The sequence below is a fragment of the Campylobacter sp. LH-2024 genome, assembly GCF_048270605.1.
Taxonomy (GTDB): Bacteria; Campylobacterota; Campylobacteria; order Campylobacterales; family Campylobacteraceae; genus Campylobacter_D; species Campylobacter_D molothri.
Map to the genome: position 1 here is coordinate 1,440,299 of NZ_CP168139.1, position 52,965 is coordinate 1,493,263.

General features: G+C 28.0%; 51 protein-coding genes and 7 pseudogenes (1 of these 58 running past the window's edge). 28 read left to right on the forward strand and 30 right to left on the reverse strand.

Going from position 1 to position 52,965, the window contains the following annotated elements; all coding sequences use genetic code 11:
* The 4 genes from ACD570_RS07385 to ACD570_RS07400 form a co-directional block, all read left to right on the forward strand.
* Positions 1 to 43, forward strand: partial view of a TetR/AcrR family transcriptional regulator gene (locus ACD570_RS07385; protein ID WP_417904278.1) — the 3' portion only. It extends 605 nt beyond the left edge of the window; 43 of the gene's 648 nt are visible here — the last part of the coding sequence; its start codon lies off the left edge, out of view; the stop codon is at positions 41 to 43.
* A gap of 68 nt (positions 44 to 111) precedes the next feature.
* The gene (locus ACD570_RS07390; RefSeq protein WP_417904279.1) at positions 112 to 1,212 is read left to right on the forward strand and encodes an efflux RND transporter periplasmic adaptor subunit; all 1,101 of its coding nucleotides are present in this window, start codon (positions 112 to 114) and stop codon (positions 1,210 to 1,212) included.
* Positions 1,212 to 4,331, forward strand: a complete 3,120-nt coding sequence (locus ACD570_RS07395) for a multidrug efflux RND transporter permease subunit (protein ID WP_337209491.1) — start codon at positions 1,212 to 1,214, stop codon at positions 4,329 to 4,331. Before ACD570_RS07390 ends, ACD570_RS07395 begins: the two co-directional genes overlap by 1 nt.
* Entirely contained in the window at positions 4,324 to 5,784 is a 1,461-nt protein-coding gene (locus tag ACD570_RS07400) for a TolC family protein (RefSeq protein ID WP_417904280.1), read from the forward strand. The genes ACD570_RS07395 and ACD570_RS07400 overlap by 8 nt, the downstream gene beginning before the upstream one ends.
* A gap of 9 nt (positions 5,785 to 5,793) precedes the next feature.
* Here ACD570_RS07400 and cmeU read toward each other — a convergent pair whose 3' ends face one another.
* Positions 5,794 to 6,045: a CmeU family protein gene (cmeU, locus tag ACD570_RS07405; RefSeq protein ID WP_200282022.1), complete on the reverse strand. Its 252-nt coding sequence runs from the start codon at positions 6,043 to 6,045 to the stop codon at positions 5,794 to 5,796.
* 162 nt (positions 6,046 to 6,207) lie between these two features.
* Here cmeU and ACD570_RS07410 point away from each other — a divergent pair, with 162 nt between their 5' ends.
* Entirely contained in the window at positions 6,208 to 7,548 is a 1,341-nt protein-coding gene (locus ACD570_RS07410) for a coproporphyrinogen III oxidase family protein (protein WP_337209489.1), read from the forward strand.
* Positions 7,549 to 7,550: 2 nt separating this feature from the next.
* Here the strand turns inward: ACD570_RS07410 and hemJ are convergent, their stop codons facing one another.
* The 4 genes from hemJ to ACD570_RS07430 all read right to left on the reverse strand — a co-directional run bounded on the left by hemJ (position 7,551) and on the right by ACD570_RS07430 (position 10,888).
* A complete protein-coding gene (hemJ, locus tag ACD570_RS07415; protein ID WP_200282028.1) occupies positions 7,551 to 8,003 on the reverse strand; it encodes a protoporphyrinogen oxidase HemJ in 453 nt (150 codons plus the stop codon).
* Complete coding sequence (gene lspA / locus ACD570_RS07420) at positions 7,987 to 8,448, reverse strand: signal peptidase II (protein ID WP_200282031.1); 462 nt, start codon at positions 8,446 to 8,448, stop codon at positions 7,987 to 7,989. Before lspA ends, hemJ begins: the two co-directional genes overlap by 17 nt.
* Positions 8,441 to 9,778, reverse strand: a complete 1,338-nt coding sequence (glmM, locus tag ACD570_RS07425) for a phosphoglucosamine mutase (protein WP_337202709.1) — start codon at positions 9,776 to 9,778, stop codon at positions 8,441 to 8,443. Before glmM ends, lspA begins: the two co-directional genes overlap by 8 nt.
* Before the next feature lie 90 nt (positions 9,779 to 9,868).
* Positions 9,869 to 10,888 (reverse strand): cytochrome-c peroxidase, encoded by a 1,020-nt coding sequence (locus tag ACD570_RS07430; RefSeq protein ID WP_239820368.1) that lies wholly within the window; start codon positions 10,886 to 10,888, stop codon positions 9,869 to 9,871.
* A 202-nt stretch (positions 10,889 to 11,090) separates the two neighbouring features.
* Here ACD570_RS07430 and plsY point away from each other — a divergent pair, with 202 nt between their 5' ends.
* From plsY to ACD570_RS07455, 5 genes and pseudogenes are all read left to right on the forward strand, one after another.
* Positions 11,091 to 11,702, forward strand: a complete 612-nt coding sequence (gene plsY, locus ACD570_RS07435; protein WP_337206918.1) for a glycerol-3-phosphate 1-O-acyltransferase PlsY — start codon at positions 11,091 to 11,093, stop codon at positions 11,700 to 11,702.
* Positions 11,687 to 12,005 (forward strand): annotated as a pseudogene (locus ACD570_RS07440) (dihydroneopterin aldolase). The gene plsY and the pseudogene ACD570_RS07440 overlap by 16 nt, the downstream one beginning before the upstream one ends.
* 80 nt (positions 12,006 to 12,085) lie before the next feature.
* Positions 12,086 to 12,757, forward strand: coding sequence for a homeostatic response regulator transcription factor HsrA (gene hsrA / locus ACD570_RS07445; RefSeq protein WP_200282058.1), 672 nt, complete (start codon positions 12,086 to 12,088; stop codon positions 12,755 to 12,757).
* Between the two features lie 121 nt (positions 12,758 to 12,878).
* On the forward strand, positions 12,879 to 13,124 hold the full coding sequence (locus ACD570_RS07450) for a YfhL family 4Fe-4S dicluster ferredoxin (protein ID WP_137623267.1): 246 nt from the start codon (positions 12,879 to 12,881) through the stop codon (positions 13,122 to 13,124).
* Entirely contained in the window at positions 13,124 to 14,590 is a 1,467-nt protein-coding gene (locus tag ACD570_RS07455; protein ID WP_337206921.1) for a Ppx/GppA phosphatase family protein, read from the forward strand. The genes ACD570_RS07450 and ACD570_RS07455 overlap by 1 nt, the downstream gene beginning before the upstream one ends.
* Before the next feature lie 2 nt (positions 14,591 to 14,592).
* On the opposite strand, the gene ACD570_RS07460 is transcribed toward ACD570_RS07455, so the two are convergent.
* From ACD570_RS07460 to ACD570_RS07470, 3 genes are read right to left on the reverse strand one after another with little or no spacing between them, the layout of a single operon-like run.
* Positions 14,593 to 15,378, reverse strand: coding sequence for a hypothetical protein (locus ACD570_RS07460; protein ID WP_239820365.1), 786 nt, complete (start codon positions 15,376 to 15,378; stop codon positions 14,593 to 14,595).
* 1 nt (position 15,379) lies between these two features.
* Positions 15,380 to 15,685: a flagellar motor switch protein FliN gene (gene fliN, locus ACD570_RS07465; RefSeq protein WP_200282067.1), complete on the reverse strand. Its 306-nt coding sequence runs from the start codon at positions 15,683 to 15,685 to the stop codon at positions 15,380 to 15,382.
* A complete protein-coding gene (locus tag ACD570_RS07470; RefSeq protein WP_200282070.1) occupies positions 15,685 to 16,110 on the reverse strand; it encodes a hypothetical protein in 426 nt (141 codons plus the stop codon). The genes fliN and ACD570_RS07470 overlap by 1 nt, the downstream gene beginning before the upstream one ends.
* 209 nt (positions 16,111 to 16,319) lie before the next feature.
* On the opposite strand from ACD570_RS07470, the gene ACD570_RS07475 reads away from it, so the two are divergent.
* From ACD570_RS07475 to ACD570_RS07485, 3 genes and pseudogenes are all read left to right on the forward strand, one after another.
* The gene (locus ACD570_RS07475; RefSeq protein ID WP_200282074.1) at positions 16,320 to 17,105 is read left to right on the forward strand and encodes a sulfite exporter TauE/SafE family protein; all 786 of its coding nucleotides are present in this window, start codon (positions 16,320 to 16,322) and stop codon (positions 17,103 to 17,105) included.
* 51 nt (positions 17,106 to 17,156) lie between these two features.
* Positions 17,157 to 19,980, forward strand: a pseudogene (uvrA, locus tag ACD570_RS07480) (excinuclease ABC subunit UvrA).
* A 736-nt stretch (positions 19,981 to 20,716) separates the two neighbouring features.
* Positions 20,717 to 21,097 (forward strand): annotated as a pseudogene (locus tag ACD570_RS07485) (MerR family transcriptional regulator).
* Between the two features lie 7 nt (positions 21,098 to 21,104).
* Here ACD570_RS07485 and ACD570_RS07490 read toward each other — a convergent pair.
* From ACD570_RS07490 to rrpB, 3 genes and pseudogenes are all read right to left on the reverse strand, one after another.
* Positions 21,105 to 21,425: an ArsR/SmtB family transcription factor gene (locus ACD570_RS07490; RefSeq protein WP_374259959.1), complete on the reverse strand. Its 321-nt coding sequence runs from the start codon at positions 21,423 to 21,425 to the stop codon at positions 21,105 to 21,107.
* 1 nt (position 21,426) lies between these two features.
* Positions 21,427 to 22,350: pseudogene (locus tag ACD570_RS07495) on the reverse strand (permease).
* Positions 22,351 to 22,432: 82 nt separating this feature from the next.
* A complete protein-coding gene (rrpB, locus tag ACD570_RS07500) occupies positions 22,433 to 22,765 on the reverse strand; it encodes a MarR family transcription factor RrpB (protein WP_337206924.1) in 333 nt (110 codons plus the stop codon).
* A gap of 189 nt (positions 22,766 to 22,954) precedes the next feature.
* Here rrpB and ACD570_RS07505 point away from each other — a divergent pair, with 189 nt between their 5' ends.
* The 5 genes from ACD570_RS07505 to motB all read left to right on the forward strand — a co-directional run bounded on the left by ACD570_RS07505 (position 22,955) and on the right by motB (position 29,716).
* On the forward strand, positions 22,955 to 23,590 hold the full coding sequence (locus tag ACD570_RS07505) for an NAD(P)-dependent oxidoreductase (RefSeq protein WP_239820363.1): 636 nt from the start codon (positions 22,955 to 22,957) through the stop codon (positions 23,588 to 23,590).
* A 1,446-nt stretch (positions 23,591 to 25,036) separates the two neighbouring features.
* A complete protein-coding gene (locus ACD570_RS07510; protein ID WP_239820362.1) occupies positions 25,037 to 25,480 on the forward strand; it encodes a YqaA family protein in 444 nt (147 codons plus the stop codon).
* A 72-nt stretch (positions 25,481 to 25,552) separates the two neighbouring features.
* A complete protein-coding gene (gene polA / locus ACD570_RS07515) occupies positions 25,553 to 28,195 on the forward strand; it encodes a DNA polymerase I (protein ID WP_417904281.1) in 2,643 nt (880 codons plus the stop codon).
* Positions 28,196 to 28,205: 10 nt separating this feature from the next.
* Entirely contained in the window at positions 28,206 to 28,982 is a 777-nt protein-coding gene (motA, locus tag ACD570_RS07520; RefSeq protein WP_200282094.1) for a flagellar motor stator protein MotA, read from the forward strand.
* A gap of 2 nt (positions 28,983 to 28,984) precedes the next feature.
* Entirely contained in the window at positions 28,985 to 29,716 is a 732-nt protein-coding gene (gene motB / locus ACD570_RS07525) for a flagellar motor protein MotB (RefSeq protein WP_200282096.1), read from the forward strand.
* 10 nt (positions 29,717 to 29,726) lie between these two features.
* On the opposite strand, the gene flhB is transcribed toward motB, so the two are convergent.
* Positions 29,727 to 30,818, reverse strand: a complete 1,092-nt coding sequence (gene flhB / locus ACD570_RS07530; protein ID WP_337209479.1) for a flagellar biosynthesis protein FlhB — start codon at positions 30,816 to 30,818, stop codon at positions 29,727 to 29,729.
* A 112-nt stretch (positions 30,819 to 30,930) separates the two neighbouring features.
* Positions 30,931 to 31,527, reverse strand: coding sequence for a peroxiredoxin (locus tag ACD570_RS07535; protein ID WP_200282100.1), 597 nt, complete (start codon positions 31,525 to 31,527; stop codon positions 30,931 to 30,933).
* A 260-nt stretch (positions 31,528 to 31,787) separates the two neighbouring features.
* Here ACD570_RS07535 and ACD570_RS07540 point away from each other — a divergent pair, with 260 nt between their 5' ends.
* The 6 genes and pseudogenes from ACD570_RS07540 to ACD570_RS07565 all read left to right on the forward strand — a co-directional run bounded on the left by ACD570_RS07540 (position 31,788) and on the right by ACD570_RS07565 (position 35,114).
* A complete protein-coding gene (locus ACD570_RS07540; RefSeq protein ID WP_137623281.1) occupies positions 31,788 to 32,072 on the forward strand; it encodes a DUF362 domain-containing protein in 285 nt (94 codons plus the stop codon).
* 134 nt (positions 32,073 to 32,206) lie between these two features.
* A complete protein-coding gene (gene ndk, locus ACD570_RS07545) occupies positions 32,207 to 32,620 on the forward strand; it encodes a nucleoside-diphosphate kinase (RefSeq protein WP_200282102.1) in 414 nt (137 codons plus the stop codon).
* Positions 32,621 to 32,981 (forward strand): annotated as a pseudogene (locus ACD570_RS07550) (hypothetical protein).
* Between the two features lie 21 nt (positions 32,982 to 33,002).
* Positions 33,003 to 33,149, forward strand: a complete 147-nt coding sequence (rpmF, locus tag ACD570_RS07555; RefSeq protein WP_200282106.1) for a 50S ribosomal protein L32 — start codon at positions 33,003 to 33,005, stop codon at positions 33,147 to 33,149.
* Between the two features lie 5 nt (positions 33,150 to 33,154).
* Entirely contained in the window at positions 33,155 to 34,141 is a 987-nt protein-coding gene (gene plsX, locus ACD570_RS07560) for a phosphate acyltransferase PlsX (protein WP_239820356.1), read from the forward strand.
* A complete protein-coding gene (locus ACD570_RS07565) occupies positions 34,134 to 35,114 on the forward strand; it encodes a beta-ketoacyl-ACP synthase III (RefSeq protein WP_337198478.1) in 981 nt (326 codons plus the stop codon). The genes plsX and ACD570_RS07565 overlap by 8 nt, the downstream gene beginning before the upstream one ends.
* Before the next feature lie 8 nt (positions 35,115 to 35,122).
* On the opposite strand, the gene ACD570_RS07570 is transcribed toward ACD570_RS07565, so the two are convergent.
* From ACD570_RS07570 to ACD570_RS07645, 16 genes and pseudogenes are all read right to left on the reverse strand, one after another.
* The gene (locus ACD570_RS07570) at positions 35,123 to 35,473 is read right to left on the reverse strand and encodes a RidA family protein (RefSeq protein WP_337204368.1); all 351 of its coding nucleotides are present in this window, start codon (positions 35,471 to 35,473) and stop codon (positions 35,123 to 35,125) included.
* Positions 35,470 to 36,540 (reverse strand): phosphoserine transaminase, encoded by a 1,071-nt coding sequence (gene serC, locus ACD570_RS07575; RefSeq protein WP_417904282.1) that lies wholly within the window; start codon positions 36,538 to 36,540, stop codon positions 35,470 to 35,472. The genes ACD570_RS07570 and serC overlap by 4 nt, the downstream gene beginning before the upstream one ends.
* Before the next feature lie 2 nt (positions 36,541 to 36,542).
* On the reverse strand, positions 36,543 to 37,712 hold the full coding sequence (xseA, locus tag ACD570_RS07580; RefSeq protein WP_337208153.1) for an exodeoxyribonuclease VII large subunit: 1,170 nt from the start codon (positions 37,710 to 37,712) through the stop codon (positions 36,543 to 36,545).
* Positions 37,709 to 38,416, reverse strand: coding sequence for a bifunctional demethylmenaquinone methyltransferase/2-methoxy-6-polyprenyl-1,4-benzoquinol methylase UbiE (gene ubiE / locus ACD570_RS07585; protein ID WP_337196467.1), 708 nt, complete (start codon positions 38,414 to 38,416; stop codon positions 37,709 to 37,711). Before ubiE ends, xseA begins: the two co-directional genes overlap by 4 nt.
* A complete protein-coding gene (locus ACD570_RS07590; RefSeq protein ID WP_337196466.1) occupies positions 38,416 to 39,618 on the reverse strand; it encodes a hypothetical protein in 1,203 nt (400 codons plus the stop codon). The genes ubiE and ACD570_RS07590 overlap by 1 nt, the downstream gene beginning before the upstream one ends.
* 44 nt (positions 39,619 to 39,662) lie before the next feature.
* Entirely contained in the window at positions 39,663 to 40,073 is a 411-nt protein-coding gene (perR, locus tag ACD570_RS07595) for a peroxide-responsive transcriptional repressor PerR (RefSeq protein WP_337196465.1), read from the reverse strand.
* Between the two features lie 107 nt (positions 40,074 to 40,180).
* Positions 40,181 to 42,019 (reverse strand): 1-deoxy-D-xylulose-5-phosphate synthase, encoded by a 1,839-nt coding sequence (gene dxs, locus ACD570_RS07600; protein WP_417904283.1) that lies wholly within the window; start codon positions 42,017 to 42,019, stop codon positions 40,181 to 40,183.
* Entirely contained in the window at positions 42,012 to 42,830 is an 819-nt protein-coding gene (gene fliH, locus ACD570_RS07605; protein ID WP_337205055.1) for a flagellar assembly protein FliH, read from the reverse strand. The genes dxs and fliH overlap by 8 nt, the downstream gene beginning before the upstream one ends.
* A 6-nt stretch (positions 42,831 to 42,836) precedes the next feature.
* A complete protein-coding gene (gene fliG, locus ACD570_RS07610; protein ID WP_200281438.1) occupies positions 42,837 to 43,865 on the reverse strand; it encodes a flagellar motor switch protein FliG in 1,029 nt (342 codons plus the stop codon).
* On the reverse strand, positions 43,866 to 45,548 hold the full coding sequence (gene fliF / locus ACD570_RS07615; RefSeq protein WP_200281435.1) for a flagellar basal-body MS-ring/collar protein FliF: 1,683 nt from the start codon (positions 45,546 to 45,548) through the stop codon (positions 43,866 to 43,868).
* A gap of 230 nt (positions 45,549 to 45,778) precedes the next feature.
* A pseudogene (gene pheA / locus ACD570_RS07620) lies at positions 45,779 to 46,030 on the reverse strand (chorismate mutase); the annotation flags it as partial.
* The gene (locus tag ACD570_RS07625; protein WP_337202698.1) at positions 46,018 to 46,785 is read right to left on the reverse strand and encodes an HAD-IIA family hydrolase; all 768 of its coding nucleotides are present in this window, start codon (positions 46,783 to 46,785) and stop codon (positions 46,018 to 46,020) included. The gene ACD570_RS07625 and the pseudogene pheA, both read right to left, overlap by 13 nt.
* 1 nt (position 46,786) lies before the next feature.
* The gene (gene lysA / locus ACD570_RS07630; protein ID WP_337204372.1) at positions 46,787 to 47,995 is read right to left on the reverse strand and encodes a diaminopimelate decarboxylase; all 1,209 of its coding nucleotides are present in this window, start codon (positions 47,993 to 47,995) and stop codon (positions 46,787 to 46,789) included.
* A 29-nt stretch (positions 47,996 to 48,024) separates the two neighbouring features.
* Positions 48,025 to 49,083 (reverse strand): LptF/LptG family permease, encoded by a 1,059-nt coding sequence (locus tag ACD570_RS07635; protein WP_337205054.1) that lies wholly within the window; start codon positions 49,081 to 49,083, stop codon positions 48,025 to 48,027.
* 1 nt (position 49,084) lies between these two features.
* Positions 49,085 to 49,627, reverse strand: coding sequence for an aminoacyl-tRNA hydrolase (pth, locus tag ACD570_RS07640; RefSeq protein ID WP_337205053.1), 543 nt, complete (start codon positions 49,625 to 49,627; stop codon positions 49,085 to 49,087).
* Complete coding sequence (locus ACD570_RS07645) at positions 49,624 to 50,160, reverse strand: 50S ribosomal protein L25/general stress protein Ctc (protein WP_137620380.1); 537 nt, start codon at positions 50,158 to 50,160, stop codon at positions 49,624 to 49,626. Before ACD570_RS07645 ends, pth begins: the two co-directional genes overlap by 4 nt.
* A gap of 106 nt (positions 50,161 to 50,266) precedes the next feature.
* Here ACD570_RS07645 and ACD570_RS07650 point away from each other — a divergent pair, with 106 nt between their 5' ends.
* Genes ACD570_RS07650 through bioD form a run of 3 tightly spaced genes read left to right on the forward strand, consistent with a single transcriptional unit; the run spans position 50,267 to position 51,495 of the window.
* Complete coding sequence (locus tag ACD570_RS07650; protein WP_234284793.1) at positions 50,267 to 50,599, forward strand: DMT family transporter; 333 nt, start codon at positions 50,267 to 50,269, stop codon at positions 50,597 to 50,599.
* Positions 50,599 to 50,913 (forward strand): DMT family transporter, encoded by a 315-nt coding sequence (locus ACD570_RS07655; RefSeq protein ID WP_200281407.1) that lies wholly within the window; start codon positions 50,599 to 50,601, stop codon positions 50,911 to 50,913. Before ACD570_RS07650 ends, ACD570_RS07655 begins: the two co-directional genes overlap by 1 nt.
* Before the next feature lie 9 nt (positions 50,914 to 50,922).
* Positions 50,923 to 51,495: a dethiobiotin synthase gene (gene bioD, locus ACD570_RS07660; RefSeq protein WP_337205052.1), complete on the forward strand. Its 573-nt coding sequence runs from the start codon at positions 50,923 to 50,925 to the stop codon at positions 51,493 to 51,495.
* On the opposite strand, the gene ACD570_RS07665 is transcribed toward bioD, so the two are convergent.
* Entirely contained in the window at positions 51,469 to 52,752 is a 1,284-nt protein-coding gene (locus ACD570_RS07665) for an adenosylmethionine--8-amino-7-oxononanoate transaminase (protein ID WP_417904284.1), read from the reverse strand. The two genes, bioD and ACD570_RS07665, sit on opposite strands and share 27 nt — an antisense overlap.
* Before the next feature lie 69 nt (positions 52,753 to 52,821).
* Here ACD570_RS07665 and ACD570_RS07670 point away from each other — a divergent pair.
* A pseudogene (locus ACD570_RS07670) lies at positions 52,822 to 52,965 on the forward strand (pyridoxal phosphate-dependent aminotransferase family protein); the annotation flags it as partial.

The following is a 52,965-nucleotide window of genomic DNA, read 5'->3' on the forward strand; positions in this document are numbered from 1 at the left end:
TGGCATTTCAAATAAAGCCTGTGAAATACCAAATCAAGTTTAATTAATAAAATTTAAGCTAAAATATGAAAATATTTTCATAATAAAAAAACGAAAATTAAGGTAAAAGTGATGAGATTAATTATAAAAAATATTCTTTTAGTAAGTATTGTATTTTTAATTTGTGGCTGCGAAAAAAAAGAAACTCCTAAAATGCAACAAAATCCAATACCAGTAAGCTTTATGGAAGCAAAATCTGAAAATTTGCCCCTTAGTTTTACTTATCCAGCAAAACTTGTGAGTGATTATGATGTGATATTAAAACCTCAAGTAAGCGGAGTGATATTAAAAAAATATTTTAAAGCAGGTGATATGGTTAAAGAGGGTCAAAAATTATTTCTCATTGAACCCGATAAATTTGAAGCAAACGTTAATTCTGCACAAGGGAAATTCTTGATGGCAAAAGCTAATTTTGATAATGCCTCAAAAGATTATGAAAGAAATAAAATTTTATTTTCAAAAAAAGCTATTTCAAAAAAAGAATATGATGCTTCTTTGGCAACTTTTGATAGCGCAAAAGCAGAACTTGCAAGTTCAAAAGCTGATTTACAAAATGCTAAAATCGATCTTAATCATACTGAAATTCTTGCACCATTTGATGGAGTTGTTGGAGATGCTTTAGTTAATATAGGAGATTATGTTAATTCTGCAAATACAGAGTTAGTTCGTGTTACAAACCTTAATCCAATTTATGCAGAATTTTATATTTCTGATACAGATAAACTTAATATTATGCGAAACACCCAAAGTGGGGAATGGGATCTTAAAAATATCCAAGCTACATTAAATTTAAATGGGGAACAGGTTAAAGGAAAACTTTATTTTATTGATTCTGTAATAAATGCAGATAGTGGAACTGTTAAAGCTAAAGCTATTTTTGATAATAATAACTCTAGTCTTTTACCAGGGGCATTTGCCACAATTACTTCAGAAGGATTCATTCAAAAAAATGGCTTTAAAATACCACAAAGTGCCATCAAACAAGATCAAAATGAGGTATATGTTTACACCATAGTCAATAACAAAGTTGCAAAAAGTCCAATTCATATTAGCTACCAAAATAATGAATATGCTATTATCGATTCTGGGCTTAAAAATGGCGATAAAATTATTTTAGATAATTTCAAAAAAATTCACATTGGATCTGAAGTTCAAGAAATTGGGAGTAAATAATGTTTTCTAAATTTTTTATAGAAAGACCAATATTTGCCTCTGTTGTTGCTATTATCATTTCAATTTCTGGAGCTATAGGTTTAATTAATCTACCTGTGGAGCAATATCCTGCACTAACTCCTCCTACAGTCCAAGTAACGGCAAGTTACACAGGTGCAGATGCCCAAACTATCGCTTCAACCGTTGCAACTCCTATTGAAGATGCAATCAATGGAGTTGATAATATGATTTATATGGACTCTACAAGTTCTACAGGTCAAATGAAACTCACAGTTTATTTTGATATAGGAACTGATCCTGATCAAGCAACGGTCAATGTAAACAATAGGATTTCCGCTGCAACAGCAAAACTCCCAGAAGCAGTTAAAAAGCTTGGAGTAACGGTTAGAAAATCTTCTTCTTCGATACTTGAAGTTATCTCTATCTATTCAGATGATAACTCAATGAGTGATGTAGATATTTTTAACTACGCCTCTTTAAATATTTTAGATGAATTAAAAAGAATTCCTGGGGTTGGAGATGCTAGTGCCATAGGGGGTAAAAATTATTCCATGAGAATCTGGCTAAAACCTGATCTGTTAAACAAATTTAATATAACTACTACTGATGTTATTAATGCTATTAATGAACAAAATGCTCAATACGCAACAGGAAAAATTGGCGAAGAACCAGTTATTAATAAGTCTGCTCAAGTGCTTTCTATAACAATGCAAGGAAGACTTTCTACTCCTAAAGAATTTGAAAATATTATCTTAAGAACCAATAAAGATGGATCTTTCTTAAGAATCAAAGATATAGCAAATGTAGAAATAGGATCTCAAGAATATAGTTCAACTGGACGTTTAGGTAGCAAACCAGCCGTTCCAATCATGATTAATTTACAATCAGGTGCTAATGCAGTTAGCACTGCAAAATTAATTAATCAAAGACTTGAGGAACTTTCTAAAAATTTCCCTCAAGGTTTAAAATATAAAGTTCCTTTTGACACAACAATTTTCGTTAAGGCCTCTATTAAAGAAGTGATTAAAACTTTTGCTGAAGCTTTAATTTTGGTCCTTATTGTTATGTATCTTTTCTTGAAAAATTTCAGATCAACTCTTATTCCAATGATCGCTGTTCCTGTTTCATTATTGGGAACTTTTGCTGTACTTTATTTACTTGGATTTAGTATCAATCTTTTAACTCTTTTTGCTCTTGTTTTAGCTATAGGTATTGTCGTTGATGATGCTATTATTGTAGTTGAAAATATTGACAGAATCATACATTCTGATCCTAATATTTCAATCAAAGATGCAGCTATACAAGCCATGAATGAAGTAAGTTCACCAGTTATTTCTATTGTTCTTGTTCTTTGTGCTGTTTTTATCCCTGTATCATTTATTTCAGGATTTGTAGGAGAAATTCAAAAGCAATTTGCCCTAACTCTAGCCGCTTCTGTTGCTATCTCGGGGTTTGTTGCACTCACATTAACTCCTTCATTATCTGCAATTTTTTTAACAAGAAATGAGTCAAAACCTTTCTATTTTGTTCAAAAATTTAATGATTTTTTTGATTGGAGCACATCTGTATTTAGTGCTGGTGTAGCTTATATGCTTAAACGTACTATTCGCTTTGTTCTCATTTTTTGTATTATGCTAGGGGCGATTTTTTATTTATATAAAATTGTGCCAAACTCACTTGTGCCAACCGAAGATCAAGGTGTTATTATGAGTATTATCAATCTACCTGCTGGATCTCCTATACATAAAACCATAGAAGAAGTAGAAAGTATGAATAAAAATATTAGCAAAATTGATAGTATAGAATCGGCTGTTTCTCTTGTAGGTTTTGATCTTTTCACAAGTTCTCTAAAAGAAAATGCTGCGGCAACATTTTTAAAACTAAAAGATTGGAGTGAAAGAAAATTAAGCTCTGATCAAATCATTGGTATGCTATTTGGTCAATATGCAAATGATAGAAATGCTCAAAGCTATTTCCTTAATCTTCCTGCAATTCCTGGACTTAGTCTAACAGGCGGCTTTGAGATGTATGCTCAAAATAAAAGCGGGAAAACTTATGATCAAATTCAACAAGATATTAATAAATTATTAGAAGTAGCAAGAAAAAGAAAAGAATTATCCAATGTAAGAACAACACTTGATACCAATTTTCCACAATATAAGCTTATTATTGACCGAGATAAAATGAAATATTTTAATCTCAATATGCAAGATGTTTTCAATACCATCAGTGCAACAATAGGAACTTATTATGTTAATGACTTTCCTATGTTAGGAAAAAATTTTCAAGTCAATATTCGTGCCTTAGGAGATTTTAGAAATACTCAAGATGCATTAAGAAATATCTTTGTAAGATCAAATGATGGAAAAATGATACCTCTTAACTCATTTTTAACCCTTGCTAGAAGTGCTGGACCTGATGATGTTAAAAGATTTAATCTTTTTCCAGCTGCTCTTATACAAGGTGATCCCGCACCAGGTTATACTTCTGGGCAGGCCATTGAAGCGATCTCAACTGTTGCCAAAGAAACTTTAGGAAGCGATTATTCTATTGCTTGGTCAGGATCAGCTTATCAAGAAGTTAATTCCAAAGGAACTGGATTATATGCTTTTATTTTAGGAATGGTTTTTGTATTTTTAATTCTAGCAGCCCAATATGAGAGATGGCTTATTCCACTTGCTGTTGTTACTGCTGTTCCTTTTGCTGCATTTGGTTCTTTTCTTTTAGTAGCTCTTTCAGGGTTTGACAATGATATATATTTTCAAACTGGACTTTTACTTTTAATTGGACTTTCGGCAAAAAATGCAATTTTGATTATCGAATTTGCTATGGAAGAACATCTAAAAAAAGGAAAGAGTGTTTTTGATGCTGCTGTTAGTGCTGCAAAATTAAGATTTAGACCTATTGTTATGACTTCATTAGCTTTTACTTTTGGCGTCTTACCAATGATTTTTGCCCATGGAGCAGGAAGCGCTGCTCGTCATGCTTTAGGAACTGGACTTATAGGTGGAATGATTGCTGCTTCAACTCTAGCAATTTTCTTTGTTCCATTATTTTTCTATCTTTTAGAAAATCTAAGTATTTGGATTGATAAAAAAAGAGGTAAGATCCATGAATAAAATTATTTCTATGAGTATTACTGCGAGTCTTGGATTATTTATTTCAGCTTGCTCTTTAAGTCCGAATTTAAATATTGCTGAAGCGAATTATACTTTTGCCAATGATAAACAAAATAATAATAACATTGATCAAAAATGGTGGAAAGAATTTGAAGATGATCATTTAAATAAACTCGTCAGTTTAGCTCTTAAAAACAATTCTGATTTAAAAATTGCTTATATACATTTAAAACAAGCTAGTGCTCAATTAGGAATTGATTTTAGTAATTTAATGCCAAAATTTGATGCAAGTGCAAATGCTTTAAGAAGTAAAACTTCAATAAATGCACCAACAAACAAAAGCGGTCAATTTAATTATGGCAATGACTTTAAGATGGGTCTTAATTTAAGCTATGAAATTGATCTTTGGGGTAAATACCGAGATTCTTACAGAGCAAGTAAATCTTCTTTTGAGGCAAGTCAATATGATTATGAAGCAGCAAGACTTTCTATCATTTCAAATACAGTTCAAACATATTTCAATCTTGTGAATGCATATGAAAATGAAAATATTTTGCAACAAGCCTATGAAGCAGCACAAGAAATTTATCGCATTAATAATGAAAAATTTTCAGCAGGAACTACTGGAGAATATGAATTATTCCAAGCTAAAGCTAATCTTGAAAGTATTTCTTTACAGTATAATCAAGCGCAACTTAATAAAGAAAATTATCTCAAAGCTCTAAAAATATTAACTTCAAATGATTTAAATGACATACTTTATCAAGATCAAGACTATCAAACTTTTAATCTTAAAGAATTTGATATTCCAACTGGAATTACTAGTGAGATCTTATTGCAACGCCCAGATATTAGCTCTTCTTTAGAGAAACTCATGCAAAAAAATTATCTTATAGGTGTTGCTCGTTCGGCTTTCTTGCCTAGTCTTTCTTTAACTGGGCTTTTAGGTTTTGAAAGTAATGATTTAGATACTTTAGTAAAAAATGGATCTAAAACTTGGAATATAGGTGGAAGTTTTTTAATGCCTATTTTTCACTGGGGCGAAATAAATGAAAATATTAATTTAGCTAAATTAAATAAAGATGAGGCCTTTATAAACTATGAAAATACTTTAAAAACAGCTTTTGGAGAAATTCGATATGCTTTAATTTCTAGAAAAAATATACGTTTGCAATATGACAATGCTTTATCAAGTGAGCAAGCTTATAAAAGAATTTATGAAATTGCTAAAGAACGTTATGATATAGGAGAAATGTCTTTACAAGATTATTTAGAAACTCGACAAAATTGGCTTAATTCTCAAATTAATTTTAACAATACAAAATACTCTTATGCTAACTCTATAGTAGATGTTATTAAAGCTTTTGGTGGAGGATTTAATCAACAAGATGAAAATTCTTGGGAAAGTACTCAAAAAGAAGAAATTCAAAATTTAGAAAACTCTTTAAAATAAATGCTTGATTTAGAAATCTTTTTCTAAATCAACACTTGTAATTTTATAAGCCTTATAAATAGCTGGTAATATTTTTCTTATTGCATAATCATAATGATAAAACAATTTATACATCTCTTCAGCATTTAAATTCTTTGCATTTTTAAAATCAAAAACTTCAGTATTTTGTAATTTTTCAATATTTTCATCAAAAAAAGAATAAAATTCTGATCTTTTTTTAAATAAAGCATTTAAATTCTTAACAATTTCTGATTTTTCCATAATATATTATCCTTTTATTTTTCAATATTTTCATCAAAAAAGAATTTCCATAATATATTATCCTTTTAAAATAATTTCTCATCGAAATATAAAAAATTTACCATTAATTTAGTAAAAATTTGATAAAGTTCTTTGTTATACTTTAATTATTAGGTTTATTCTATGAATTTATTTCAAAATTTAGCTTTAAAATATTCTCATATCATGATGGAAAAATCTTTAGAGAAGGGTTTTAATGTTGAACTTTTAAAAGAGCCAAAAGAAAAAAATCCAAAAGAAGATAAAACTTATATGCTTTATGCTCATATACCTTTTTGCCATACCTTTTGTCCTTATTGTAGTTTTCATAAATATTATTATGATGAAGAATTAGCTAAAATTTATTTTGAAAATTTAAGAAAAGAAATTATCTTGATCAAAGAAAAGGGATTTAATTTTACCTCTATGTATGTTGGCGGCGGTACAACTCTTATTCACGAAGAAGAATTATTAAAAACCCTAGAGCTTTGTAAAAAAATTTTTGACATTAAAGAAATTTCTTGCGAAACAGATCCAAATCATATAAAACCTGAAAAACTTTCTATGTTTAAAGGTATAATTGATCGATTGAGTTGCGGTGTTCAAAGTTTTAATGATGATATTTTAAAAAAAGTTGCAAGGTATAATAAATTTGGCTCTTCGCAAATGCTTCAAGAAAAAATCTCAAAAGCAATGAATATTTTGCCTATTTTTAGTATTGATTTGATTTTTAATCTTCCAGGACAAACTATAGAGCAACTTTTAAATGATTTAACAATTGCTAAAAGTTTAGCTCCTCAACAAATTACAACTTACCCTTTAATGAAATCGGGATTAACCAAAGATAATATAGCTAAAAGTTTGGGCGTAAGCATTCAAGATAATGAATTTAAATTTTATCAAATTATACGAGACTTTTTTAAAGATTACCAACAAAATAATGGATGGAGTTTTTCTTTGGAAAAAAATACATTCAATGATGAATATGTAAGTTCTCACCATGAATATTTAGGTGTTGGTAGTGGTGCTTTTAGCTTTTTAGATGGAGAACTTTTAATTAATGCTTTTGATTTAAATGATTATTCAAAACTGATAAAAGAAAAACAAAATGCAAATATTGCAAAAGCTAATTTTGACAAAAAAGAGATTATAAAATACGTCTTTTTAACTGAAATTTTTGCGGGAAAAATAGATATTGAACGCTTTAATAAAACTCTTAATTGCGATCTTGAAAAGGAGCTTTTTATAGAACTTTTAGGTCTTAAAATAAGCGGGGCTATTAAGAAAGAGGGAAATTTTTTAACTACAAGCAAATTTGGTCAATATCTTTTTGTAGTTTTAATGAAAGATTTTTATACTGGAATGGATCTTGTTCGTGCAGTTTTCAGGGATAATCAACGTATTAAAAATAAAAATTTTATTGACATTATGAAAGAAAATGTTAATCCACTTGAACCCGCTAGTATGGAGTTCAAAGCGAATTAAAATTAAAATGGACGAACGACAATCATTAAAGCGATAATAATAAACATAATTGTAGGAAATTCATTATAAATTCTAAAATATTTTCCACTTTTTGTATAAATATCTTTAGATAAAGCTCTTAAACAAAAATAATTATGTATATGAAAAAGGATTAAAAGCGTTACACAGGTAAGTTTCACATGCATATAAGCTGCCCCTTCCATTAAAATTTCCTTATGGGCATGTAGCATTAAACTTCCAGTAATTAAAGTCGCAATCATCGCAGGATTTTGTATAGCAAAATAAAGTTTTCTTTCTTGAATTTTTACCACATCAACAAAACCTTTATTTTCTTTATGTTCCACATGATACACAAAGAGTCTTGGTAAATAAAAAAGTCCAGCCATCCAAGAAACAAAAGCTAAGTAATGCACCCATTTAATCCAAAAATAATACTCATTAATCCATTCTGTCATTTTTACTCCTTCTTTTTAAAAAAATTTCTTGTATAAAAATTAACGCAACGCTAATATTTATCATAACATCAGCTACATTAAAAATAGCAAAATTAAACCATTTGTGCCAAAAAAACATATCTACAACCCCACCATGTACAAAACGATCCAAAAGATTTGAACACCCAGAACCCAACATTATTCCAAAAGCTACAATATGTTCTTTTAAAAATTTTTTTTGCCAAAAAAGATATATTGCAAGTATTAATATAAACACCAAATGAAAGTATTTTAAATAATGGTCTAAAAAACTGAGCATTGAAAATGCAATACCAGTATTTAAAGCAAAAGTTAAATCAAAATATTCACTTTGCCATCTCATTCCACCTAAAGTTAATTGCTTAACCCATTGATCTAAAACAAATGCTGCTATGAAACAAAAAATAAATGTTAAATTTTTATTCATTTAAAGCTTTCTTGAAAAAATTAATAACATTATTCATTTCTTTTTCTAAAATTTTAATATCCTTATTCTCTAACAAAAGTCTAATCAAATTTTCAGTTCCAGAATAACGAAATAAATAATTAATATTTTTATTTTCCAAATCTTTTTTTAATTCTTTCAAACCTTTAATTTTTTCTAAATCTTTTTTTTCAGAAATTTTTAAATTTGTTAAAAGTTGCGGATAAGGTTTAATTTGACTTAAAATCGCACTAGCGCTTTTTTTCTTTGAAAGCATTAATGCACTAAATTGTAAAGCTGCTATAAGTCCATCTCCTGTCTTAGCATAATCACTAAAAATAATATGTCCGCTTTGTTCTCCGCCAAAATTTCCACCAATTGTCTTTAATTTTTCAAGCACATATTTATCTCCAACATTACAAGTCTCAAGTAAAATTTCATGCTTATTTAAAAACTCTTTTAATGCTCCATTACTCATAATAGTTGCAACAACACTTGATTTTAGCTTGCCCTGTTCTTTTAAATAAAGAGCTAAAACACCCAATAAGCTATCTCCATGTGCTACTTCGCCTTTTTCATTTACCACCACTAAACGATCAGCATCTCCGTCAAAAGCAAAACCAACATCTGCACGAAATTTTATTACTTCAGATGCCAAATGTGAAGGGTGCAAAGCTCCACAATTTTCATTAATATTAAGCCCATTTGGTTGATCATTGATTACAATAACCTCTGCTCCAAGTTCCCTAAATACAGTTGGAGCCACTTTATAAGAAGCTCCATGCGCCACATCCAAAACAACACGTAATGATTTTAAAGTCAAATCTTTAGGAAAAGAATTTTTAATTGAAACGATATAACGTCCTATAACATCATCAATTCTTTTAGCCTGTCCTATCTGATCCATGCTTACTTTGGAATCTTGTATAAGCTTGTCATTAAAATAAATTTCTTCAATTTTTCTTTCAATATCTTCATTAAGCTTATTTCCATGTGCATCAAAGAATTTAATACCATTATCATAATAGGGATTATGAGAAGCTGAAATCATTATACCCGCATCACAACGCATATCCTCTGTTAAAAAAGCAATGGCAGGAGTTGGCATAGGTCCTATTTCAATAACATTATATCCTATAGAAGTAAGACCTGATACAATGGCATTTTCTATCATATAACCACTTCGTCTAGTATCTTTACCTACTAAAATATTATTAGTAATACTCTTATCTTTAAAATAAATTCCAGCAGCCATGGCTAAACGCATTGCTAAAAAACTATCTAGAAATTCTCCAGCTTTTGCTCTTACACCATCTGTTCCAAAAAGTTTCATTTGTATCCTTTTTTTGATAGTATTGCTTTAAATTATAACAAAAAATAAAGTCTAAAAAACTAATAGACTTAAAAAGTCTATTAGTTTAATTTAAAATTGAGGTAGTGGTGTTTTTTCAGTAGAAGCTGGAAGCTGAGGATAAATTATTTTAGGTTTAACACCTGTTAAGGATTTTAAAAATGTTTCGATACTTTCTGCATCTTTGTTAGAAATATTGATTCCAAGTTGTACACTTCCCATTTCTTTAATAGCATCAGTTAATTTCCAAATTGCACCATTATGAAAATAAGGAGCTGTTTCAGCAACATTTCTTAAAGTCGGTGTTTTAACCATTCCATTTGCATCCCCTTTAAAATCACCTAAATTAGAAAATTTATATTTTCCAGCTACTTGAAAAGGTTGCATATTTCCACCTAAATTAACTCCATTATGACAAGCTACGCATCCTTTATCTATAAAAAGTCTTAAACCTTTTTTCTCATCATTGCTTAAAGCTTTTTCATCGCCATTTAAGAAAGCATCAAAACGTGATGGAGTAATTAAAGTCCTTTCAAAATTTGCTATCGCATCAGCTATATTATCAAAACTAACACCGCTTTTGCCATAAATTTGTTTAAATTCTTTCACATATTCAGGTAAAGATGAAATTTTTTCAACAGCTAATTTTGCAGGAGTAGCCATTTCTGGTTCTGATTGTATAGGACCTTTAGCTTGATCTGCTAAATTTTTAGCACGACCATCCCAAAACTGCACATTATTTAAAAATGCATTATAAACAGTTGGAGAATTTAAGTGATGAGGATTTTCTTTCCATTTATTTCCTATAGCCGTTGAAACTCCATCTGCACCACCTAAGCCTAAATTATGACAAGTATTACATGAAATAATACCACTTTTTGAAAGTCTAGGATCAAAATAAAGTTTTTTACCAAGTTCAACTTTTCTAAGATCAAAATGGCTTGCTTTTATTCCATTTGATTTTAAAATTTCCTCAACACCTTTTTGATCTTTTGGCAAAGGTTTTAAACCAGAATTTTTAGCTTCATCAATTAAATTCATTGCGCTTAGACTTGAAGCAACAAATATTGCTGTAAACAATAAAGTTCTCATCCTTACTCCTTACTATGGAATTAAAATTTTAAATTTATTAATTTATCTTAATAAATTATGAATAAATAGTATTCTTTTAATACTTAAATAAGAATAAAAAATATGTATTAGTATTTTTTATTCTTAACTAGACTCATTTATTTTTTTTATCTATAATACCTTAAATTATAAAAACCTAAAAAATATTACGAGGTTTATTACAGTGGAAAATTTAATTATTTATGCTATGGCTTATTGCCTAGGCGCAATTCCTTTTGGACTAATTTTGACAAAAAAATTTGCAAATATAAATATTAAAAATCAAGGATCAAAAAATATAGGAGCAACTAATGTTTTAAGGGTTGTAAAACAATACAATCCAACTTTAGCTAAAAAACTTGCCATTGCAACAGTGATTCTAGATTTTGCAAAAGCTGCATTACCTTTATTTATATTAAAATTTTTAAATTATGATTTAAACATACTTTGGAGTGTTGCTGTATTAGCTGTATTTGGACATTGCTATTCAATTTATTTATTATTTGAAGGCGGCAAGGGTGTTGCAACAGGTGCTGGGGCTATGATTGTGCTTTTGCCTTTAGAAGTTATAACGGCTTTTATTATTTGGCTTATTGTGGGTAAAATTTTTAAAATTTCTTCTTTAGCATCATTACTAGCTTTGGTAACTTTTATTGGTAGCTCTTTTATTTTCAATTATAATATGGAGGTTATTAACACTCATGCACCAGTATTTATCATAGCTTTTCTTATTTTTTATAAACATATTCCAAATATCTATAGATTGATTTTCAAAAAAGAATGCAAAGTCATATAAGCATAAAAATACATTTTAAATGTATTATTGGAATTTTAAACTTTGAACGCAAAAAAAAACAAAAAATTTGCGTCAAACTAAAAGCCAAAGCAAATGATTTTTTAGACTATGCAAAAGGTTTCAAAAAAAATTAAAAAAATTTATAAAAAAGAGAAATTTTTTACCTTAGAAGAATCTGTAGATTTTGTATGTGAAAAACTTCATTCTAAATTTCCTCAAATTATTTATTTAAAAATAGCAACTTTTAAACCTAAAATAATAAAAAATAGCATAGTTGGGGTAAAATTAAAAAAAAGATATTAATTTTTTTTTAAAGATATCTAAACATTTACTTAAACTATGTTATAATTTTTTAAAATTTTCTTATTATGAAGGATAAAACAATGAGAATTTTAGTTATAGAGGATGAAATTAGCCTTAATAAGTCTATTATAGATAAACTTAATGAATTTGGTTACCAAACAGATTCATCGGAAAATTTTAAAGATGGAGAATATTATATTGGAATAAGACATTATGATCTAGTGTTAGCTAGCTGGAATTTATCCGATGGCGATGGCTCAGAGCTTATTAATATCATAAAACAAAAATCTCCTAGAACTTCAATAGTTATCATGTCTTCAAAAACCGATAAAGAAACAGAAATAAAAGCTCTTAAAGCAGGTGCTGATGATTTTATAAAAAAACCTTTAGATTTTGATATTTTATTGGCAAGAATCGAAGCAAGATTAAGACTTGGCGGAACAAATGTAATTAAAATTGAAGATCTTATTATTGATCCAGATGAAGAAAAAATCACCTATAAAGAACAAGATATAGAACTTAAAGGAAAACCTTTTGAGGTTTTAACTCACTTAGCTAGACACTCGGATCAAATTGTTTCCAAAGAGCAACTTTTAGATGCTATTTGGGAAGAACCTGAACTTGTAACTCCAAATGTTATCGAAGTAGCTATCAATCAAATTCGTCAAAAAATGGATAAACCTTTAAATATTTCCACTATTGAAACAGTTCGTAGAAGAGGATATCGTTTCTGCTTCCCTAAAAAATCCTAATAAAAATTTTGCACCAAATAAATGGTGTAAAATTTATCTTTTTTATTTATTTTTATATTATATTTAAGTTTGATTATTGTATAAACTAGACAAATATTATTTAGTTTATAGAAAGGTTATAATGGCTCTTTTAATAACAAAAGATTGCGTATGTTGTGACGCTTGCAGAGAAGAATGTCCCGATGAGGCTATTTATGAACATAGTCCAATTTATGTTATTGATGCTGATCTTTGTTCCGAATGCGTCAATGATTTTTCAGAACCTGCTTGTATAGTAGCCTGTCCTTATGAATGCATTATTCCAGATCCTGATAATATAGAAAGTATAGAAGAGTTAAAATTAAAAAATCGCAATAGAGATCTATAATGGCTAAAAAAACCGCTGTTGTTGATCTGGGATCAAATTCAATTAGAATGGTGATTTTTGAAAAAACTTCAAGATATGGTTTTTACACAACTTGTGAATATAAGCGTAAAGTAAGATTGGGTGAAAATTCTTATAATAATGGCAAAATTCTTCAAGAAGAAGCTATGCAAAAGGCTGAAAATGCTTTAAAATTTTTCAAACAATGTTCCTTAAAACACAAGTGTAAAAAAATTTTCATCATAGGAACTTCAGCTTTAAGAGACGCTCCAAATTCTAAAGAATTTATAAAAAGAATTAAAACCAATTTAAATTTAAATATTCGATGTATTGATGGAAAAGAAGAAAGCTATCTAGGTGGTTTAGCCGCTTTAAATCTTCTAAGCCCTTTTAAAGACGCTACTACTCTTGATATAGGTGGAGGATCAAGCGAACTTTGTTTGATCAAAAACAATAAAATAGTTTCTTGTATTTCTTTAGATATAGGAACAGTCAGATTAAAAGAATTGTTTTTTGATAAAGGAAAAACTGCTAAATCTTTAGATCAATTTATCGATCCTATTTTAAAACAAATCCCTAAAGAATTTTGCAATCACAATCTCATAGCAATAGGTGGAAGTTTAAGAGCTATTTCAAATTCTATTATGCAAAAAAATTCCTATCCTTTGAAAAATTTACATGATTTTCGCTATGATTTAGAAGATGAAAGAGAACATATCGAAAAAATTCTTGAAGCTAAAGTTGATTCTTTGGCAAATTTTGGCATCAAAAAAGATCGTTTTGATACTATAAAAAAAGGAATTTTTATATTTTTAAAAATCGCCCAAAAGCTTAATACAAAACATATTATAACAAGTGGAGTAGGAATTAGAGAAGGTATATATTTAAAAGATTTATTACGCCCAAACAATCATTTTCCTACAAATTTTAACCCTAGCTTAAAATCTTTGCAAGATAGATTTTTACAAGAAGATAAAAACAATCATACAGCCAAATTCGCAATGCAATTATTTAATGTTTTAAAAAATATTCATAAAATTCATGATTATTATAAACAAAGTTTATTGGCTGCAGCTAAGTTGTGTCATATAGGAGAATATTTAAATTTTTATTTTTCAAATGAACATTCTGCCCATTTTGTTTTAGGTGGATTAAATTATGGTTTTTCGCACAAAGAAAAAGTTTTAATCGCAAATATTATCAAACTAAATGGAAAAAAAATCAACCCTTATAATCTAGAACCCCATAAGCAACTTTTACCTAATTTCCATATTCTTTCTTGGCTAAATTTTATACTTAATTTAGCAAAAACCTTAAATAATGCCAATGAGAGCAAAATTAATTTTTCTGTTTTAGATAATACGCTTTATATTTTTAATGAATTTAAAGAATTAAATTTGCCAAAAGAAGAATTGAAAAAAATTGCAAAGCCAGCATCAATAGCTTTAAATCTTAATCAAAAACCTTAGTATCATTTTTTCTGACGTTGCTCTATAAGATTTTGTATGCGTTTTTTATTTTCTTCAAAAAAAGAATCAAAATTTTTTTCTTTTTCTTCTGAGTCAATTTTTTCTTGCTCTATCTTCATACTTTCTAAAATAACATTGGAATTACCTATTATCATAGTATATCTTTTATGATCATATTCAAAAACAACTAATTGGTTATTTTTATCTAAAAATCTTTGAAAAACCATACGAAAATCTCTTGAAATACCACTTTTTTTTGAAATCAAAGAATTTTTAAGCCACCAAAGTATCACAAGTAAAATTATTAAAATTACCATAACTAAAATATAGTTTGTATAATCATATTTAACCAAATTTTTATCCTTAAATTCAAATGGAGTTTCTTTTTCATGATTTGATTTTAAAATAGAATCTTGAGTTAATTCTTTTTGCTTATTTTCTTGTGTAACTCTAATTCTTACCCCGAATTTATCATTAATAGAACTCACATTAAGTGAAATATTTTGTTTGTTTTTTAACATAATATAAGTATCATTATTTTTGGAGCTAATACTGATTCTATCAACGAGCTTAGAACTTAAATTTTTTAATTCATCTTTAGAATATGTTAGCTTACTAAAAGTTAAAAGAATGAAATTTTTATCTTTTGTTTGAGAAATTTTTCCATTATAAGCATTATCAAAAGAAAGCATCAAATCCACTCGATCATTTCGATCATAAATATTATAATCAACCAATTTAACTGCAAACAAAGGTAAAGTTAAAAAACACAATAAAAAAAATCTCATTCTATATTTCTTTTTTAAAGTATTGAAGTACAGTTTTAGAATCTAAAATTTCATTAATTCTTATTGCTAAATTTTTTTCATAAACCATCACTTCTCCTTTACCGAAGATACGTTTATTGATATAAAGCTCCACACTTTCGCCAGCAGGTTTTTCAAGATCAATCACAGAACCCACTTCTAATCTTAAAAGATCTGCCACGCTCATATTTGTCGTACCAAGCTCACTGACAAAATCTACACTGATATCTAAAATATCCTCATAAGATTGTAAGAGTCCATGAGCTTCAAATTCTATTTCATTACTCATTATTGACAATATCCTATTCTAAAACAATAATCTTTAAAACCATAAGTTAATGACTGGTCTAAAATAATATTTGGGTTATTTATTCTTCCTAAATATTCTGGTATGCCAAGCTTATACTCATCATCACTACCTTTAGCATCATTGAGCAATTTTTTTGCATATCCTACAATTTGATTGGCACATTCTTTAGCAAGATCACACCTATCATCTTCTTGAAAATCTTCTTCTCCAATTAAAATTGTTGAAACTAAATGTAAAAATTCTGTCGAAAAAAATAAATAAAAATTATATTCTCTATTATTTCTTTCTACTACAGAAATACTAGAGCCATAAAATTCACCTTTTAATTCTTCAACAGGTTCCATATGGATCTCTAAAATGTGCTCAAAAAAATGGACTATGGAATATTCAAGAGTTTTTAACATAATATATAACCGCCTTTAATTAAAACCCTATAATAATTATTATAAATTATAATAAAATAAATTTGCTTATAAACTATTTATACAAACTAGATAAATAACACGAAAAGATAAATATTAAAATACTTTTTATCACTAAATGTAAGATAAGACTTAGTTTAATAAGATAAAATATTTAACTTATAAAATTAACCAACCACTTAGGAAAAAATATGAATTTTTCAGATCTACCTTATTTATTAATAGGCATATTTTCGGGTATAACTTCAGGTCTTTTTGGTATAGGTGGAGGCATGGTTATAGTCCCTGCAATGCTTGTTTTAAACGAAAGCTCTCATCATGCAATTGGAATTTCAGTTTTACAAATGATTTTTGCTGCAATTTTTGGATCTTATATTAATTATAAAAAGAAAAATTTAAATATTAAAGATGGTATTGTTATAGGACTTGGTGGGCTTTTAGGAGCAAGTTTTAGTGGATTACTTTTAAAATTTTTAAATGATATTAGTTTAACAACAATCTTTTTATGTGTTAGTTGTGTTTTTTTTATAAAATATGCTTTTGGTGTTAAGGAAAATGCTGTTAAAAATGAAAGAAGCACTTTGCAAAAAAATATTATTTTGTTTATAGCTGGTTCTTTTACTGGAATTTTTGCAATTTCTTTAGGTATAGGCGGTGGGCTTTTAATTGCTCCGATTTTAGCTTATTTTTTAGGATATGATAGTAAAAAAGTAGTTTCTTTATCCTTATTTTTTGTTATTTTTGCCTCTATTTCTGGAGTTTTATCTCTATCAACTTCAGGAGTTATCGATCATGTGGTGATTCATAAAGGTATTATTGTAGGTATTGCCTCAATGATAGGAGTTTTTATTGGTATAAAAATTATTGAAAAAATGCAAATTTCTTCTCATAGAAAAATTTTACTTTGCATTTACGCTTTATCGATACTTGGAACAACGCATTCCTTGCTTAAAAAGCTTGCAATTATCAGCTTTTAGTAAAATTGTGTTAAAATTTTAGATTTTTTATATAAATTTTTAGGAAAAACTATGAATGATAAAATTAAAATTATTGGCGCCAAAGAAAATAATTTAAAAAATATTAATCTCGAAATTCCAAAAAATAAACTTATAGTCTTTACAGGTCTTAGCGGTAGCGGAAAATCAACACTTGCTTTTGGAACACTTTATGCTGAAGGACAACGCCGTTATTATAGAAAGTTTAAGTGCTTATGCGAGACAATTTTTGGATAAAGTAGGAAAACCTGATGTGGATAAAATAGAAGGCTTAACTCCTGCTATTGCTATTGATCAAAAAACAACTTCTAAAAATCCTCGCTCTACTGTTGGAACTATTACCGAAATTTATGACTATTTAAGACTTTTATATGCAAGAATAGGTATACAACATTGCCATCAATGCGGTCAAGAAATTTCATCCATGAGCGCTAATGATATAGTCAATGAAATTCTAAAATTTCCCAAAGGAGCAAAAATTATTATTTATGCACCTTTAATAAGAGAAAAAAAAGGCACCTATACTGATTTGCTTGAAAATTTACGCAATAAAGGCTATGTTAGAGCTCAAATTGATGGAGTTTTAGTTAGACTTGATGAAGAAATAGAACTTGCAAAAACAAAAAAACACACGATAAAATTAGTTATTGATCGTCTTGAAATTAGTGAAGATTTACTTTCAAGGCTTGCAAGTGATATCGAAAAAGGTTTGGAAGAAAGTTTTGGAGAAATTGAAATTGAAGTTTTAAATCACGAAGAAATGGGTATTAATAAACACTACCATTATAGTGAGCATTCAGCCTGTTTTAATTGTAAAATTTCTTTTGTTCCCCTAGAACCTTTAAGCTTTTCATTTAATTCTCCAAAAGGCGCTTGTCAATCTTGTGATGGATTAGGTATTCGTTATACTTTAGATATGAAAAAGATTATTGATGAAAATTTAAGTATAGAAAATGGTGCTGTAAAAATCATGTATGGTTTTAATAAAAGTTATTATTATAAATTTTTAATTGCCTTTTGCGAACAAAATGAAATTTCCATCAAAAAACCTTTTTTAGAACTTAGCGAAGAAGAAAAACGTCTTGTATTATATGGCAATGCAAAAACTATAGAATTTTTTTGGAAAAGAAATCGTTTAAAACGAACTTTTGAGGGTGTTGTTAAAATGGCTTATGAGATGCTAAAAGATGAAAAAGATTTAGGCGAATACATGAGTGAAAAAATCTGTAAAGATTGTCAAGGACATCGTTTAAAACCTGAAAGTTTAGCTGTGCGCGTTGCAAAAAAAGATTTAGGTGAAATTTTAGATATGAGCATAGAAGATAGCACAACTTTTTTTTCCAATGAAAAAAATTTTTCCTATTTAAGTAAGCAACAAAAACTTATTGCAAAACCCATATTAAAAGAAATTAATGAAAGACTTTTTTTCTTGTATGATGTAGGTCTTGGTTATCTTTCTTTAGGACGTGATGCAAGAACTATAAGTGGTGGCGAAGCACAAAGAATTCGCATTGCTTCTCAAATTGGAAGTGGATTAAGTGGAGTTATGTATGTATTAGATGAGCCAAGTATTGGACTTCACGAAAGAGATACAGCAAAACTCATAAAAACTTTAAGAAATTTACAACAAAAAGGTAATACTTTAATTGTTGTAGAACATGATAAAATGACTATTGAAGAAGCAGATTTTATAGTAGATATTGGCCCAAAAGCAGGAAAATTTGGCGGAGAAGTTGTATTTTGCGGAACCTATAAAGAACTTTTAAAAAGTAAAAGTGAAACCGCGCTTTATATGAATGGCAAAAAACAAATTTCACAACTTTATAACAGAAAACAAAAAGAATGGCTAGAACTTAAAAATGTTAATATTAATAATATTAAAAATCTAAGCGTTAGTTTTCCTTTACAAAATCTAGTTGCTATTACTGGTGTTTCAGGATCGGGTAAGAGTTCTCTTATTCTGCAAACTCTTTTGCCCTTCGCTCAAGAAGAATTAAATCGTGCCAAAAAAGTTAAAAAACTTGGTGGCGTAGAAATTGAAGGACTTGATAAGCTAGATAAAGTTATTTATCTTGATCAAAGTCCTATAGGAAGAACTCCACGTTCTAATCCTGCTACTTATACAGGTGCTATGGATGAAATAAGAAATCTTTTTGCAGCTACCAAAGAAGCAAAAATGCGAGGTTATAAAGCTGGACGTTTTTCTTTTAACGTTAAAGGAGGACGTTGTGAAAAATGTAGTGGTGATGGAGAAATTAAAATAGAAATGCATTTTCTACCCGATGTTATGGTGGTTTGTGATACTTGTCATGGAAAACGCTATAATGATGCCACCTTAGAAATTAATTATAAAGGAAAAAATATCAGTGAAGTATTAAATATGAGTGTTTTAGAAGCTAATGAATTTTTTGCTTCAGTGCCAAAAATTCGTCAAAAACTAGACACTTTAGTTAAGGTAGGACTTGATTATCTTACTTTGGGACAAAATGCCACAACTTTAAGTGGCGGAGAAGCTCAAAGAATTAAACTTGCTAAAGAATTAAGTAGAAGTGATACTGGAAAAACACTTTATATTCTTGATGAACCTACTACTGGACTTCATTTTGAAGATGTTAATAAACTTATTTCCGTATTGCAACATTTAGTTGATCTTAAAAATTCTGTTTTTGTTATAGAACATAATTTAGATGTAATTAAAAATGCTGATTATATCATCGATATGGGTCCAGAAGGTGGGATAAAAGGTGGAAAAGTAATCAGCACAGGAAATGTAGAAAAAGTAGCAAAAGATCATAAAAAAACTGGATCTTATACTGGATATTATTTGGATTTAGAAATTAACAATACTAAAAAATAATTTTTTCTTTTTGACTTTATCAATATAAGCAAATATGGAAATTATTAATAAAATTAAGTATAATAAATTTCATAAACTCCTTCTTTAATTTTAAAGTATTTTAATATACTTTTTAAGCTTTATAAACATTATATTTTAAAAAAGGAGAAAAAAGGGCAGAAAACGAGTATCAAAAGAGATAAAAAATATTAACAATTTGCATTCTAATATAATAAAATCTGCCTTAAGTTTTAACCCTTGGTGAAATTTCTTAATCAAAATTTAACTATGAAGTGATATAGTAAGCATTTTGTGAAATTATATCTAAATTTTAGGTTTTTTTAAAACTTAAAGTTGAAACCATAGGGGAGACATAAAAACTCCTTAATTTGATTAGCTTACTTAGATACACAAATGAATAATGAAAGTTAAATACTATAGCGATTTTAATAAAATTAAGCTACCTAACTTTATAGAACTAGAGCAAAAATTATTATATGCTATAACAAATCCTGATACATATAAGATTATAAAAATTTACTCTAAATTTAAAAAAACCAAAAGAATAGAAAAAATTAAATACTAAAGAGTTTTAAAAATATCTTGAAAAATATATTTTATGCTTATTTTAGTTTAAAACTAAAATTTTTAATATTATTTTATCAAATAAAATACAAAATAAACTTTTATTGTAAATAATTATTTAAAAGAAGAAATTTATGGCTTTACCATAAAAGAAGTATAAAAAGAAACAAAAATTAGTGCCCATACTTTAATAAAAAGATTTGTTTCCTTTTTGTCAAAAAGATTGAAAATAGTGTAAAATATTTTTCAAAAAGCGATGCAGGATGGGTAAAATAGATAGAATGGCTTAGAAATTCAAGTATATCAATAGAACAAATTAAGCATTATATAAAACATTTTACTCTTTGGATATAAAAATTGCCAAAAAAGATAAAAGATGCTAAAGCAAATAAAGAAAAAATTACAAAATCAGATCAAAATATTAAAAAAGTGAAAAAATTCTAGCTAAAAAATAAAAATTTAGTATGATATGTTAAAAGATCAAATTGATAGGTTTAATCTAGAAAGTAAGGATTATCAACCTTGTGATAAATTACATAAGTTCAAGGGCTGATTTTATATTAAAGGCAAATTTGGATAATAATATTTTCATTTTTAATAGCATTTTTAAGCTCTAAATTTTTAATATTGTCAAAAATATCTAAATGCAGTTTTAAAAGCTCATCATTAATCCCATAATACGCCCAAGTTTCTTGAAGTCTTACATACAAAAAACCCGCATCTTTTAAAATTTTTAAATGTCTTGAAAGTCTTGATTGATCCATGTTTAAAAACTCTTGCAAATCACAAACACAAAGTTCTTTATATCTTAAAAGATGATACAAAATCAAAACCCTACTTTCATCATTGATCGCTGAAATAATGGTTAAAAATTTTTGCATTTTATTTCCTTAAATTAATAAAAATTCCAAAAGATATAACCACGCCTAAAATAATCATAACAAATAAAAATTTCATTTTAACATTTGCTTGAGTAAAATAAGCTCAGATAAAGAACATCCAGTACCAGCGATTAAAAAACTTATAATCACTCGTTGAGAAATTCCCATTTGCAAAAGTGCTAAGCCTATAGGAATAATAGTTTCCACTCTTAAATAAAGGAAAATTCCTAAAAAACCGCTAATATAATGCTTAAAATTTCATTGCTATTTAGGTATTTTTAAATTTCTTGAGAAATAAAACCATGAATAAAAGCACCAATAAAAACTGCCACAACCATATAAGGTAATAATTTTTATAATTTTTCAAACTTTCTTTGAATAATTCTTTATAGTTTATCGTTATATTTTTAGGCTTATCTTGAGTATTTGCACAACATGATTTTTGTTTAAAAATAAAATCGCTAGGATTGTAAGGTTGAATAAAAATATTTGATTTTGTATTTTTTAGAAATATGTTTTAAAAAACTCTATTCATTAAATTTAGAAAAAGCAAAAGAAATAATAAATATCAAAAAAACCACATAAATCAAACTTAACTTTAAACCAAAAGTTACAAAAAGCATGGAAAAAAATAGGATTAATAACAGGCGAAGTAAAAAGATAAACTAAAGTTACGCTAAGTTTTACTTTCGCTTCCAAAAAAGCTCTTAAAAGTGGTATGGTAGAACAAGAATAAAATGGCGTTAAAGTACCTAAAAATATAGCTTAAAATAACTTGAAATTTTACTACCAGCAAGTTGTTTTAAAAATTCCTTCGTATTTTTGATTGATATATAGAAACTAAAAAAGAAATAGCTATAAAAAGTATAGAAAGCTCAGCAAATAGATATAAAAACTCTTTGAAAGTATTTAAAAAAGACTGCATTTTTTATCCTTGTAAAAATATTTCCAAAAATAAACATATATAAATTAATATGTCAATATATATTGATATATTAATTTATTTTTTAAACGATATTTTTATAGCTATCTCCCCAATTCTCAAGACTTTTTAAGATGGGTTCTAAACTATTGCCTAAAGATGTAAGTGAGTACTCAACTCTTGGAGGAACTTCTGCATAAACTTTGCGTTTGATCAGTTTTGCTTCTTCTAATTCTCGTAAATTTTGTGTAAGGACATTTTGAGAGATATTTTGATTTTTTGTAGATGAAATGCTTTTTCTCAACTCTCCAAATCTTTTAGTCCCCTGCAATAAATCTCGAATAATTAAAATTTTCCATTTATTTCCTATCAAATTAAGCGTGGTTTCAATAGGACAAAGAGAATAATATTTTTTCATTATAATCCTTATTTTTTAAAATTATAACATATTTTTAAAAAATTTATCTCATTAAAATATTAAAATAACACAATACTCCTAAAATAGATACTATATTATAAAATAATATCTACTTGATTTTTAGTAGTAAATATATTTATAATTTCAAGATTGCATTTTTTATGTAAAATACTTAAAAAGGAGATATTTATGAAAATAGCAATTTTATGTGCAAGTGGTAAAGTAGGCAAAGAAATCAGCAAAGAAGCTTTAAAAAGAAATTTAGAGCCGGTATGTTTTGTACGCAATAGCTCTAAAATGAATGAATTTTTACCTCAAGCTAAAATAGTACAAAAAGATCTTTTTGAGCTTGATTCTAAAGATCTGATAGATTTTGATATTATTATCGACGCTTTTGGAGAATGGGAAAATTTAAGCTTACATAAAAAGCATATAGAATGGTTGAGTGAAATTTTACAAGGAAGCAAGGTTAAATTATTTGTTGTAGGGGGTGCTGGAAGTTTATATATGGATGAGAATCATACTACAAGACTTATGGATATGCCTGATTTTCCTAAAGAGTATTTGGATATAGCTAAAGCAAATGCGGAAGTATTGGAATTTTTACGCAATGAAAAAGGTTTTAAATGGGTATATGTGAGTCCATCTGCTATTTTTTCACCAGATCTTCCAAAAACCAATCATTATAAAATCATAGGCGAAAAATTTGAAGTTAATGCTAACAATGAAAGTAAAATCAGCTATAGTGATTATGCCAATGCTATGATAGACTTAGTACTTAATTCTCATTATGAAAACACACGTATTGGTGTAATAGGTCTATGAAATACAATTTAATTCAAAATTTCCAAACCTATAATTCCATTACAACCTAGAAATACTATATATACCTAAATGCTATATTTTTTAATAGCTTAATTAGTAAAATAGGAAGTACGAAGGAATAAAGTTAATCTAAAATACACAAATAAAAGTTCTTGCTCTACTATGTTAATAAAAAAGAGCAAGAAACGCCTAGTTTCTTAGAAATTTTTAAATAGGTATTAGTCGAAATACAGATTGATTTTTTATCAAAATTCTCTCTTGCATATTTTCTATGGAATATTCTATCCCTTATTCAAAGTGCTTCTCCAAGTATTAAAAGAGTAAATATAAATTATTAAAAGGCTTTATGAAAAACCTCTTAATATATTACATAGAATTTTAACTCTTGGTAGAAGTACACAACCAAAGGCTTTTTAGAATAAAAAATATTCTAATATATCTAAATTCAAGCTTTTTAAACTTAAAATGATGATATTTTCAAAATAAGACCATATAGAAATGGATAAAAACTATAAGCAGTGTTGTTAAAATTATAATCATAATTTAAATCTTTTTGCCTATGCCAGAACTTAAAATTATGCAAATGGATATTTATAGCTATTACTAAAAAGCAAAATATACCATTTTAAAGAATTTTTTAACCTAGATATAAAAATAATTATTTCACAAAAAATTTTATTGAATTATGTCGATTGGACAGTTCTAATGATAGAATAATAAAAACTTTTTTAATAACTAACTAAAGCGAATCCATACCTAATTTAAATATTATGATTTGTAAAAGAGTGCAAGGACTTTCTAGATTAATAGACAAAGAAACAAAACCTACTGTCCTTTTAAAGATTAAGTAGATATAATTAAAAGCCGATCTTTTTTGCTAGTGTATGTTTGATTATCGACATTTTTATTAATATCTTTACTTACTTTGATATTTTTTTATTTTTCTCATTTTACTATATAAGCTTTGTTTCTTCAAGCTTAATAGAAGTTTTGATATATAACGCAAAGTCGTATCAATAATTGAGAATATACCAATTCCATAATAATTATTTTAGTGATATATACAAATATCTAATTAGTACAAACTTCATGTTAGCAAATAAATTAATTTGTTGTTTGACAATTATAAAATCCCTTGCGAATTAAAATTCTATTTTATTGAATTATTTAGTATTTTCATTACTATACTTTGGAGCTAAAGCAACACTGGATAATGAAGTGATATTACTAAACTTAAAATATTTTTTCATTTTAACCCTTTTTATGATTAAAATTATTGATATAAAAACAATTATAATATCAAAAATATTGCTTAATATTAAACAAGCGAAAAATCAAATTTGATTAAACGGTGAGAAAAAATTTACTCATTGTCTTATTTCTAATCCTAACTATAAAAATTATAATTTTTTAATATAATATTTATTTTTATTTGATGGATTAAAAATGTTTGATTTTTTATATAGTGATATAAGCTACTTAGGACTTTTTTTAGTATGCTTTCTCTCAAGCACTCTTTTACCTTTGGCAAGCGAAGCTTTTGTCTTAGGTTTTATAAAACTTAATTTCAACCCATCACTTGTGCTCATAATAGCTACTTTAGGTAACACTTTAGGAAGCTTAAGTACCTATGGTTTGGCTTTTTTAGGTAAAAAAAATATTTTGGAAAAATATTTTAAAAAATCTTTAAAAAAGCTTGAAAAATGGGATACAAATTTTTTTAAATTCGGTGCCTTTTTTGCTTTTTTTACTTTTTTGCCTTTGGTTGGTGATATTTTTGCACTTGGGCTAGGTTTTGCAAAATATCCTTTTTTAAAAAGTGCATTTTTTATTTTACTTGGAAAATTTAGTCGCTATTTTTTCATCATTTTTTTATCAAGTTATTTTTAAAATCATGAGTTTTTAATATAAAAATTGACATAATATAAAAATCTTAAAAATTTAAAAAATAAAGAGAAAAAATTGAAAACTTTAACAATTATAGATACTTTTGGCTTTTTTTTTAGACTTTTTTACGCTTTAAAAGGTTTTAAAAATTCACAAGGGCAAGCTAGTGGAATGATTAGTGGCTTTGCCAACTTCATTTATAGTTTAAAAAATGAATATCAAAGTGATTACATTATTTTTGCCTTAGATTCTAAAGGAAAAACTTTTAGAAGTGATATCGATCCAAATTATAAACAAAATAGAACTCCTCCACCTTCTGAATTATTAGAACAAATTCCAATTTGCATACAAATGATAGAAAAAATGGGCTTTATGAATATTTCTTGCGAAGGATATGAAGCTGATGATATCATCGCTTCTGTAGTAAAAACTTTTAAAGATAAGGATATTTTTATCCGTATTATTACCCAAGATAAAGATCTTTATCAGCTTATAAAAAATGGGAAAACAAGTATTTATAGTCCTATTTCAAAAAATGAGTATAACGAGGAAGCTTGCTTAGAAAAATATGGCGTTAAACCTTGTCAAATTAGAGATTTTTTAGCACTTTGTGGCGATACTTCAGATAATATTCCAGGAGTTAAAGGTATAGGAGCTAAAGGAGCTAAAAAGCTACTTGATGAATTTGAAAATATTGAAAATATATATGAAAATTTAACATTGATTCGCAATGAAAGAATTCGTTCTTTGCTTCTAGAAGGAAAAGAGAGTGCTTTTTTGAGCAAAAAACTCACTTCTTTATATGAAGATTTAAAATTTGAAAATTTACTTGAAAAATCTATGTTTCCTGAAGGTGAACCTCTTTTAAATGTGCTTGAAATTTTAAAACATTATGAGCTTAATTCTTTACTAAAAAAAATACACAATAACGCTGAAAATCAAGATAAAAAATTAGATTTTAAAGCTAAGTTAATTTTAAATGAAAATAAACTTTTTGACATTTTAAATTCACTTGATCAAGAAAGTATTATAGCTTTTGACACAGAAACTACAGGACTTGATACCAAAGAAGCTAAAATTGTAGGATTTAGTTTTTGCATCAATGAAAATGAAGCCTTTTATGTACCTTTGACACATAGCTATTTAGGAGTCAAGGAGCAAATTTCACTTATTAGTGCTAAAAGAGCAATAGAATTAATTTTTAAACATTTTGTAATAGGACACAATCTAAAATATGATTTTCAAATTATTCAAAATAATTTTGCTCTAAATCCTCCAAAAAATTACGCAGATACTATGGTTTTAGCTTGGCTTTTTAATCCATCTTTAAAAGTTAATATGGATGATTTAGCCCTTAGACTTTTTGATTATGAAACTTTGCATTTTGAAAATATTGTAAAAAAAGGTGAAAATTTTGCAAATGTAGAACTTGAAAAAGCTTGCGAGTACGCAGCTGAAGATGCTTATATTACCTTAAAATTTTATCTTTATTTTTTAAGAAATCTTGATCCTAGCTTATTAGAAATTGCTAAAAATTATGAATTTAATTTCATAAAAATCATTATGATGATGGAAGAAAATGGCATTAAACTTGATACAAAATCACTTGAAAATTTAATGAAAAAATTCGAGAATGAAATTAAAAATTTAAGTGAAGAAATCTATACGCTATGCCAAGATAAATTTAATCTTAACTCACCAAAACAAGTAGGAGATATACTATTTGAAAAGCTAAAACTTCCTAGTGGCAAAAAAACCAAAACTGGGTATTCTACAGATGAAAAAGTTTTAAATGAAATCATTGATCAACATCCAGTTGTAGCCAAAATTCTAGATTATAGAGAGCTTGCAAAACTTTATTCTACTTATTGCGAACCTTTAATAAAATTAGCTTTAAAAGATAAAAATTCACGTATTTACTCAAGTTTTTTACAAACTGGGACTGCTACAGGACGTCTTTCCTCAAAAGATCCAAATTTACAAAATATCCCTGCTCATGGACAATACGCTAAAGATTATAAATCATGTTTTATCGCTCAAGATGGTTTTAGTTTTATTAGTCTTGATTATTCTCAGATAGAACTTAGAATGCTAGCTCATTTTAGTGAAGATGAAAAACTTTTAAACGCTTTTGAAAAAAATGAAGACATTCATGCTAAAACAGCTTTAATGATTTTTGGAGAAAATAATTATCAAACAAGAAGCATAGCAAAAAGTATTAATTTTGGTCTCATTTATGGAATGGGTTATAAAACTTTAAGTAAAAATTTAAAAATTGAAACCAATCTTGCAAAATCTTATATAGAAAAATATTTTCAAAATTTCACTAGTATTAAAAATTATTTTGAAAAGGTTAAAAAAGAAGCAAAACAAAATGGTTTTATCTCGACTCTATTAGGACGCAAACGTTATTTTGATTTTGAAAATGCAAAACCTATGCAATTAGCTATGTATGAAAGAGAAAGTATTAATTCTATTTTGCAAGGATCTGCTGCGGATATTATAAAATTAACCATGATAGAAATTTCAAAAGATTTAAATGAAAACAAAAAACTTATTTTACAAATTCATGATGAATTAATTTTTGAAGTTAAAGATGATTTATGTATAAATTTTGTTAAAAAAGCTAGTGATATTATGGAAAATATAGTAAAATTAAAAGTAAAATTGCAAACAAGTTCTAGCATCGCCAAAAAATGGGGCGATTTGAGTAAATAAGGAGAATTTAATGGATCTTTCAACCATACTAGGGATGGTTCTTGCGGTAACAAGTATTTCTGTAGGGGATATTTTAGAAGGGGGGAATCCTTTACATGTTATTCACCTTTCTTCTTTTCTTATCGTTATGCCAACTGCTGCTTTTTGTGCAATGACTTCAACTCATAAAAAAATCGTTAAAGCGGCCTATAAAGAATTAAAAATTGTTTTTAAAGGCTCTGGGGTTAATTTACCAGAAAGAATAGCTCAATTGATTGAATTTGCAGTTATAGCACGTAGAGATGGGCTTTTAGCTCTTGAATCAAGAACTAATGAAATTGAAAATGAATTTTTGAAAAATGCTATGATGATGCTCGTTGATGGCAAAAGTTTTGAAGAAATTCATGAAAGCATGGAAATTCAAACCGAACAATTAGAAGAACACTATAAAGAATGTGCTGAATATTGGATAGTCTTTGGAGAAACTTGTCCAACTATGGGACTCGTTGGAGCTGTTTTTGGTTTGATTTTAGCCCTTAAACTTTTAGATAACCCTCAAGCAATGGCAGCAGGTATTTCAGGTGCATTTACAGCTACAGTTACAGGAATCTTTGGGGCATATGCTTTATATACTCCATGGGGTAGAAAATTAAAAGCTAATGGAATGGAGTTTGTTAAAGAGCAGATTGTAATTACAGAAGCTATTAAAGGTATAGCAGAAGGAGCAAATCCTAGGGATTTGGAAGCTAAACTCTTTAATTTTCTAAGTCATGATGATGTTAGAATTTCACAATTTGATAAAGGTTAAAAATGGCTAAAAAAGTAAAATGTCCAGAATGCCCAGCTGGTGAAAAATGGGCTGTCCCTTATGCAGATTTTTTATCTTTACTTTTAGCACTTTTTATCGCTCTTTGGGCTATTTCAAAATCCAATCCAGCTAAAGTAGAAGCCTTAAAAACTGAATTTGTTAAAATTTTTGATTATACTGCAACTCAAACAATACAACAACAAAATCAAGATACCCATAAATTTAAAGGTTCTCAAGAAGAAAAAGATGATGAATTAAATAAATTAAAAAAAATGACTCTTACACAACAAGAAATCATCAAAAAACTTCAAGCTGCACTGGATCAATCGGATAATCAAGAAATACTCAATCTACCTTCTAAAGTTGAATTTAAAAAAAATAGCTCTGAAATAGAATCTGCTGATATTCAAGATTATTTAAAACGCATAGCTCAGCTCATTTCATATTTACCACCTCAAGTAAAAATTGAAATAAGAGGCTATACAGATAATAGCGAATCTTCTCTTAGAAGTTATGAATTGGGATATGCTAGAGCTCAAAGTGTTTTAAAATATCTTATGGAAGGTGGAATTAACACCAAAAATATTACCTTAAAAAGCTATGGGCTTAATGATCCTTTAAATGGAAATCCTCAAGCTTTAGAAAATAATCGAGTAGAAATTTATTTTAAAGTCGATACACAAGATAAAGATGCTAAGCAATCTGTATTAAATCTTATTCAAAAGAGTAAATAATTTACTCTTTTTAACCATTATTTTTCTTTACTTGGCCAGCTAAACGCCCTTTATTATTAGTATTATAAACAAAGCCTAATACTTCAGCAACTGCTTTAAATAATTCCCTAGGAATTAAATCATCAACATCACAAACCTTATAAAGCTCTCTTGCTAAAGGGGGATTTTCATAAACCACTACGTTATTATCATAGGCAACTTGTTTGATACGTAAAGCAAGAAAATCAACTCCCTTAGCCACTACGCGAGGTGCTTGCTCTTTTGTAGTATCGTAACGTATCGCAACAGCATAATGTGTAGGGTTTGTAATTACAACATCAGCTCCAGCAACATCTTGCACCATACGACGCCTCGCAGCTTCCATTTGCAAACGCCTGATTCTACCTTTAACTTGCGGATCTCCTTCCATTTGCTTGTATTCATCTTTTATCTCTTGTTTACTCATTCGCAAACTTTTAAAATATTGAAATCGTACCAAAAAAACATCTAAAACAGCGATCACTAAAAAAGCAATAATTACAATAGAAGCTAAAATAATAACTTTATCTCTAAGCCAATTAAGTTGTTCAACTAAGTTGTAGCGTTCAAGAAGTGGTAATTCATTCATAAATTTTAAGAGAACTACAAAAGCTATAGTAAAAACCACCCCTACTTTTAAAAGAATTTTAAAAGTATCTAATATCTTTTTTAAAGAAATTAAATTTTTAATTCCTTTTAAGGGATTAATTTTTCCTAAATTTGGCATAATAGGTTTAGTGGTAAAAATAAAACCAAATTGCATAATATTACCTAAAACTCCAGCCACCATAATACTTAAAACTATAGGGGCAAGCATGATTAAAACCTCTAAAATACTCTTAATCATAATACCTTGAACAATACGCAAATCTAACTCTACGCCTACAAAACTTTGATAATATCTATATAAATTTGTAATTCTTTCCCCTATAAAACCCATAGTGAATAAAGTAACGGCTAAGCCTATTATTAAAGTTACTATAGCTGCAGCGTCTTGAGATTTTGGAACATTACCTTCATTGCGGGCATCTTCTATTTTTTTGGACGTGGGCTCTTCGGTTTTTTCTTGATCTTCGCCTGGCATTGGTAATCCTAATTAAAATTATAAGAAAATTATATAATGAAAAGTTATGAAATTCAATAAAATTATTAGAAGTTTTATTAAGAAAGAATGCCCCTTTAAAGAGGCATATTTATTATAGTTTATTTTCGTTTTTATTAAGATATTCAGCAACACCTTTAGGATCGGCTTTCATACCTTCATCACCTTTATTCCAACCAGCTGGACAAACTTCGCCATGTTCATTTGTGAAAAGCATAGTATCTACCATTCTAATCATCTCATCAATATTTCTACCTAATGGTAAATCATTAATAACTGCATGACGAACTGTTCCATCAGCATCTAATAAGAAAGAACCTCTAAGTGCTACTGCTTCAGCATAAAGAACATCAAAATTTCTAGCAATTTGTTTTGTTAAATCTGCTACAAGTGGAAATTTAACTTGGCCAATACCACCTTGATTAACCGGTGTATTTTTCCAAGCAAAATGTGAAAATTCATTATCTCCTGAAATTCCAATTACTTCAATACCACGATCTTTAAATTCTTGATATCTTTTATCAAAAGCAATAATTTCTGAAGGGCATACAAAAGTAAAATCTTTTGGATAAAAAAATACTACAGCACCTTTTGGTCCTATATTTTTATAAAGATTAAAATCTTGAACTATTTCATTATTTCCCAATACTGCAGGCGCAGTAAAATCTAAAGCTTTTTTTGTAACGATCATATTTTTCTCCTAATTAATAAATTTTATTAGTAACAAAATTATATCATTTAAATCTTTAAAAAATTTTTAAAATAATTGCAATAAATATATTATTCAAACTTAAATTTAGCAAATATTTAATAAGTAATTTTATAAATGTAATTTTATAGTATTATAATATTATTATCAAAATTTTAATTTTTTGATTATCAAAATTTTAGTTTTTTTAAGAATAGTATGATACAATTTTTTTGTAAAATCTCAAATTAAAAGGAAAAAAGATGGCTGTAAAAATTACAGATATTTGTATTGCTTGTGGCTCTTGTATTGATGAGTGTCCTGTAAGTGCTATTGTTGATGATGCTAGCAATCCAGAAGGACAAGATAGTTATTATGTTTATGCAGATAAATGTGTTGAGTGTGTAGGTCACAATGATCAACCAGCCTGTGCAAGTGCTTGCCCAACTGATGGATGTATAGTATGGAGTGAAGTTGCTTCTGGGCAACCAAGCCGTGATAATATCGGTGCAGATATGAGAAATGGAGATACTCCAGTTTTTGCTTAATCTATAAAAAAGCTAGTTTTTACTAGCTTTTCTTTAATTTTTTTTAAAAAAAATCCAGTATAATTTCAACTTTGCTTAATATACAAAAAACAAATCTTAATTACTTTTGGTATTATTTTAGGAGTAAGTTTATCATGGAAAGAACTTTATCGATCATCAAACCAGATGCTGTTAGAAAGAATCTTATAGGTAAAATTCTAGAACGCTTTGAAAGCAATGGGCTTAAAATAATTGCATTAAAGAAAATTCAACTTACAAGTGAACAAGCAGAAAATTTTTATGCTATCCACAAAGAAAGATCTTTTTTTAAAGATTTAGTAAATTTTATGATTAGTGGTCCAGTTGTTGTTTCTATATTGGAAGGTGAAAATGCTGTAATGAAAAATAGAGAATTAATGGGAGCAACTGATCCAAAAGAAGCTAAATCAGGAACCATTAGAGCAGATTTTGCAGAAAGTATTGATGCAAATGCCGTTCATGGAAGTGATAGTTTAGAAAACGCAAATAACGAAATTGAGTTTTTCTTTAAATCAAACGAAATTTGCTAAATGAAAATTAATTTTTCAAAGATTAATAATACAAACTATCCTTTTAAACTTAATCTTGAAAATATAATTTTTGAAGGAAATTTAGCAAAAATAAATACAAAACTTGTTAAAATAAATGCGATAATGCAAGGTTTTGTTTATAGACCTTGTGATAGCTGTGGTGAAGAATTGGAACTTCATGTTCATGAGAATTTAGAACCTTTTTGCAAGTGATGGTATCTTTAAAGACGAAGACAATAAATTAAGCAATACCATAGAATTTTTTGATGGACAAATTGATCTTATAGAAGTTGCGATTAGTGAACTTGAAGCTTATTTGAGTGATTATTTTTATTGTAATCACTGTAAAAATAAAAATTAATTTATATTAAAAGGAGATAAAATGGCAGTACCTAAGAGAAGAGTAAGTAAAACTCGTGCAGCAAAAAGAAGAACTCACTATAAAGTTAATCTTCCTATGCCTATAAAAGATAAAGATGGCAGTTATAAAATGCCACATCGTGCTAATCCAAATACCAAGGAATATTAAAATCAATGATAAGCATTGCTGTTGATGCAATGGGGGGAGATTTTGGGGAAAAACCTATTATAGAAGGCGTTATTGAAGCATTAAAAGAAAAGCCTTTTAATGCTATACTTGTAGGCAATCCTAAGATTTTAAAACCCCTAATTCCAAAAGATTTTGAGCAATATATCCAATATGAAGAAGCTTGTGAAGTTTTTTCTATGGAAGAAAATGCAACTGATGCTTTAAAACGCAAAGATACTACAATTTATAAAGCTATAGAATTAGTTAAAGATGGCAAAGCTAAGGCTATTGTTTCGGCTGGTCATAGTGGAGCAAGTATGTCTTTAGCTACTTTAAGACTTGGAAGATTAAAAGGGGTTTTAAGACCTGCAATTGCTACTTTAATGCCAAATGTAGTCAACAAAACTCTTTTTTTAGACGTAGGAGCGAATACAGACTGCAAGGCTGAACATTTATTTCAATTTGCTATTATGGGGGATATTTATGCTAGAGAATTGATGAAAATTTCTAAACCTCGTCTAGCATTGTTATCCAATGGAGAAGAAGAATGTAAGGGAAATGAACTTACCAAAGAAGCACATCAAATGATGAAACAAATCCCAAATTTTATTGGAAATGCTGAAGGTAGAGATATTTTTAATGGCGAAATTGATATTTTAATTTGTGATGGATTTAGTGGCAATGTGATTCTAAAAGCGTGCGAAGGAGTGGCGACAGCTATTTTTCAAATTTTAAAAAAAGAAGTTCGACAATCAATCTTCGCAAAATTAGGTGCTTTGATGATGAAACCTTGTTTTAAAAAGCTTAAGAAACATATGGATTGGCAAGAATATGGTGGAGCACCTTTGTTAGGAGTAAATGGTTGTGTGATAATCAGTCATGGAAAAAGCGATGCTAGGGCAATTAAAAATGCTATTTTTCAAGCGATCAATTTTGGAAAATCTAATATTAATACTTTAATCGAAAATGAATTAGAGAAATACAATGGCTAAAGCAAGTTTAAAAAGTATAGCTTCTTATATACCTAATAAAATTTTAAATAACTTTGATCTTGAAAAAATGGTAGATACAACCGATGAATGGATTGTTAAACGCACTGGAATAAAAGAACGTAGAATTGCTGATGATGATGAACAAACCAGTGATTTAGGAACAAAAGCGGCTATAAAAGCTATTCAAAGAGCGAATTTAGAAATTGAAGATATTGATGCTTTACTTGTTGCAACTTTAAGTCCTGATTATTTTACTATGCCATCTACTGCTTGCAAAATTGCTGCAAATTTAGGACTTAAAGATATCACAGCTTTTGATATTTCAGCTGCCTGTACTGGATTTATTTATTTATTAGAACAAGCTAAAGCTTTTGTAGAAAGTGGTCTTAAAAAAAATGTTCTTATTATAGGAGCAGAAAAAACAAGCTCTATTATTGATTATAATGATAGAAGCATGTGTATTCTCTTTGGAGATGGTGCAGGAGCAGGTATTGTAAGTCTTGATGAACAAAATACTATCCTTGATATTCACACAGCAAGCAATGGTAACTTTGGACATCTTTTAATGACACAAAGATCCAAAAAATCTAGCATTTGCCATCCTTTAATGATGCAAATGAAAGGAAACGAGGTCTTTAAAATAGCAGTACAAACACTTAGCAATGATGTTATCGATATTCTAACAAAAAACAATATTAACTCTAAAGATATAGATCTTTTTATTCCTCATCAAGCGAATTTACGCATAATCAAAGCTGTTCAAGAAAGGCTAAATTTAAGCGATGAAAAATGTGTTGTTACAGTGCATAAATATGGCAACACTTCAGCAGCATCTATACCTATGGCTATGAATGATGCCTATGAAGAAGGACGTCTTAAAAAAGGGGATTTGATTTTACTTGACGCCTTTGGAGGGGGATTTACTTGGGGATCTGCTTTATTAAAATTTGGAGGAGAAAACTTTAAGCAATAAAAATTTAATTATTTATTGCTTATCTTACCAAAAGCTTGAATTTCTATAAGGTAACCTTCTGCTAAAATACTTTGAACACAAGCTCTTACAGGTTTAGCATATTCTTTAATCCACTCATCATAAATTTCATTCATAGCTTCAAAATCTTCCATATTGGAAAGCCATATTTGAATTTGTATGAGAGAATTTTTATCAGCACCTATTTTTTTAAGTAAAAGTTCAATTTCTTTTAGAGCTTCTTTTGTTTGTTTTTTAATATCACCCTTAGGATCAAAAGCTACTTGCCCAGCTGTTGTAAAATAATCATCATAAACAACAATTTGAGACATTCTTTGACATTCATCATAACGTTTTATCATTGATATTTCCTTTTAAATTCTTCCATAAATTCACATAAAATTTGCACCTGTTCTAAAGAGATAGCATTATAAATACTCGCTCTAATTCCACCTAAAATTCTATGTCCTTTTAAACCTATCAATCCTTCTTTTTCAGCCTCTTGAACAAAAATAGGATCTAGATCTTTATTAATCGAGAAACTAACATTCATCAAAGATCTATCTTTTTTATAAGCATGCCCTTTATAAAATCCTTCACTTAAATCTATACAATCATAAAGCATTGTAGCTTTTTTTAAATTTCTATTATATATTTGATCAAGTCCACCTTGCTTTAAAATCCATTTTGTTTCCAAATCAAAAATATAAATAGCAAAAGTTGGAGGTGTATTATATAAAGACTGATTTTCAGCATGGATAGAATATTTAAGCATGCTAGTTAAATTTTTATAGCGTGATCTTTCAACCATATCCTTGCGTATAAAAACACAACTTAATCCAGAAATTCCAGCATTTTTTTGTATTCCACCGTAAAAAAGAGCTATATTTGAAAAATCAATTTTTTTAGAAAAAAAATCGCTCGAAGCGTCTACGATCAAAGGACTTTTTGTTTTAGGATAATCTTTAAATTGTGTTCCATAAATAGTATTATTTGAGCAAATATAAGCATAATCAGCATGATCACTAAAATCAATATTTGGAATATGATTAAATTCATCTTCTTCACTACTAGCAACCACTTTAACATTAACGCCTAAAATTTGAGCTTCTTTAATAGCCTTACTAGTCCAAATTCCTGTATTAACATATTCGCAAATTCCACCTAAAGATAAATTCATAGGTATCATTGCAAATTGTAAACTAGCACCTCCATGCAAAAAGAGAATTTCATATTCATCATTTAAACCATAAATCTCTTTAGCCCTTTTCATAGCTCCAAAATGGATTTCTTCAAAAACTTTAGAGCGATGTGAAATTTCCATAATAGAATAACCTTTACCCTGATAATCACATAATTCATTTCTTGCATGCTCTAAAATTTCTAAAGGTAAAGTAGAAGGACCTGCACTAAAATTAATCTTTCTCATCTTCACTCCTCTAAAATTTTTGCTTTTTTTTGTATAATTTGAGAGCTTAAAAGCACCGTATCGCCATGTTTTAAATCTTGTAATTTTACTATTTTACCATTATGGCTTAATGAAATTAAATTTTCACTTTTTTTAAAAAAATTTTCGTGTTGAAAAAAAGAATTTTCTATTTTTTCTAATTTTAAATTCGTTTTTTCTAATTTATTTTTAATTAAAAGTCTAATCTGTTTAATCAAAAATGTAATTTGTTCTTCTTTATCTCCTATAGTTTTTTTAAAAGATTTAGCTTTAAAAATCTGATATAAATTTAAAAGCAAATCTTGATAATTTTGTATCTTTTGATTTATTTCTTTTCTAAATTTTTCTTCTAAGTTGTCCAAATTTTGCTCTAAATCTAACTTGGAATAAAATAAAAAATCTATAGCTGCTGAAGGTGTTGGAGCCCTAAGATCAGCAACAAAATCACTAATAACATAATCAATTTCATGTCCAATAGCTGAAATAATAGGAGTTTGGGCTTTAAAAATTGCTCTTGCTAAATTTTCATCATTAAAGCAAAAAAGATCCTCCCGACTACCGCCTCCTCTAGCTATAATAAGGACATCAAGATTCATAGCATCAGCTTTTTTTAGAGCATTAATCAAAGAATTTGGTGCTGTACTACCTTGAGTTAAAGTATTAAATACATAAATTTTAGCTAAAAAATATTCTTTTTGATAAATAAGCTTTAACATATCTTGCAAAGCAGCTGAAGTTTTCGAAGTGATAATTCCTACTTTTTTTGGAAATTTAGGTAAGTTTTTTTTATGAATACTATCAAACATACCTTCTTTTTGTAATTTTTCTTTTAAGGCAATAAATTGGCTTTCCAAATCGCCAAATCCAGATTTTTTCATACTATTGGCAACAAATTGATATCGTCCACTTTCAGAATATAAGCTAACATTGCCAACTAACTCTAGTAAATCCCCTACTTCGGGTTTAAAGTGAACTTTTGAATTATTATTTTTAAACATAACACAAGCTATGCTTGATTTCTCATCTTTTAAGTCAAAATACCAATGTCCTGAACCATGGATAGTGATTTTTGAAATTTCACCACTAAGTACAATATCAATAAAATGCGTTTCTAATAAAGCCTTAGCTTTTAAATTTAATTCACTTGGGGTCATAATTTTCTAGCTATAAACATTGAACTAACACCAAAACTAAAGCTTTTAAAATCTAATATTTCAAAACCACAATCATTTAATTCTTTTATAAATTCTTCCTTACTTAAAAATTCATCAATAGAATTAGGCAAATATTCATATGCACTTTTATTTTTACTGATAATTCCACCTAAAGTTGGTAAAATATTTTTCAAATAAAAATCTCTTAAAGTTGCTATAAATCCACCTTTTTCTCTTTTTGTAAATTCCAAAATAACAAAAATTCCTCCTTTTTTTAAGACTCTAAAAAATTCACTTAAAGCCTGTTTTCTTTCTACCACATTACGAATTCCATAACTTATACTTACAATATCAACGCTTTGGTTTTCTAAAGGTAAATTTTGAGCCTTTGCTTGTATAAAATCAATATTTGGAAATTTTTGTTTAGCAATTTCTAACATACCCTCACTTGGATCAATACCTTTAATACTTGTAATATTTTTAGAAAGCATTCTAGCTTTTTCTTGCCATATGGCAATCATATCGCCTGTTCCACATGCAACATCGACTATACTGATAAAATCTGGTTTATAATACTTTAAAACCTTTTTACAAGCGTATTTACGCCAACTTATATCAACTCCAAAACTTAAAATTCTATTAGCCTTATCATAACTTGGAGCAATTTCATTGAACATTTCTATGATTTTATCTTGTTTTTGCATTAATACCCTTTGTAAATTTTTAATTCTCTATTTATTCTAGAGATTAATTTAAAAAATTTTTCCCTTTTTTTTATGATTTTTACAATTGCTTTTTCCCTGTCTTTAAAAAGAAAAAATTTTTCATTGAGTTTATTTAAAGGTTTTATATCAAAAAAATTACAAAAATATTCTAAAAAAATTAATAATCCTGAAAAACTTCTTGAAAATTTTTCATTCTCAAAATTTTTCAATAAATTTTTTTTAAAAAAAATCAATTTTTTTCTAAATTCATCCGCTAAAATTTGTTTAAAAAGTTTATCCTTTTGAGAACCTTCATAGAAAGAATTTTCTTTTATAAAAAAATCAAAATCGCTAAACAAACTTTGTAAATTTTCACTACTTAAAAATAAAAGTAATGCTTCAATATTTTTATCATTTTGAAAAAAAATATTAGATTTTTCAACAATTTCTTGAAATCTTAAAGATAAATTTGTATTCAAATTCTTATCAAAAATTTCTTCAGTATCAGATAAAATTATATTGATTTTATCAGCATAAGAAATAAATTGATAAAAATACTCTTCTTTTTTCTTATCTAAAGCTAAATTCCAATAAAATTTTAATTTTTTAAAAAGATAAAATAGAAAAATTCTATAACCTTCAAAAGCATTGATTAAACCTGAAAATTTTAAATCAAAGACCTGATTCTTTTCAATACTTTTAAAATATTTTTCTATATTAATTTGTTCAAAATCACAACCATAAAGAGTTATAAATTTAGAATCTAAAATATAATCAAATTCTTTTTGAATTTTAAATTCATATGGTAAGATAAAACGATTTGCCTCATCTAAAGTTGGAAAAAAAATTTTTAAAATACAAATTTTAGATTTATTATAAACCTCAATAAAACTTTTCAAAGAACAAAATTTAAACTCGTAACGTTTCTTTTTAATACCTTTTCCTATACTTTTTTTACGAGCTTTTTCAAATTCTTTTTTTGATATTTGTTCTTCTTGATTCTGTTCTAGAATTTTATCATTAGTTTCTATAATTTTATAGTAAAAGCCATCAAGACTCTTAAATTTTACACTTTGAGAGTAGGTTATTTTAGTATAAAAAATCTCAAGTTCGTGAATTTTAAATAAAATACCGTCTTCTTGAAGATTTTTTAAAAGCGTAGTATCTGGAAGTAAAAAATTTTTTTGAATTTCATATACCATTAAAATAACCTTTAAATTAATAGGTTATTTTAACTTTATTTTCCTTAATGACACTTTTTGCAACTATCAATATAGGTGCAAACCGCTAAATAATTAATCAAGCTTCCTATTTTCTTTTCTAAAAATTCTTGATATTCCTTAAGTTTCACATCCTTAAAACTAAGATCCTCTATATTTCCACATTTAGAACAAACAATATGCATATGTTCTTCTTCATAAATGTCATAACAAGTTTTTTGATTTAAAGCACTGATTTCAACAACTAAACCCTGTTCTCTTAAAGTATTTAAATTCTTATAAACCGTAGCGAGCGATATGGAAGGATATTCTTGTTTGATTTCTTTATAAAGCTCTTCAATATTTGGATGTTCATGTCTTTTTAAAATCTTTAAGATGCACAATCTTTGTGGAGTAGCTTTTAAATCATGCTTTTTAAGCATTTGTAATATTTCCATTATCAACAATCCTTAAAAATTTATAATGAAAGGAATGATAATAAATTTTTCATTAAAAGAAGTTTATATCAAGTAATATTTTTTATCATCTAATAAAATAAAATTAATTATTGCAAATATAATTTTATTTTTTCTATTATACTTTCAATATCAAGTTTTAATTTTTTTTCTACTTCACTTGTTTTTCCATGCTCGATAAATTCATCTTCATATTCAAAAGAAATGATCTTGATCTCCAAATCATTTTTTTGAATAAAAGCTTGCAGTAAACTTGCTACTCCACCAATTTTAGCATTTTCACTAAATACAAACCAAATTTTACTTTTTTTAGCTAAATCTTTTAAAAGCATCTCATCCAAAGGTTTAGCAAAAATTAAATCTATAAGATCAATTTTTTCTTGCATTTCATTTAAGACTTGCCAGGCTTTGCCCACGCCTTGTCCATAACCTATAAAAACAATTTCGCTTTTTTCATTTTTTATTAGCCATTGTGCTTTGCCTAACTCTACTTTAGAAGGATTAAATTCTTTATCCAAAATAAAACTACCTCTAGGGTAACGAAAAGCTAAAGGTCCTTTATGAAAATAAGCATATTCTATAATATTTTCCATCATTAACTCATCTCTAGGGGCAACAAGAGTTAAATGAGGTAAAGGTGCTAAAAAACTCACATCAAAAACACCCTGATGTGTTTCCCCATCTTCACCTACTATACCAGCTCTATCCATAGCAAAAACAACATTTAAATTCATAATAGCACAATCATGAATCACCTGATCATAAGCACGTTGTAAAAAAGTGCTATATATAGCTATAAAAGGTTTAAATCCTTCTCTTGCCATGGCTGCCATAGAAGTCACTGCATGCTGCTCAGCAATTGCAACATCCCAAAATCTTTTAGGAAATTTCTCAATTAATTTATCAAGACCTGTTCCACTAGGCATAGCAGCTGTAACACCTACAATATTTTCATATTTTGTTGCTAATTCTAATAATTTCTGAGAAAAAATTTCAGTTGCACTTTTAGTAGAACTTTTTTTTAAAAGTTCACCACTATTAATATCAAAAGCTCCTACGCCATGCCATTTAGAATGCTGACCTTCTGCTAAAGCATAACCCTTACCTTTTAAGGTTTGAGCATGAATTACACAAGGTTTTTGCATTGCTTTTGCTTGTTTTAAAGCAGAAATAATTTCTGTTAAGTTATGTCCATTTATAGGACCTATATATTCAAGTCCTAACTCTTCAAATAAAAGCCCAGGAGTAATCAATCTAAAACTTTCTTCAAAACGCTTAGCCATATAAGTTGCAGAATCAGGTAAAACATCTAACATTTTTACGACTCGTTTTTTAAAATTCTGATAAAACTGTGTCGCCATTGCTTGAGAAAGATATTTTGAAATAGCACCTATTGGTTTTGAAATACTCATTTCATTGTCGTTTAAGATTATAACACAAGGAAATTTAGAATCTCCTAACTCATTTAAAGCTTCATAAGCCATTCCTGCACTTAAAGCTCCATCACCTATGAGTGCCACAGGGATGCGTTTTTCATTCTTTAAAGCTATAGCTTTACAAGCTCCAACTGCTAAAGAAATAGATGTGCTAGAGTGTCCAGCGATAAAATAGTCTCCTTCACTAGGTTTTGTATAACCACTTAGTCCATCTATTTGTCTTAAAGTATGAAAAATTTTTTCTTTTCCGCTTAAAAGTTTATGAGTATAAGATTGATGTGAAACATCAAAAATAAAAGGATCATTTTTTGCATCAAAAACTGTATGCATAGCTATTGTTAACTCTACTGCTCCTAAATTAGAACTTAAATGTCCACCATTTTTAGAAACAATTTTTATAATTTCTTCTCTAATTTTTTGAGCAAGATTTTCAAGTTCTTTAATGCTTAAAGATTGTAGTTTTTCTTGAGTGTGGGTAAAAATCTCATTCATTATTGATCATCTTTTTAATTTTAGTCAAACGAGAATTTAAATTAGATTCTATATTTCCAGCATCACTTAAGATAATCACACTTCCTTTGCTAATAGCATCATCAAGACTTATTTTTATGTGTTTAAACTCATTAAAATGCTCTTTTAAATAATCATAATCATTAGAATTAACCTTAATTTCAATTGCGCTAGCCCCTTTTAATTCACTCACCAAATTTTGGGCTAAAGCATATGCAATTTTACTAGAATTATCTTCAAGTTCTTTAATGATAACTTCCTTAGCTATATCTATAGCTGTATCAGCTAATTCTTTTTCATTTTTTTCTATAAAAGAATCTAATTTTACACAGGCCTCATCAAGCTTAGCTACACTTTTTAAATATTTATCTTTTAATTCATCTAACTCCTTTTGAAATTCTATTTTAGCTTGTTCATATCCTTCTTTTGAAAATTTTTCCTTAGCATTTTCAAGTTCAGAATTTAAGCGGTTGTTAAATTCATTTTCTTGGCTTTCAATTTGCATTTGAAGCTTTATAATATTGCTTGACATTTCATCGGTTTTTTTAAGCAAATCCTCTACAAAACTTGGTTGAAAAGAAGGTGATACATTGGATTCATTTTCAATAGGCTCTAAATTAGGTACTTCTTCTTGTTTTGGCTCTGATGGTACAGGATTGGAAATTAACTTTTCAATTTCTTGAGTATTTTTCTCTACTTTATTATCAAACTCTGAGATAACCTTAAAATGATAACCTTCAACAACATGTTGTTTTGAGGTTGCACCTGAAATAACGTTACTACGACTAGCCATTTTTACCTACTCTATCATTTCATCAGCATCACCTGTTTGGACTAGGCCTTGCTCTGCTAATTTTTGTACCACTTCAACTACTTTTCTTTGCGCATCTTCAACATCTTTCACGCGCACTGCACCCAAAAATCCCATTTCTTCAAGAAAAGCTTCGCTTGCACGCGTAGACATATTTGCTAAGAATTTTTGTTTTAACTCTTCGCTAGCTCCTTTAAGACCTATCATAAGATCTTTTTTATCTGCAACTTTTAAAATTTCTCTTATTGCTTGAGTGCTGAGTTTTTGTATATCATCAAAAGTAAACATAAGTTCTTTAATAGTTTCAGCTAATCTCTCATCGCTTTGTTCAATATAAGTAATAGTAGATTTAGAAGCCTTTTGTCCTAAGCGATTAAGCACTTCAGCAACTGCTCTTGGACCACCCACTTCAACTTTATAAGAAGTAAGGCTTTCAAGCTTACTTTCTAAAACAGCAGAAACTCTTTTAATAATACTTGGAGAAATATCACCAAGATTTGCCATTCTTATAACAACTTCAGCTCTTAATTCATCACTAAAATATTCTAAAGTTTCAGCAGCATGAATTGAATCCATATGCGCTAAAATAAGAGCAATAGTTTGTGGGTGTTCTTTTACGATAAAGTCAGCAAGTTGCTGAGGCTTAATTTGCGCCAAATAAGCAAAATTCTGATTATTCTCCATACTTTTAGTAAGTTTTTCAAGAATTTTATTAGCAATTTCAGGACCAAAAGTACGAAATAGTATTTCTTTAGCATATTCCAAACCACCACTTTTAATATATTGATTGGATTGAAGTAAAGTGTAAAATTCCTCTAAAACAGCTGTTGCTACAGATCTATCAACATTTTTAGCCATAGCAATATATCGTGAAATTTCTGTAATAACATCGATTTCCATATGCGAAAAAACAGAAGTTGTAGCATCTTCACCAAGTTGTATAAGAAAAATCGCTACCTTTTCAGGCATTGATAAATCATCATAAACCATTTTTTGTTCTTCGCTAAGCTTGATCATCTATATATCCTTATCACCAAATTCGCTATCATTTTGAATTAAATTCTGTAAAAGTACAGCAATTTCTTCACCTTTATCACTCACTAAACCTCTTAGTTTCTCAAGTAAAACTTCATACTGAATAGTATCTTCATTAAAGCTATCTCCAAATCCAAGTTGTTCTTCGACTTTTTTTCTAGCCATATTGAATTTTTCTAATGCATCTTCAGCTTCATCTATAATCGCATTAACACCGCCCTCTTGAGCTTCTTCTTGAGCAGCCATATCCTCAAGCATTTTTTGCGTAAATGGAGTAATAACTTTTTTGTAAAAAATAAAAAGCAATATTGCCGCAATAAAATACTTAACAGGCGGAATAAAAGGTTCAATAAAACGATTGTAAAATGTTTTAACCTTACTTTCAACCCTAATAGTTTCACGATGGAATGGTAAATTTTGCACTACAACGCTATCACCCCTAGCTTGATTATAATTAATAGTACTTTTAACGATACTCTCTATACTAGCTAATTCTTGTTTTGTAAGAGGAACATATTCGCTTTTAACATCTCCATTTGCATCTACAACATCTTGATATTTTCCATCAATAGTAACAGCAGCTGAAGTTCTAACAATAGTTGCAAATTGCTTTTTTGTATTTGTAATTGTTTTTGAAATTTCATTATTTGTTGTAACTTGATTTTTTTTATAAGTATCAATTTCTCCTTTATTATCAAGTCCTTCAACAGGACCTATATTAGAAACTGCACCTGGAACACCTTGAACTTCACGATCCTTTCTTCCAGTTCTTTCCTCATTCAAGGTTTGCTCACTTCTTACAACAGTATTTGGATCATAAATTTCACTTTGAGATTCTTGCTTAGAGAAATCAAAATCTATATTTACACTTACTTTTACCTTATCCGTTCCCCCTGCAAAAGGAGCTAAATTCTCTATAATTTTATCTTCTAAAGCTTTCTCTTGATCGCTTTTATATTTAATCTGTTCTCGAACCAAATCATCGCTATTATCTTTATCATCTAAAGGGATGCCTCTTTGATCACTGATTTTAATATTATCTTTTTTAAGATTTGCAACTGCAGCAGAAACAATATTTTTAATCCCATCAATTTGCTTTGCTGTGAGTCTTAATCCTTCTTTAACATTAACCACTACTGAAGCAGTTGGTGGAATTTGTCTTTCTGTAAAAACAGAATCTTTTGGAATAGCTATATGCACAACCGCGCTACGAATAGGCTCTAAAGTTTCAATTGTTCTTGATAGTTCACCCTCAAGAGCTCTTCTATATTTTATAGCGATATCTTGATCAGTTGCTCCAAATTGTTGTTGATCAAAAGCTTCAAAACCTATACGACTATCCTTGATAAGTCCTTCACTTGCAATAAACATTCTTTGGCGATAAACCTGATCTTTAGGGACTAAAATTTTATTTTCGCTGGCAAGCTTATAAGGGATATTATTTTGTTCGAGTTTAGCCACAATAGCAGCTGAAGAGCTAGGACTAACATTTTCTACTAAAACTGCATATCCATCGCTAGAACCGTTTCCACCTCCGCGAAATAATGCTAAAAATACCAAAAAACCTACAACCACTACTATAGACGCAGCAATAACAATCAATTGCTTACGAGTTAATTTTTGAAAAAGTTGTCCGATTTGGTGCAGCATTTCTTTAAAATCCATTAATTTTCAGTCCTTAGCTTAATGATTTTTATATTTTAATTCTTTAAAAATTTCAATTAATCAGCAAATTTTATCAATTTTAATGTAATTTTACCAAATTTATTTACTAAACTCATAAAATATTTTTATATTATCAAAAACATTTTAGCAAAAAGCACTTTATAATTTTTAAAAATTTATATTTAATTTTATATTTTGTTACAAAAAATATAAAATTTATTTTAAAATCTTTCTAAACTTCTTGCAACAAAAAAAATTTTATTATAAATCAATTCTATTGCATTGTGATCTAAATTTTCTAGATTTTTATTTTTTAAACGATCAAGAATTGCTTTTTCTCTTTTAGGATAGTAAATTTTTTTATTATGATTTTTTTTAATCTCTCCTATTATTTTAACATAAGTCATTCTTTCATTTAAAAGTTCTAAAATTTCATCATCTATTTTATCAATTTTTTCTCTTAATTCTTTTAAATCAAGCATTGCTCTTCCTTTAAAATTTCAAAAACACTAGGATAAACTCCATCAAGAATACCTGCATCAATACCTTTAGTATTATTTAATTTTCCACTTAAAACCAAATAAGTTTTCATATTTAATTCTTTTGCTTTAAGTAAATCTCCTTTAAAATCATCGCTAATTATTTTTATATCCTCAAATCGAGCATTTTGATTTTGCATTTTTAATAATTTTAAAGCCTCTTTATAAAAAAGAAAACTTGGTTTGCCCACAACATCATATTCAAAATGAACAGCATTTTTAAGCATAGCCATTATACTTCCTACTCCTGGGTAAGATTTGTTATCTTTTTTATAAATACTACTTTCATGCATTGCCACAACTTTAACTCCATTTTTAATCATTTCTATAATACTGGCAAAGTCTTTAAATTTAAAATCATCAAAACTAGCAATAAAAACTAATTTTGGGTTTTTAAAATCTAATTTAAATCCGAGCATTTCAAGACTTTGTAAAAATTCATTAGCACCAAAAGCAGCAACCTTACAAGGCTCAAAAAGAGTTTTTAAAATGCAAAAAGGATCTAAATAGGCATTATCTTTTATATTTAAACCCTTTTGTCTTAAAAATTCTAAAAAATTAAGTTTTTTAGTATTGTTTGTGATAATAACATAAGCAAGATTATTTGTATTTAAAAAATCAATTAATTCTTTAGCCCCAAAAATCAAAGATTTATCAGCATCTGAAATAAGAGTTCCTTGAACATCTAGAAAAAACATTTTAAACCTTTACAAACTTCTCCTCTAAAGCAATTTGATCTTCAAAGCTTTCTCTTTGGCGAATCAATCTTACTATACCATCTTCTAAAGCTAATTCGCAAACCTTATTTCTAGTATTATAATTACTACTCATACTAAAGCCATATGCCCCAGTATTTTTAATAACCATTATATCACCATTTTGTGTATAAGGTAACAATCTTGCTTTAGCAAAAAAATCACCACTTTCACAAACCCCACCCACAACATCACAAGGGGTTTCTTCTCCTTGATTGTAAGGCATATAAATTTCATGATAAGCCTCATATAAACTTGGACGTATTAAATCATTCATCGCTCCATCAACAATGATAAAACGCTTTGTTTTATTATATTTTTCATAAAGAACTGAGCAAACAAATTCTCCATTTTTGGCCACTAAAAATCGTCCAGGTTCCATTCCAATAGTCACATCAAGTCCATTAAGGTTAGATAAAATTCTTTGAGCATACTCATAAAGATTAGGCTCTAAATCCTGTTTTTCATAAGCTACACCAAGTCCTCCACCAATATCAAAAAATTTAAGATTAATTTTTAAAGCCTTTAATTCTTTAACAAGTTTTGAAACAATACTAGCTGCCTCATATATAGGAGTTAAATTTAAAAGCTGAGAACCTATATGAAAATGCACCCCAACAGGCTCTAAAAAAGGAGAATTATTTGCATAAATATACATCTTCTTAGCACACTCAATTTCAACTCCAAATTTATTTTCATTTAATCCAGTAGAAATATAAGGATGAGTCTTTGCATCTACATTAGGATTAACTCTGATGCTAATTCTTGCTTTAGTATTTAATTCTTTAGCTACTTGTTCTAAAAGCATCATTTCAGCTTCGCTTTCAAGATTAATATATAAAATATTATATTTTAAAGCAAGTTTTAATTCTTCTGCAGTTTTACCCACTCCGCTAAAAATAATTTTATAAGGTTTTGCACCAACTTTTAAAGCGCGTTTAACTTCACCTATACTTACACAATCAAATCCGCTATCTAATTTTACAAGCATTTGTAAAAGACTTAAATTTGAATTAGCTTTTACTGCATAAAAAATTTGTGATTTTCTAGCTTTAAAAGCATTTTTTAATTCTAAAAATTTTTCTTTAATCGCATCAAAATTATAAATATAAAAAGGGGTTTGAAATTCATTTTTAAGTTTTTTATAATCCATATTTTCCTTCTTTAAATTTTAATATTTAATCAGCGATTTTTATAAAATTTCATTAAACTAAAAAAACCTAATAATACAATAGGTAAAACAATACCAATTTCACTGATTATAACACCATTTTCACTTAATCTTGAAAACAAAAATAAAAGCCCCCAAGACAGTAATGTCACAATAAAAGCGACAAAAGCGACAAAAGCAAGATTAAAAAATCTAGAAATAACAGGAAAATAATAATACATAATAAGCATTAAAAAAGGGGCAAAAAAAGGCATAAATATAAGTTTATAAAGATTAATTTTTAGTGTTTCTATACTAATATTTTGATCTTTAAAAAGCTTTAAACTCTCCCAAGCATCTAAAATAGAATAATTACTGTTGCTTGCAACACTTTCAATAATTTTTGGTTTAAAACCCTCCAAGGCACTCAATTCCTTAAATTCTTGCACATCAAGCCCTTTGGCTCCAAGAATATATTCTTTAGGAAGTGTGGTTAAATTTCCATCTTTTAAGATCCAATTTCCCTCTTTAAAGGATGCTGTTTTAGCTTCAACAAAAGAATTTAAGGTTGAGTTATTAAGATCAAAAATTTTTATATTTTGGACACTATTTTGACCATTATTTATTTTGGAAATATAAACAAAATCATTATTAAATTTTAAAAAAACTTCTCCACCTTGTTTATTTAAAACTCCATTTTTTAAAATATTTTTTTTATAATCATTTGCATAAGCAAAAGAAGTAAAATTTAAACCAATATAAATACAGCAAAAAAACAAAGCCCATAAAAAAGGGAAAATAACAACCAAATTTTTACTGATACCCAAAGCATAAAAACTTACAAACTCATTGGTTCTAATCATTGAAATGAGCGATAATATAAATGCAAAAACAATAGAAAGTGGTAAAATATAAGGTACAGCAGAACAAGCTAAAAAAACTGTATAGAGTAATTGAAGATTCACACTTTGTGGCAAATCTTTAAAATTTAAAAGTAAATCAATACCGCAATAAAAACCAATTAAAGATAAAAATATTATAAAAAAATTCTTAAGATAAATTTCTGAAATAAAACGAAAAAAAATCCACATTTTAAGCTCTTAAACTATACAAAGATGAAACACTTGATAAATCTTTTTCAACTAGTTTAAATAATGCTTTTTTAGAGTGCTCTAAGATTTTATCTAAAATTATTTTTTCCTCATTATTAAATTGTCCTAGAACATGCGAAATAACATTCTCTCCTTTTCCTACTCCTATGCGTATTCTTTCATAATCATTTCCGCATAAAGAATCGATACTTTTTAGCCCATTATGCCCACCGCTTGATCCACCTTTTTTAAAACGCAAAGCTCCTAAATTAATATCGATATCATCATGTATAACTATAATTCTTTCACATTTGTAAAAATCTTTAACCGCTTTAACACTAATGCCTGAATTATTCATGTAAGTACTAGGTTTAAGAAGAAGCAAAGAAGAACCGATTTTAAATAGCTCTCCTTTAAATTTTGAATTCGTAAGATTTGTAAAATTTTGATCTTTTAAGATTAAATCAATGAGCATAAAGCCTACATTATGGCGAGTATTTTTATATTCCTCGCCTATATTGCCAAGCCCTACGACTAATATCATCTAGCTTTTTCTACGCCAACAACCGCTATCCTATCAGCGTCTAAAATAGTAACACCTTCAGGAACTACTACATCACGAACAAGTAAAGCATCACCTACATCAAGTTTGCTAACATCAAGTTCAAAGAAATTTGGTAAATTTTCAGCCTTGCATTTAACTTTTAATCTTCTTTTAGATTGGATTAAAACACCTTTATTTTTAAGACCGATAGCGGTTCCTGTGATTTTAACTGGGATCATATATTTAGAAATTACACCTTTTTGTGCAACTTTTAAGTCCACGTGTTTTAAATCGCTTGTAACTGGATCTTTTTGATAATCCACAACTACAACATTTAAAGTTTGAGAACCTACTTTAACATCAAAAGCTAAAGTTGTTTTTTTACGAACTTCTTTAATGAATTCATTGACCTTAAAAGCAGCATGGATATTTTCTAGTCCTTTACCATAGATGTTTGCTATTAGATAACCATCTCTTTTTAAAGCTTTAGCTGCTTTTCTACCGATACTCTCTCTAACGATACCTTCTAACATCTTTTTATCCTTTCAAAAAAATAAGCGTTAATTTTATCTAATATTGGCTTAGTTAAAAGTAAAAAAGTATATAATTACGATTTAAAACTATATTTGGGATATTTTTTTGAAAAAAGAATTAAATACTGCTTGGTTATGGGTTATTTTTGGAGCCTTAATAGAATGTTTTTGGGTGAGTGGTTTAAAATACTCCTATGAAATTTGGCACTATCTTTTAACAGCTATTGGAATTTTTATCTCTTTTAATTGTTTTTTAAAAGCATGTAAAAAAATAGAAATTAGCATAGCTTATAGTGTTTTTGTAGGCATTGGAACCGCTGGTATTGTAGTGGCTGAAATTGCTATTTTTCATGAAAAATTTTCTATCTTAAAAATCTTTTTCATACTGCTTTTATTGCTCGGTGTAATAGGTTTAAAATTCAGTTCTAAAGAGAATTAATGGCTTGGATATTTTTAATCATTGCTGGAATTTGTGAAATTATAGGTGTTATCATCATGAAAAAATACGTAAATACACACGCAAAAAAATATCTTTTAGCTCTTATAGTGTGTTTTATGTGTTCTTTTATGAGTTTGAGTTTAAGTATGCAAAGCATTGCAATGAGTATTGCTTATGCTATTTGGACGGGTATTGGTGCTGTTGGTAGTGTTGTAGTGGGTGTGGTTTTATTTAAAGAGAGTAAAAATTTCTTAAAGCTCTTTTTTATTTTAGTGATTTTAGTTTCTACCATAGCTTTAAAATTACTTTCTTAAAGGATTAAAATGCAAATTTATATCAGCGGTATTCATACTGATGTTGGAAAAACATATTTAAGCGCTAGAATTTGCAAAGAATTAGGTTTTGATTATTTTAAACTCATTCAAGCAGGCACTCCAAAAGATAGTGATATCATAGCTCAATTTAGCCCAAAAACTAAAATTTTTAAAGAAGGTATATTTTTACAAACTCCTGTATCACCCCATAAGGCAAGAACTTTAGAAGGATTAAATTATAAAGCTTTTGATATTGCTTTGCCTCAAAGTGATAAACTCATTATAGAGCTTGCAGGTGGTCTTTTTTCACCTATTGATGATGAAAAAACCATGATTGATTTTATGCAAAAATTTAAACGCCCTACTATTTTAGTCGCAAAAGATTATCTAGGAAGCATCAATCATACTCTTTTAAGTATAGAAGCTTTAAAACAAAAAGATATACCTATCCTTGCTTTAGTTTTAAAAAGTGAGGATCATTTTAGTAAGGATTTTATCAGCAAATACACACAAATTCCTATCATAGATTTTAATGATAGGGTTTGCGAAAAACTTTCAAAAATCATTAAAAATTTGTTCTAAACTATCCACTACATAAGAAATTTGCTCCTTTGTAATCACATAAGGGGGCATAAAATAAATCGTATTTCCAAGTGGCCTTAAAAGCAAATCTTTTTTTAAAGCTCTTTTAAAAACCTCAAGCCCAGCTCTTTCATACTTTGAATTTAAAATATCAAAAGCACTAATCATCCCGCAAATTCTAAAATTACCAAGAAAATCAAATTTTTTAAGTCTTGAAAATTCTTGCTCGATAAAGGTGCTTAAAATTTTATTTTTTTCTAAAATATTTTCATTTTCAAATATATCTAAAACCGCATTAGCAGCAGCACAAGCTAAAGTATTTCCTGTATAACTATGAGAATGCAAAAAAGCTTTATACTCTTTATAGGGTGCATAAAAAGCTTGATAAATTTCGTCCTTAGTAAGCACTACAGAAAGAGGCATAAATCCGCCAGTAATTCCCTTTGAAAGACAAATAAAATCTGGAGTTTGTTTGCATTGGTGTAAAGCAAAAAGTGTCCCTGTGCGTCCAAAACCTACAGCAATTTCATCAAAGATAACTTGCACATTAAATTCATGACAAATTTTTATGGCTTCATCAATAAATCCTGCCTCATACATATGCATATTTCCAGCACACTGCACTAAAGGTTCTAAGATAAAAGCACAAATTTCACTAGAATGCTTTTCTAAAATCTCTTTTAAAATAAAAAGCTCTTCTTCATAATTTTTACTTTTTGGAACCGGAGTATTAAGGCATTTTAAAAGCAAAGGATTATAAGTATTTTTATAAAGCGCAACATCTCCTACGCTTAATGCTCCTAAAGTTTCACCATGATAAGAATTGCTTAGAGATAAAAATTTATTTTTTTTAAAACCCTGATTTAAATGATAATGAAAACTCATTTTAAGTGCTATTTCTACAGCACTTGATCCATTATCCGCATAAAAACATTTATTAAAATCTCTCCCAACTTTTTCACAAAGCTTAGTTGAAAGCTTTATAATAGGCTCATGCGTAAAACCGGCTAAAATCACATGCTCAAGCTCATCAACTTGCTTTTTAATAGCATTTGCGATTTTTTCATTACAATGCCCAAAAAGATTCACCCACCAAGAACTGATACAATCTAAATATCTTTTATCATTAAAATCATAAAGCCAAACTCCTTTAGCTTTTTTTATAGGGATTAAAGGCACATTTTCATGATCTTTCATTTGAGTACAAGGGTGCCAAATATGTTTTAAATCAAGCTGTTTTAAAAATTCATTATCCATAATCTAACTTCTTTTTTAAAAATAATGTGGCAAAATAATACTTTAAAATTCTAAATTTTTAGGAAAAAAATGTCCGTTGATAAAATCTTACAAGATTTAAAAAATGATCACAATTTTAGAACTCTACCTCATCTACGTCATGAGGGAAAATTTGTTTATAAGGAAAGTAAAAAACTTTTAAATTTAGCTTCAAATGATTACTTAGCACTCTCT

Excerpts from the sequence above, each read along its gene's own strand:
- ACD570_RS07505 (WP_239820363.1), top strand. The coding sequence starts at position 22,955 with ATGAAAATAGCAATTTTATGTGCAAGTGGTAAAGTAGGCAAAGAAATC.
- motB (WP_200282096.1), top strand. The coding sequence starts at position 28,985 with ATGGCTAAAAAAGTAAAATGTCCAGAATGCCCAGCTGGTGAAAAATGG.
- ACD570_RS07645 (WP_137620380.1), bottom strand. The coding sequence starts at position 50,160 with ATGTTAGAAGGTATCGTTAGAGAGAGTATCGGTAGAAAAGCAGCTAAA.
- ACD570_RS07510 (WP_239820362.1), top strand. The coding sequence starts at position 25,037 with ATGTTTGATTTTTTATATAGTGATATAAGCTACTTAGGACTTTTTTTA.
- ACD570_RS07450 (WP_137623267.1), top strand. The coding sequence starts at position 12,879 with ATGGCTCTTTTAATAACAAAAGATTGCGTATGTTGTGACGCTTGCAGA.
- rpmF (WP_200282106.1), top strand. The coding sequence starts at position 33,003 with ATGGCAGTACCTAAGAGAAGAGTAAGTAAAACTCGTGCAGCAAAAAGA.
- flhB (WP_337209479.1), bottom strand. The coding sequence starts at position 30,818 with ATGCCAGGCGAAGATCAAGAAAAAACCGAAGAGCCCACGTCCAAAAAA.
- ACD570_RS07655 (WP_200281407.1), top strand. The coding sequence starts at position 50,599 with ATGGCTTGGATATTTTTAATCATTGCTGGAATTTGTGAAATTATAGGT.
- plsX (WP_239820356.1), top strand. The coding sequence starts at position 33,155 with ATGATAAGCATTGCTGTTGATGCAATGGGGGGAGATTTTGGGGAAAAA.
- fliH (WP_337205055.1), bottom strand. The coding sequence starts at position 42,830 with ATGGCTAGTCGTAGTAACGTTATTTCAGGTGCAACCTCAAAACAACAT.
- ACD570_RS07460 (WP_239820365.1), bottom strand. The coding sequence starts at position 15,378 with ATGAGATTTTTTTTATTGTGTTTTTTAACTTTACCTTTGTTTGCAGTT.
- ndk (WP_200282102.1), top strand. The coding sequence starts at position 32,207 with ATGGAAAGAACTTTATCGATCATCAAACCAGATGCTGTTAGAAAGAAT.
- lysA (WP_337204372.1), bottom strand. The coding sequence starts at position 47,995 with ATGGATTATAAAAAACTTAAAAATGAATTTCAAACCCCTTTTTATATT.
- ACD570_RS07570 (WP_337204368.1), bottom strand. The coding sequence starts at position 35,473 with ATGATAAAACGTTATGATGAATGTCAAAGAATGTCTCAAATTGTTGTT.
- ACD570_RS07665 (WP_417904284.1), bottom strand. The coding sequence starts at position 52,752 with ATGGATAATGAATTTTTAAAACAGCTTGATTTAAAACATATTTGGCAC.
- fliF (WP_200281435.1), bottom strand. The coding sequence starts at position 45,548 with ATGGATTTTAAAGAAATGCTGCACCAAATCGGACAACTTTTTCAAAAA.
- hemJ (WP_200282028.1), bottom strand. The coding sequence starts at position 8,003 with ATGACAGAATGGATTAATGAGTATTATTTTTGGATTAAATGGGTGCAT.
- xseA (WP_337208153.1), bottom strand. The coding sequence starts at position 37,712 with ATGACCCCAAGTGAATTAAATTTAAAAGCTAAGGCTTTATTAGAAACG.
- ACD570_RS07470 (WP_200282070.1), bottom strand. The coding sequence starts at position 16,110 with ATGTTAAAAACTCTTGAATATTCCATAGTCCATTTTTTTGAGCACATT.
- fliN (WP_200282067.1), bottom strand. The coding sequence starts at position 15,685 with ATGAGTAATGAAATAGAATTTGAAGCTCATGGACTCTTACAATCTTAT.
- motA (WP_200282094.1), top strand. The coding sequence starts at position 28,206 with ATGGATCTTTCAACCATACTAGGGATGGTTCTTGCGGTAACAAGTATT.
- dxs (WP_417904283.1), bottom strand. The coding sequence starts at position 42,019 with ATGAATGAGATTTTTACCCACACTCAAGAAAAACTACAATCTTTAAGC.
- ACD570_RS07490 (WP_374259959.1), bottom strand. The coding sequence starts at position 21,425 with ATGCAAAAATTTTTAACCATTATTTCAGCGATCAATGATGAAAGTAGG.
- ACD570_RS07390 (WP_417904279.1), top strand. The coding sequence starts at position 112 with ATGAGATTAATTATAAAAAATATTCTTTTAGTAAGTATTGTATTTTTA.
- ACD570_RS07395 (WP_337209491.1), top strand. The coding sequence starts at position 1,212 with ATGTTTTCTAAATTTTTTATAGAAAGACCAATATTTGCCTCTGTTGTT.
- glmM (WP_337202709.1), bottom strand. The coding sequence starts at position 9,778 with ATGAAACTTTTTGGAACAGATGGTGTAAGAGCAAAAGCTGGAGAATTT.
- bioD (WP_337205052.1), top strand. The coding sequence starts at position 50,923 with ATGCAAATTTATATCAGCGGTATTCATACTGATGTTGGAAAAACATAT.
- cmeU (WP_200282022.1), bottom strand. The coding sequence starts at position 6,045 with ATGGAAAAATCAGAAATTGTTAAGAATTTAAATGCTTTATTTAAAAAA.
- ACD570_RS07400 (WP_417904280.1), top strand. The coding sequence starts at position 4,324 with ATGAATAAAATTATTTCTATGAGTATTACTGCGAGTCTTGGATTATTT.
- ACD570_RS07540 (WP_137623281.1), top strand. The coding sequence starts at position 31,788 with ATGGCTGTAAAAATTACAGATATTTGTATTGCTTGTGGCTCTTGTATT.
- fliG (WP_200281438.1), bottom strand. The coding sequence starts at position 43,865 with ATGATCAAGCTTAGCGAAGAACAAAAAATGGTTTATGATGATTTATCA.
- ACD570_RS07455 (WP_337206921.1), top strand. The coding sequence starts at position 13,124 with ATGGCTAAAAAAACCGCTGTTGTTGATCTGGGATCAAATTCAATTAGA.
- ACD570_RS07475 (WP_200282074.1), top strand. The coding sequence starts at position 16,320 with ATGAATTTTTCAGATCTACCTTATTTATTAATAGGCATATTTTCGGGT.
- ACD570_RS07410 (WP_337209489.1), top strand. The coding sequence starts at position 6,208 with ATGAATTTATTTCAAAATTTAGCTTTAAAATATTCTCATATCATGATG.
- ACD570_RS07635 (WP_337205054.1), bottom strand. The coding sequence starts at position 49,083 with ATGTGGATTTTTTTTCGTTTTATTTCAGAAATTTATCTTAAGAATTTT.
- ACD570_RS07625 (WP_337202698.1), bottom strand. The coding sequence starts at position 46,785 with ATGTTTTTTCTAGATGTTCAAGGAACTCTTATTTCAGATGCTGATAAA.
- pth (WP_337205053.1), bottom strand. The coding sequence starts at position 49,627 with ATGATATTAGTCGTAGGGCTTGGCAATATAGGCGAGGAATATAAAAAT.
- perR (WP_337196465.1), bottom strand. The coding sequence starts at position 40,073 with ATGGAAATATTACAAATGCTTAAAAAGCATGATTTAAAAGCTACTCCA.
- ACD570_RS07430 (WP_239820368.1), bottom strand. The coding sequence starts at position 10,888 with ATGAGAACTTTATTGTTTACAGCAATATTTGTTGCTTCAAGTCTAAGC.
- ACD570_RS07565 (WP_337198478.1), top strand. The coding sequence starts at position 34,134 with ATGGCTAAAGCAAGTTTAAAAAGTATAGCTTCTTATATACCTAATAAA.
- lspA (WP_200282031.1), bottom strand. The coding sequence starts at position 8,448 with ATGAATAAAAATTTAACATTTATTTTTTGTTTCATAGCAGCATTTGTT.
- ACD570_RS07535 (WP_200282100.1), bottom strand. The coding sequence starts at position 31,527 with ATGATCGTTACAAAAAAAGCTTTAGATTTTACTGCGCCTGCAGTATTG.
- ACD570_RS07590 (WP_337196466.1), bottom strand. The coding sequence starts at position 39,618 with ATGGTATATGAAATTCAAAAAAATTTTTTACTTCCAGATACTACGCTT.
- ubiE (WP_337196467.1), bottom strand. The coding sequence starts at position 38,416 with ATGCAAAAACAAGATAAAATCATAGAAATGTTCAATGAAATTGCTCCA.
- hsrA (WP_200282058.1), top strand. The coding sequence starts at position 12,086 with ATGAGAATTTTAGTTATAGAGGATGAAATTAGCCTTAATAAGTCTATT.
- serC (WP_417904282.1), bottom strand. The coding sequence starts at position 36,540 with ATGAGAAAGATTAATTTTAGTGCAGGTCCTTCTACTTTACCTTTAGAA.
- rrpB (WP_337206924.1), bottom strand. The coding sequence starts at position 22,765 with ATGAAAAAATATTATTCTCTTTGTCCTATTGAAACCACGCTTAATTTG.